Origin of the sequence: Streptomyces aurantiacus JA 4570 (assembly GCF_000414115.1) — a bacterium.
Lineage (GTDB): Bacteria > Actinomycetota > Actinomycetes > Streptomycetales > Streptomycetaceae > Streptomyces > Streptomyces aurantiacus_A.
The window spans coordinates 115,343-172,236 of sequence record NZ_AOPZ01000109.1 but is presented as its reverse complement, the minus strand read 5'-3'; the positions used below and the strand labels follow the sequence as shown (position 1 = coordinate 172,236).

Here is a 56,894-nt window from a genome sequence, read left to right as displayed (position 1 = left end):
TCCGCCCCCAGGGCGAGCCGCTCGCGCAGCTCGTCCACCGCGATCATGACGGCCCACGACCACGAACGCGTGCCCATGGAGCCGCCGGACAGCCATGCCTGGCCCAGGTCGCTGTCGCCGATCCGGATGCGGACCCGCTCCAGCGGCACGTCGAGCGCGTCGGCGGCCACCTGGGCGAGGGCGGTGCGCGCCCCGGTGCCGACGTCGGCCGCGTTGACCCGCACGGTGAAGGTGCCGTCCGCCTCCGCCGTGACCGCGGCCGTCGACGGGGCGGCCCCCGCCGGGAAGGTGGCCGCGGCCGTGCCCGTGCCGAGCAGCCACCGGCCTTCGCGGCGCACGCCCGGGCGCGGGTCGCGGGCGTCCCAGCCGAAGCGGCGGGCACCCTCGCGGAAGCAGGTGAGCAGTTCGTTGCTCGCGAACGGCAGCCCGGTGACGGGCCCCACGGACGGTTCGTTGCGGGCCCGCAGTTCGATCGGGTCCAGGCCGCACTTCTCGGCGAGCTCGTCGAACGCGGACTCCAGCGCGAACGATCCGGGGGCCTCCCCCGGCGCGCGCATGAAGGTCGGCGTGGGCACGTCGAGCGGTACCACGTGGTTGGCGGTGCGGTGCGCCTCGGCGTCGTACAGCGACCGGCCGAACGCGCCGGTCGACTCCACGAATTCGGTCAGGGTCGAGGTGAGCGACACCCCGTCGTGGTCGAACGCGCGCAGCCGTCCGTCGGCGCCCGCGCCGAGCCTGACCCGCTGGTCCGTGGGGCTGCGGTAGCCGATGAGCGAGAACATCTGGCGTCGGGTCAGGACCACCCGGACGGGGCGGTCGATGACGGTGGTGGCCATGACGGCGAGCACGTTGTGCGCGCGGGCCAGGGCCTTGGAGCCGAAGCCGCCGCCGATGTGCTCGGAGCGCACGCGCACCGAGTCCGGGTCGAGCTGGAAGAGCGCGGCGAGGTCCGTCGCCGTCGCCTTGGTGCCCTGGCTGGTGTCGACGACTTCGAGCCGTCCGTTGTCCCAGCGGGCCATGGCCGCGTGCGGCTCCATGGTGTTGTGGTGCTGCTCGGGGGTGGTGTACCGCTCGTCGACGACCACGTCGGAGGCGGCGAGTTCGGCCTCCAGGTCCCCCTTCTCCGTGACGGCGGGGCCCAGGGGGCTCGCTTCCGGCGTGTAGCGCGCGGGGTGCTCGGTGGAGAAGGCGACGTCGTGCGGCTCGGTGTCGTACCGGACGACCAGCGCCTCGGCGGCCTCCCTGGCCTGTTCGGAGGTCTCGGCGACGACCAGCGCCACCGGCCAGCCGATGTGCGGCACCCGGTCCCGCTGGAGGATCTCCGCGACCGGGTCGGGCCCAAAGGAGCCGACGAAGCCCTCCTGGAGGCGCGGGGCGTTGCCGTGGTGGAGGACGGCGAGGACGCCGGGCATCTTCAGGACGGGTCCGTCGTCGACGTGGCGGACGCGTCCGCGCGCGATGGTGGACACGACGATCCAGCCGTGGGCGAGCTCGGCGAACGGGACTTCGCCCGCGTACCGCGCCTCGCCGGTGACCTTGGCCAGGCCCTCCAGGCGCGAGCGCGCGGTGCCGACGGCCCCCGCGGCCCTGGTCGTTCCGGTCGCGGTGGTCATCGGGCGGCCTCCTCGGTCGGCTCCGTCAGCTCGGACAGCACAGCCACGGTCAGATTGCGCACGAGCGGCACCTTGTAGCCGTTGTCGGACAGCGGCTCGGCGGCCGCGAGTTCGGCGTCCGCGGCGGCGGCGAATGCGGCGGCCGTGGCGGGCCCGCCGGTCAGCGCCTGTTCGGCCGCGTGCGCGCGCCACGGCCGCGACGCCACCGCGCCGAAGGCCAGGCGCACTTCGCGTACGACGCCGTCCCGCACGTCGAGCGCGGCGGCCACCGAGCCGATGGCGAAAGCGTACGAGGCCCGCTCGCGGACCTTGCGGTAGCGCGAGTGCGCCGCGACCGGGGCGGGCGGCAGGGTGACGTGGGTGATCAGCGCGCCGGGCGGCAGCGCGGTCTCGCGGTGCGGGGTGTCGCCGACGGGCAGATAGAAGTCGGCCAGCGCCAACTCGCCGGGGCCGTCGCCGGTTTCGTACGAGATGACGGCGTCGAAGGCCGCGAGGGCCACCGCCATGTCGGAGGGGTGGGTGGCCACGCAGTGGTCGGAGGCGCCGAGGATCGCGTGGTTGTGGTGCTCGCCCTCGCGGGCGGCGCAACCGCTGCCCGGTGTCCGCTTGTTGCAGGGCCTGGCGGTGTCGGTGAAGTAGCCGCAGCGGGTGCGCTGGAGCAGGTTGCCGCCGACGGTGGCCATGTTGCGCAGCTGCCCGGAGGCGCCGGCGAGGACGGCCTGGGCGAGGGCGGGGTAGCGGCGCCGGACTTCGGGGTGGGCGGCGAGGTCGCTGTTCGTGACGGTCGCGCCCACGCGCAGTCCGCCGTCCGCCGTCACCTCGATGCCGTCGAGGGGCAGTTGGGTGACGTCGACGAGCAGCGCGGGCCGTTCGACGCCGGTCTTCATCAGGTCGACGAGGTTGGTGCCGCCGCCCAGGTAGCGCGCGTCGGGGTCGGCGCCGAGCAGGGCGACGGCGCCGGAGACGTCGTGCGCCCGTTGGTATCCGAACTCCCTCATGCCGCCGCCTCCTTGGCTGCCACGCCCTCGGTCGTCCCGTCCGCCGCGCGCACCTCGTCGGCGGCGCGGGCGACCGCGTCGACGATGGCGACGTACGCGCCGCAGCGGCACAGGTTGCCGCTCATCCGCTCACGGATCTCGTCCGCGTCGAGCGGCGGCGGGCCCGCCTCGGGCCGTACGTCGGCGGTCGCGGCGCTCGGCCAGCCCGCCGCGTGCTCCTCGATGACCGCGATCGCCGAACAGATCTGGCCAGGTGTGCAGTAGCCGCACTGGTAGCCGTCGAGGTCGAGGAACGCCTGCTGCACCGGGTGCAGCCGGTCGCCCTCGGCGACGCCTTCGATGGTGGTGATCTCACGGCCGTCGGCGGCGACCGCGAGCTGCAGGCAGGACAGGGTGCGGCGGCCGTCGACCAGGACCGTGCAGGCGCCGCACTGGCCCTGGTCGCAGCCCTTCTTGGTGCCGGTCAGGTCGAGGCGCTCGCGCAGGGCGTCGAGCAGGGTGGTGCGGTGGTCGACGGGCAGCGTGCGCTTCTCGCCGTTGACGTTCAGGGTGATGCCGCTGGACGTCGCGGTGGCGCTGGACGTCGGTGGAGCCATGGTCAGCCTTCTTTCGCGGTTGCGGTGCGCGACGGGCGCCGGGGCGAGGAACACGGGTGGCGCGGGTGGCACGGGAAGGTCGAGCTGAGGGGCGAGAACACTGTGCGGCCGACGCGCGGTCGGGGGCGGGCGCCCTCGACCGAATGCATTCGGCCACGTCTGCCGCTATGGTGGAGTGAACTCAAACGGACAGCTGTCCGTTAATCCTTGAACCTAGTGGACAGTTGTCCGCTTAGCAAGGCCCGATGCGTGCGGCCCGAACCCGTCTCCGGCGGTGCCGGTCCCATCCGTGATTCCCAGGAGGACGACGAGTGCGGGAGAAGCGAGAGACCCCCCTGCGCTCGGACGCGCAGCGCAACCGCGAGCGCATCCTCGCCGTGGCGCTGGAGGAGTTGACGCGCTGCGGCGACGCACCGCTGAGCGCCATCGCGAAGAAGGCATGTGTCGGCCAGGGGACGTTCTACCGCCACTTCCCGAGCCGTGAGGCCCTGGTCATGGAGGTCTACCGCCACGAGGTGCGGCAGGTCGCCGACGCCGCCCCCCGACTCCTGGAGACCCTCCCGCCCGAGCGGGCTTTGCGGGAGTGGATGGACCACCTCGCCCGGTACGCGATGACGAAGGTCGGCCTGGCCGACGCGATGCGGGTGGCGACGACCAGCCACGGCACGCTGAAGAGCGTGGCGCACGGCCCCCTCACGTCCGCCATCACGCTCCTCCTTGAGGCCAACGAGCGGGCGGGCACCATCCGGCCGGGCCTCTCCTCCGACGACTTCATGCTGGCGATCGCCGGACTGTGGCTGATCGACCCGCAGGAGGAGTGGCAGCCGCGCGCCGCGCGGCTGCTCGACTTCGTCATGGACGGCCTGCGGGCCGGAGCGCCGCGGAAGCCTGCCTGAGCCGGCCGGCGGCTCTCCTTTGCAGTTCCGCTCGGCGAACATGGCCGGACACGGTGCGCCCAAACCACCTCTGCCCCATGCGTGTTGAAGCGAGAATCGGCATGTCCGCACTCGTGTACGCACCATGGACGTGGAGGATGGATGACGGACCAGTCGGTGCCCCGACCCGGCGACCAGCGGGCGGCGACGCGCCGCGGCGTGGCCGTGGTGGCCGCTCTCATGCTGGGCGCGTTCGCCTTCAACACGACCGAGAACCTGCCGATCGGCATCCTGAAGCTGATGTCGGACGACATGGACGTGTCCCTGTCGGCCGTCGGGCTCCTCGTGTCCGGCTACGGCCTGACCGTGGCCGTCGTGTCGGTGCCGATCGCCCGGATGACCCGCTCCGTCCCGCGCCGCCTCGTGCTGTGCGTGCTGCTGTCCGCGCTGTTCCTGGCCAGCGTCGTGGCGGCGCTGGTGTCCTCGTACTGGGTCCTGATGGTCTGCCGGTTGGTGACGGCGGTGGCGCAGGCGCTGTTCTGGGCGGTGATGGGGCCGGTCGCGGTCGGCCTGTTCCCGCCGCACGTCCGCGGCCGCGTCATCGGCGCGCTGTCCGTGGGCGGTTCGGCGGCCCTGGTCCTGGGCGTGCCCGGCGGCACCTGGCTCGGCCAGCACAGCAGTTGGCAGGTGCCGTTCCTGGTGGTCGGCGCGCTCACCGTCCCCCCGCTCGTCCTCATCGCCACCGCCCTGCCCGCCTCACGTCCGGAAGAGAGCCACGCGGCGCGCGGCGTCGCCCCGGACACCCGGCGCTTCGCCGTCGTCCTCGCGGTCACCGGACTGACGGTCACCGGCGTCTTCGCGGGCTACACATACATCTCCAAGTTCCTGGAGGACGAGAGCGGGTTCACCGAGTCCACGGTCGGCACGCTGCTGCTCGTCCTCGGTGTCACCGGCATCGTGGGCGTCGCGGTCTACGGCCGACTCCTGGACCGCTTTCCCCGCGCCACGCTCACCCTGCCGGTGGCCACCCAGGCCGTCGCGCTGCTCGGGCTGTTCGCGGCGGGCCAGTCGAAGACCGTCGCCGTGATCATGATGGTGCTCCTCGGGGCCTCCCTCGGGCCGGTGTTCATGGCCACGCAGAGCCAGGTCATGTACGTCGCGCCCGGACGCACGGAGACCGCCGTCGCGGCCAACAGCGCCGCGTACAACGCCGGTGTGGCCCTGGGCGCCCTCGCGGGCGGCCTGCTCCTGCCGGTGACGGGCGTACGCGGCACGTTCCTCGTGGGCGGGCTGATGACCGTGGCGGCCCTCGCGCTGCTCCTGGAGGAGCAACTCCTCTCGCTGGGGCGCGAGAAGCGGTGGCCCCCGGTGCCGGAGCGGGCTCCGGCGGACGAGGCCGTCCACTCGGAGCCCTGAGGCCGTGGCCGCCGGGCCGCTACGGGTTGGCCCCGCGCTCCGGGGGCACCGGCTCCGGCTGGTCGAAGTCTCCGCGCGCCGGCTCCCCGTGGTCGAAGTCTCCGCCCACCGGCCCCCGTTGGTCGAAGGCGATCAGCGGATCCCCCGTCAGCGGGTGCTCGACCACGGCCGCCCGCACCCCGAACACGTCCGCGAGCAGCTCGGGCGTGAGCACCTCGCGGGGCGGTCCGGAGGCGACGACGGAGCCGGCGTGCAGCACGTGCAGCCGGTCGCAGACCGACGCGGCGGCGTTGAGGTCGTGCAGCGAGACCAGGGTCGTGCGGCGGGCGGCGCGCAGCAGGGCGAGCAGGTCCACCTGGTGGCGTACGTCGAGGTGGTTGGTGGGCTCGTCCAGGACCAGTACGTCGGGGTCCTGCGCGAACGCGCGGGCCAGCAGGACGCGTTGGCGCTCGCCGCCCGACAGCGCGGAGAACCGCCGACCCGACTGTTCCGCCATGCCGACCTCGGCCAGGGCTCGCGCGACCGTGTCCCGGTCGGCCGCGTCGTCCCCGGCGAACGCCCGCTTGTAGGGGGTGCGGCCCATGGCGACGACCTCCCGTACGGTCAGCTCGAAGTCGCCGCCCCGCTCCTGGGGCAGCGCGGCCACATGCCGGGCGGTCCGTGCGGGGCTCAGCTCGCGCAGATCGGTGCCGTCGAGCAGCACCCGCCCCGCGACGGGCCGCAGATGCCGGTAGACGGTGCGCAGGACGGTGGACTTGCCGCTGCCGTTCGGGCCGACCAGACCGGCGATCTCCCCGTCCGCCGCGAGCAGCCCGACGCCCGACACGACCGCGCGGCCCGCGTAGGCGACGCCCAGATCCTCGATGTCGACTCTCAACTGCCGCTCCCCAGGCGCCGGTCGAGCAGGAACAGCAGGGCCGGAGCCCCGATCAGGGAGGTGACGACGCCGACCGGAAGCTCCTGCGTGTCCATGGCGGTGCGGCACACGATGTCCACGACGACCAGCAGCACCGCCCCGAACAGCGCGGACACCGGAAGCAGCCGCCGGTGGTCGCCGCCGACGACGAGCCGGCAGGCGTGCGGCACCATCAGGCCGACGAAGCCGATGGCTCCCGACACCGCGACCAGGACACCGGTGAGAACGCTCGTCACGACGAACAGTTCACGGCGCAGCGCCACGACGTCGACGCCGAGCCCGGCCGCCGTCTCGTCGCCCATCAGCAGGGCGTTGAGGGCGCGGGCCCGCGCCTGGAGCAGCAGCAGCGCGGCCGGGACCACCGCCGCGGGCACGGCGAGCAGCGGCCAGGTCGCCCCGCTCAGGCTGCCCATGAGCCAGAACAGGACGCTGTGCGTCTGCTGTTCGTCGCCGGCCTGGAGCACCAGATAGCTGGTGAAGCCGGACAGGAACTGGCCGACGGCCACCCCGGCGAGGACGAGGCGCAGCGGCGCGAATCCCCCGCCGCGCCGGGCCACCGCCCACACCAGGGCGAACGTCACCAGGGCGCCCGCGAAGGCCGCCCCCGACAGGCCGAGTCCGAGCACGCCGCCCGCTCCGGCGCCGAGCACGATCGCGCCGACCGCGCCGAGCGAGGCGCCGCTGGAGATGCCGAGCAGATAGGGGTCGGCCAGCGGGTTGCGGACGAGGGCCTGGACGGCCGTGCCCACGAGGCCGAGCCCGGCGCCGACGAGCGCGGCGAGCAGCGCCCTGGGCACCCGCAGCTGCCACACGATCAGGTCGTCCGTACCGGGCCTCGCCGCCTCGCCGGACAGTCTCCGCCCGACCACCGCCCACACCTCGGCGGGCGGGATGGAGGTCGAGCCCCAGGACACCGCGGCGGTGAGGGCGACGAGCAGGGCGACGGCCAGGGCGGCCGCGAGGGGCCAGGCTTTCGGGGTGTCCCGGTCGGGACGCGGAGCCCCGGTCTGCGCGCGGCGCGCGGTGAGCAATGAGGGCACGGCTAGCCGACCTTGCCGGGCTGGGCTTCCCCGGCGACCTTGCCGGGGTACAGGGTCCGGGCGATCCGCTGGACCGTGTCGGCGTTCGCCACACCGGCGATGGTGGTGGGCTCGGAGCCGATGCGCAGGAAGCGTCCCTCCTTGACGGCCTTCAGGCCCTTGGTGGCCGGGTTGGTCTCCAGCCACCGCTGCGCCTCGTCGAACGCCTCGCGGTTGGCGGCCGCGCTGCCGCGGTTGCGGACGCCGAGCTGGATCCAGTCCGGGTTCTTGGAGATCACGTCCTCCCACCCGGTCTGCTTGCGGTCGCCGTCGCAGTCCGCGAAGACGTTCCGGGCGCCCGCAAGGCCGATGACCGCGTGCGCGATCTGCCGGTTGCAGACGACCGTCGGCTGCTTGGTGCCGGCGTCGTAGTCGAAGAAGAAGTACGTGGGCCGCTCGCCCGCGGGGGTGTCGCCGACGGCCTTCCGTACGGCGGCGACCTTCGCGCGCATGCCGGTGACGAGCCGCTTCGCCGTGGCGTCGGTGCCGGTGACCGCCCCGAGCCCGGTGATGTCGCGCTCGACGGCGGACAGGTCGGTCATCGGGCCCTCGCGTTCGGCGGCGCAGGCGGTGGACTTCAGGTAGATGTGCTTGATCCCGGCCGCGGCGAACTCGGCCTCGGTCGGCGCGTCCCCCATGCCGCCGCCGCTCATGCCGCCCATCGACGCGAAGGTGTCGATGTAGAGGTCGGCGCCGGAGCCGAGCAGCTTCTCCTTGGGGATGACCGTCCGGCCGAGGACCTCGACGTCCTGCGCGCGTGCGTCCAGCTTCCCGGGCAGGGTGCCCTTGGCGGGCGGGAAGCCGGTGCCTGCCACCTTGTCCCCGGCGCCGAGGCGCAGCAGCAGTTCCAGGCTGGAGGCGTTGCTCGTGACGATGCGCTTCGGCGGCGCGGAGAACGTGGTCTTCTTCCCCGCGCAGTCGGTGACGGTCACGGGAAAGCCCCGCGCGCCAGGCTGCCCGCCACCGGCCGGCTCCCCCGCCCCGCCGCCGCATCCGGCCGCCAGCAGGCCGAGCACCGCGGTCGTCACACCGCACTTCACACGCGCACGCATCGCATTCGCTCCAGGATCCACTCACGTACCCGGGTGGACCGCTGCCCACCCGGTCACGTAGTCGCGGCGGACCCGGGGCGAGTTCCGGCTACGCCTCGCGGGTCGGCAGCACGGAGATGTGCGACAGGTTGACGTGGCGGGGCCTGCCGACGGTGAACGCGATGAGTTCGGCGACATCGGTCCCGGAGGGGATGCCGTCGATGGAGCCGACGGCCTCCTGGACGGCGGCGCTGATGGCGGGGTCCTCGATGTGGTCGCGCAGTTCGGTGTCGATGGTGCCCGGCTCGATGTTCGTGACGCGTACGTCGGCGGGGCTGAGCCGGGCGCGCAGGTTGCGCGAGAGGTGGCTGAAGGCGGCCTTGGTGGCGGCGTATCCGGCGAAGCCGGGCAGCACGCTCTGGGCGGCGGCCGAGGAGATGTTGACCAGGTCCGCGTGGCCCCGTTCGGCGGCGGCCGCGAGCAGGTCCGGCACGAACGCCTCGACGACGGCGAACGCGCCGGTGACGTTCACGTCGATCATGCGCTGCCAGTTGGGGCCCGTGGACCCGTCGAGGAGGTCGGGCAGGGCCAGGCCCGCGTTGTTGACGACGAGGTCGACGCGGCCGAGCCGGGAGCGGACCTCGGCGGCGGCCGACGCGAGCGACGCCGGATCGGTCACGTCGGTCGGCAGGGCGAGGGCGGTGCCGCCCGCCTCCTCGATCCGTGCGGCGTGACCGGCCAGGCGCTCGCCGCGCCGGGCGAGGAGGGCGACCCGCGCGCCCTGTGCGGCGAGGACCTGCGCGGTGGCCTCGCCGATGCCGCTGGAGGCGCCGGTCACGACGGCCACGCGTCCGGTGAGGGGGCGGGCGAGGGACGCGGCCTGCGGGGTGGTGAGGGTCATGGTGGTCTCCCGGATGTGCGGGCGCGGTGGCCTGCTCCCCGGTGTGCGGGTGCGGGCCGCGCGGGCGCGGTGGCTTGCGTTGGACGAGTACGGGCCGCGTCGGTGCGGTGTGTCCCGTGGTCCCGACTCTGCTGGAGATCCACGACGGCACCCAGGGCTCCGTCCGACCCTGGGTCTGGCAGAACCACCCTGCGCGGGGGTCCGCGATCCGGGTACCGGAAACTTGATCCATGGACTTCCGCACCGAACTCGCCGCGTTCCTCCGCTCCCGCCGCGCCCGGCTGCGCCCGGAAGAGGCCGGCGTCCGTCCGTTCGGCGGGCGCCGTCGCGTGCCCGGGCTGCGCCGCGAGGAGCTGGCGGAGCTGGCCGGGGTCAGCGTCGACTACTACGTACGACTCGAACAGGGCCGCACCCACAACGTGTCCGACAGCGTCCTGGACGCCGTCGCCCGGGTGCTGCGGCTCGACGACGCCGAGCGCGCGCACCTGGGCCATCTGACCCGCGCCCTGCGCCACCCGGCCTCGACGCCACCCGCCCCGCAGCCGGTCAGGGCGGGCGTCGAGGTCCTCCTGGCGGCGCTGGACGAGGTGCCCGCGTACGTCGTCGGGCGACGGCTCGACATCCTCGCCTCCAACCGCCCGGCCCGGGCGCTGTTCACCGACTTCGACGCGCTGCCCGCCGAGCGCCGCAACGTGGCGTGGCTGCACTTCCTCGACCCGGGCGTGCGGGGTCTCTACCCGGACCGGGAGGCGTGGGAGGAGACCGCCCGCGACACCGTCGCGGCGCTGCGCATGGACCTCGGCCGTCACCCCTGCGACGACCGCCTGTGCGACCTGCTCGGCGAACTCTCCGTCCGCAGCGAGGAGTTCAGCCTGCTGTGGGCCGAGCAGCTGGTGCGCGAGCACTCCCACGGCGTCGAGCGGCTTCGCCACCCGGTGGCCGGTGAGCTCACCCTGCGCCGCGAGACGCTGCGCCTGCCCGACACCCCCGAGCAGGCGCTGGTGACGTACGCGGCCGAGCAGGGCAGCCCGTCCCGCGCGGCCCTCGCCGCACTCGCCGGGGGCGCCGCGCCTCAGCTCTGGGGCGCGGGGAACGCCACGGGGCCGCGCAGGCCGGAGCGGCCGACCGCGCGCACGCCGAAGAAGACGTTGTCCTTGGACAGGTCGACCGTGTGACGTGTGACGTCGCCGACGTCGATCACGTGCGTCCAGTCGGGCTCGGTGGTCTCGCGCCACACGACTTCGTACCCCGCGAGGTCCTTCTCGGTGCCGCGCTCCCACACGAGTTCGGTCTCGTTGGTCAGCGCTGCGGTGCGGATCTTCGCGCCGCGCGGGGTGCCGGGCGCCTGCGCGAGGCTCCACACGGCGGCGGCGTTGACGCGGGCCACACGCGCGACGTACGGGAAGTCGCAGAACTCCGGCAGGTCCCCGTACTGCTTGCCGTCGACCACGCGGACGTCCTGGTGCTGGTGGGCGTAGTCCTCGGCGGGCTCGGTGAACCGGGCCGCCGGAAAGGCGCGTTCGAGGAAGGGGATGTGGTCGCCGCCGCGCAGGTAGCGGTCGCGGCGGTAGATGACGCGGACCCGCATGCCGGTCGCGTCGTTGTCGGCGACGTCCCGTACGAAACGGGCGAGCTGGCGCGACGGCGAGTCGTTCTCACCGCCCACGGAGCGCCGGACGGCGGCCTCTGCGGGGGTCTCGGACGAGGGCACGCCCTCGGCGAAGAGCCGGATGGTGCGCGGGTCGCGGCTGCCGTCGTCGGCGGTGGCGCTGCCGACGATGTCGTTGGTGAACATCCCCTGGACGTCGGCCTTCTGACGCTTGTACAGCTCCGCCATGTGGGCCGCGCCGTACAGCCCCTGCTCCTCGCCCGCGACCGCCGCGAACACGACCGTGGCGGCTAGGTGCCGTCTCGCCATGACCCGGGCGAGTTCCATGACGACGGCGACTCCCGAGGCGTCGTCGTCCGCTCCGGGCGCGTCGCTGGTGAAGTCCATGGGGTCGCTCGCCCGCGAGTCGTAGTGCCCCGACACGACGTACAGCCGGTCCGGGGACGCCGAGCCGCGCAGCGTGGCGACGACGTTGGTGATCCGCGTCGGCTCCGGGATGCGCGGGCCCGGCTCCTGTACGTACGACTGGAGCTCCACGCTCATCCGGCCGCCGGACGCCTTCGCGGAGCGCCGCATCTCGGCGAGGATCCAGTCCCGTGCCGCCCCGATGCCGCGTACGGGGTCGTCCTGCGCGGACAGCGTGTGCCGGGTCCCGAACGCGGCGAGACGCCGCACGGTCGCCTCGATGCGCCGGTGGTCGATCTCCCGCAGGAGCGCGCGCAGTTCGCGCGGCGGGTCCTGTGCGGTGGGGCCGAGGCCGTTTCGTACGGCGGCGGGGCCGCGGCCGTCGCGTGCCGCGGCGGGATCCGCCTGGACGCCGACGGCTCCGGCCGTGGTGGCGGCCGCGGCCGCCGCGAGGACGGTACGCCGGGAAGTGCCCGTCTGCTCCGTCTGCTCCGACATGCGGCCATAGTCATGGACACCACAAGCTGCCGCAAGGGGGCGTGGGGGCCCCGGTGTCGGGTGGGCCGGGCCCCGTGGCCGCTACGAGCGGCGGCGGGGCTTGCCGCGCTTGCCGCCCTGGGCTCCGCCGGTGCCGCGCCGCGCGTTCTTGCCCGCGGACGCCTTCCCGGCCGCGGCCTTACCGGAGGAGGGCTTCCCCGAGGACGTCTTGCGGGTCGTGGCCTTGCCCGACGCCCGCTTCGACTTCGCAGGCTGCGGGGCCTGCGCGGCCTGCGCGGTCTGGGCACGGCGGCCGCGCGTGCTGTTGACGGTCCGGCCGCGGATGATGCCGATGAACTCCTCCACCAGGTCGGTGGTGGCGTCCTCCGGCCACGAAAGCACGACGCTCGACTGGGGGGCGTCGGTCAGCGGCCGGTACGTGAGGTCCCTGCGGTGGTGCAGGCGGGCGAGCGACTGCGGCACGACGAGCACACCGATGCCCGCGGCCACCAGCTCGATCGCGTCGGCCGTGGTGGCGGGGCGCTCGAGCGCGGGCCGGCCGGGCAGGGCCTCCCAGGCGAGAGTGTCGTCGAGGGGGTGGAGCACGATCTCGTCGGCCAGGTCCGCGAGGCCGACCTCGTCGGCCGCCGTCACAAGGTGGTCCTTGGGGACGACGACCACGGTCGTCTCCGTGTACAGGGGGATGGCGCTCAGGACCGTCCGGTCGACCGGAAGCCGGACCAGGCCGGCGTCGGCGGAGCCGTCCCGCAGCGCGCCGTCCGCGTCGGCCGGGGCCACGGGGACGAGGGTCAGGGGGACGTCGGGCAGCCGCTCGTTCCAGACACGCACCCACTTCGCGGGTGTCACCCCCGGGACATAGGCGAGCCGGAACGAAGAGGAAACTTCCGAGCCTGTCACCCCGCCAGGCTACCCGGCGTGGTCGGAGGTCGCTCAGGCGCTCGATACCCTGGTCACATGACGTCGCACCAGAGCACCCAGACCATGAAGCCCGCGACCGCGGCGAAGAAGCTGGGTGTGTACCTCGAGGCCACCCCCGCCGAGTTCCAGGAGGGCGTGGTCTCCCGGGCCGAGTTCAACGCGCTGCAGGCCGACCCGCCCCAGTGGCTGCGGGACCTGCGCCGCGACGGCCCGCACCCGCGCCCGGTGGTCGCCGCGAAGCTCGGCGTGTCCATCTCGGGACTCGCGCGCGGCGGCATCACGGACCCGCTCACCACCGAGCAGATCGAGGCCCTCAAGTCGGAGGACCCGGGATGGCTGCGCCGGGAGCGCGCCACGCAGGCCGAGGTCCGCAAGGAGTCGGCGCGCCTGAAGGAGAAGCAGCGCGAGAGCGAGCAGGGCTGACGCGCGACGAGGGGCTGACGCGGTGAGGCGCTGACGCGCGGTGAAGGGCTGACGCGCCATGAACGGGAGCCGGGGCGGCCGGGCCGTCGGCCCCGCCGCCGCACACAAGCGCCTCACACGGGCGCCTCACACAGGCGACCCCTTCGCCCCCGTCATGAGCGCCGTCTCCAGATCCCCGGCGATGTCGAACGCGTCCCTCAGTCCGGCAAGACCAAGGATCTTGCGGAAGAACGGGTTGTCGACAACGAGGGCCACGCCCGCCTGACGCCGCCGCGCCTCGTCGCGGGCGCGGCACAGCAGGGTCAGGCCGCCGCAGTCGAGGAACGTCACCGCCCGCAGGTCGAGGACGAGGTCACGGCGGCTCTCCCGGGTGAGCCGGGCGAGCGGGGCGGCGAGCACCTCGTCCGCGAGGATGTCCAGCTCACCCCAGAAGACGACCACCAGCCGCTCCTGCCGTACGTGGGCGCGGAGGCCGAACTCGGCATGGTCCTCGAGCATCGTTCCCCCTCATGGCACCGTGAGTGCGGCTCCGGGGTGAGCCTGTGCGATCACCGGCGGGGTCTGTGCGTTGAACTGTCGCCACCGGGGACAGGGGTGGCAAGTTCTTGCCCTTGGCATACCCGTCGCGCGGAGAATAATGCAACTGCCCTGCATTAAACAAGAGTTGACCGATAACCGCTGACACGTGCAGGAGCACGGCTCACACCGGCATCAGCGCGGGGAGTGGGCTCTGTGGGGCCCGGCCCTGGGCCCCACAGCCACCGCAGCACGCGAGCCGCCCCGTGACGGATCCCTCCAGGAGGGGGCGGCGGGCTACGCGCCGCTCGCGTCCAGCATGTCCTCCCGCTCGACGATCTTCACGCGCTCCCGGCCCTGGGGCTCGCCCAGCGCCTTCTCCGCGGCGTCCAGGCGGTACCAGCCCTCCCACGTGGTGAAGCGGACGTTCCGCTCGCCGAGGAACGCGTCCACGGCCTCCGGGTCGGGCGCGGCAGGCGTGTGCAGCCGGCCGTTCGCGTGGTCGTCGAGGAGGCTGGCGACCGTTTCGTTGGCGTCGCCCTTGGTGTGGCCGATCAGCCCCACGGGGCCGCGCCGGATCCAGCCCGTGACGTACGTCGACTGCAGGTGCTCGCCGGTCTCCTCGATCACCCGGCCGGCCCGGTCCGGCACCGTGCCCGACTCGACGTCCCAGGGCAGCTTGGGCAGTTCGTCGGAGAGGTAGCCCACGGCGCGGTAGACCGCGGTGACGTCCCAGTCCTTGAAGGTGCCGGTGCCCTTGACGTTGCCGGTGCCGTCGAGGGCGGTGCGCTCGGTGCGCAGGCCGGTGACCTTGCCGTCCTCGCCGAGGATCTCGGCGGGCGACTCGAAGAAGTGCAGGAACAGCTTGTGCGGGCGGTCACCGATGTCGCGGATCGCCCAGTTCTCCAGGGTCTTGGCGACCATGTCGGCCTGCTTGTTGCCGCGCCGGGTCGCGATCGAGCCGTCGTCGTAGTCGATGTCCTCCGGGTCGACGATGACCTCGATGTTCGGGGAGTGGTCGAGCTCCCGCAGCTCCATCGGGGAGAACTTCGCCTGCGCGGGGCCACGGCGGCCGAAGACGTGCACTTCCAGCGCCTTGTTGGCCTTCAGGCCCTCGTGGACGTTGGCGGGGATCTCCGTCGGCAGCAGCTCGTCCGCCGTCTTGGCGAGGATGCGGGCCACGTCGAGGGCGACGTTGCCGACGCCGAGGACCGCGACCTTCTCCGCCTCCAGCGGCCAGGTGCGCGGCACGTCCGGGTGTCCGTCGTACCAGGAGACGAAGTCCGCCGCGCCGTACGAGCCGTCGAGGTCGATGCCGGGTATGTCCAGCGCCCGGTCGGCCGTCGCCCCGGTGGAGAAGATCACCGCGTCGTAGAAGGTGCGCAGGTCGTCCAGGCTGATGTCCCGCGGGTAGTCGACGTTGCCGAAGAGGCGGATCTGGGGCTTGTCGAGCACCTGGTGCAGGGCCGTGATGATGCCCTTGATCCGCGGGTGGTCGGGGGCGACGCCGTAGCGGATCAGGCCGAACGGCGCCGGCATCCGCTCGAAGAGGTCGATGGAGACGCCGGGGTCGACGGCCACCTCGGATTTCAGCAGCGCGTCGGCGGCGTAGATGCCGGCGGGGCCGGCTCCGACGATGGCTACCCGCACAGGGCGAGACACGATCAGATTCCCTTCGAGCGGTGGCGACTGACTCGACGGGAAGCCTAAACTAAGGCAAGCCTAAGTCATTGATCGGGTCGGCTCTACGCCCTCGGGCCCGTCGCTCTACGCCCTCGGGCCCCGTCGCTCTACGCCCTCGGGCCCGTCGCTCTACGCCCTCAGGCCCGCCGGGGTCCGGCCCCGGGGCCCGGAGAGCCGGGGCGGCCGCGGTCCGTCGTCAAGTGCCTGGTGAACCACTCCCGGGCGAGTTCGGCGACCCGGTCGAGAGCTCCGGGTTCCTCGAAGAGGTGTGTGGCTCCCGGAACGATCTCCAGCCGGTTCTCGCAGCGCAGCTCCGCCTGGGCGGCCCGGTTGAGGTCGAGCACCGTCGTGTCCTGCCCGCCGACGATCAGCAGGGTCGGCGCGCGTACGTCGCCGAGACGGGGCGCGGCGAGATCGGGCCGTCCGCCGCGGGACACCACGGCACCCACGGACCCATCGGCCCCGTCCTCTGCGGCCGCCCGCAGCGCCGCCGCGGCCCCGGTGCTGGCTCCGAAGTAGCCGATCGGTACGGACACGCGCTCCCGCACCCAGCGGGTGGCCCCCAGCAGCCTCGCGGCCAGGGTGTCGACGTCGAAGACGTTCGCGCGGTCGGCCTCCTCGGCCGGCGTGAGCAGGTCGAAGAGGAGGGTCCCGAGGCCCGCCTCGCGCAGCGCCGACGCCACCGACCGGTTGCGCGGGCTGTGCCGGCTGCTGCCGGAGCCGTGGGCGAACATCACCACCGCGGGGGCGCCCTCCGGCACGGTGAGGTCCCCGGCCAGCCGGACCCCGGCCCCGGCCGCGTCCACCTCGACCTCGATGTCCACCTCGGCCGCGACCGGGGCCGGATGCCCGGGCGGCCGGGCAGTCGTCGCCGACGCCAGGCGCGCGCTGACTTCGTCGTCGGTGGTCTGCGTGAAGTCCCGGTACCACTGGCCCACGGAGCCGAACTGCTCCGGCGTGGACAGGCACACCACCTCGTCCGCCACCTCCCGCAACCGGGCCACCGTGTCCGCCGGTGCCGTCGGCACGGCGAGCACCACGCGGGCCGCGCCCTGCGCCCGTGCGACCCGGCAGGCTGCCGCGGCCGTGGCTCCGGTCGCGATGCCGTCGTCCACGACGAGCACCGCCCGCCCTTCGACCGCCACCCGCGACCGGCCGTCGCGATACCGGCGCGCCCGCCGCAGCAGCTCCCGTTCCTCCGCGTGCTCGACCGCCTCGATCTCCGCCGGCCGGATGCCGCAGTGGCGCACGATCTCGTCGCTGATGACCCGCACGCCGCCCTCGCCGATCGCGCCGAACCCCAGTTCCGGCTGGTGGGGGACGCCGAGCTTGCGGACCACGATCACATCGAGCGGGGCGCCGAGCGCCCGCGCCACCTCGAAGGCCACCGGCACGCCGCCCCTGGGCAGGCCCAGGACGACCGGGCTGTCCTCCCGCAGGTGCCGCACCGCTTCGGCGAGGCGGCGCCCGGCGTCCACACGGTCGGCGAAGATCACAGCGTTCGCTCTCAGCAGGGGAAGGGGAAGACACATCCGTATCTCTGGCCTAACGCTGCTCGCGGCGTTTCGCAACCGGGGGCCGGTGTACAGCGGATTCCGTACCCGCTGCGAGGCCGCGCCCGGGTGGATACCGTCGGTCGCATGGAACGAGTCGGCGCGGTCGGCGCAGTCCTGATCGACATCGACGGCGTGCTCACCGTCTCCTGGGAGCCGCTGCCCGGGGCCGTGGCGGCCCTGGAGCGGCTGCGCGCCGCCGGACTTCCCTTCGCGCTGGTCACCAACACGACCTCGCGGACCCGCGCCTCGATCGCCGCGCGCCTCGCCGGGGCGGGGTTCCCCGTCACCGTGGACGACATCCTCACGGCACCCGCCGTCACCGCCGCGCATCTGCGCGAGCACTACCCGGGCGCCCGGTGTCTGCTGCTCAACGCCGGTGACATCCGGGACGACCTGACGGGCGTGACGCTCGTCGACGACGCGCAGACGGATCCGGACGTGGGCCTGGGCCCGGACGCGGGGCCGGACTCGGGCACGAGGCCGGACCCGGGCGGAGACGTGGACGTGGATGTGGTCGTCATCGGCGGTGCCGGCAGCGAGTTCCACTACGCGGCCCTCAACCGCGTCTTCCGGCACCTGCGGCGCGGAGCCCGCCTCGTGGCGATGCACCGGAACCTCTACTGGCGTACCGCCGACGGCCTCGACCTCGACACGGGCGCCTACCTGCTGGGCCTGGAGCGGGCAGCCGGGGTGGAGGCGGAGGTGACCGGCAAGCCGGCGGAGGCGTTCTTCGCCGCCGCGCTCGCCCATCTCGGCGCCGATCCGTCCGCGACGCTCATGGTCGGCGACGACGTCGAGTCCGACGTCCTCGCCGCCCAGCGCGCCGGAATCACCGGCGTCCTCGTCAGGACCGGCAAGTTCCTGCCCGAGACCCTCCGGACGGCGACCGGCACGCCGGACCACGTGCTCGACTCCTTCGCCGACCTGCCCGGCCTCCTGGACCGCCCGGCCACGACCTCCGACTGAGCCCGCGGCGGCTCGCGGCGCGACAATGGAGGTGCGGAACAGCCCCGCCATGTCTGTCGGAAGGGCGGGATGGCGATGCCGTACGTGACGGTCACTGCCGTGAGCCACCCGGGGCTCGTGCGCGATCACAACGAGGACAGCCTGGTCATCGGGCCGTGGACGCTGTGCGGAACCATGACCGAGAACCCGCAGACGCTGGGGTTTCCGCTCGGTTCCCCGCTCGTCGTCGCGGTCGCCGACGGCATCGGCGGCCAGCCGGCCGGGGAGGTGGCCAGCGGCCTCGTCGTGCGACACCTGGCGTCGCTCGGGCCCACGCTGGACAGCGAGCGCGCCGTGAGCGAAGCCCTCGACGTCATCAACCGCTCCGTGTACGCGGCCGCCGACCGTGATCCGGAGCTGGCCACCATGGGGACGACGGTCGCGGGTGTCGTGGTCCTCGCGGAGGAACTGCTGGTGTTCAACGTCGGCGACAGCAGAGTGCTCGATGTGAGTGCCGACCGCTCGACGCTCCACCGGCTGAGCGTCGACGACAGTCCGCCGCTCGCGCCCGGCCGGCGCACCACGTCGATCGTCACGCAGGCACTCGGCGGCGCTCCGCGGTTCACAGCGATCACACCCCACGTCAGCACGGCCCCTCTCGGCACGGGGGACCGCTTCCTGGTGTGTACCGACGGCCTGACCGACCCCGTGCCCGACGACACGCTCGACGAGGTGCTGCGGGCCCACGACGGCGGCCGGGCGGCGTTCGAACTGTGGAAGTCCGCGATCGAGGCCGGCGGGCCGGACAACATCACCCTCGCGTTGATCGACGTCAACGACTAGCGGATCGGCGACACCGGTGGTTGAACGGCAGCACCGACCATCGGCACCACCGGCCACCGGCCACCGGCCACCGGCCACCGGGCCACCGGCCACCGGCCACCGGCCACCGGCCCGACCGGCCAGTCGTCAGCACAGGCCAGTCGTCAGCCCAAGAAGCTCAACCGCACCTGCCGGTCCGGGTTGTCCTTGTTCGTGTCGACCAGGCAGACCGACTGCCACGTGCCGAGTTCCAGGCTGCCGCCGACCACCGGCAGCGTGGCGTGCGGGGCGATGAAGGCCGGCAGGACGTGGTCGCGGCCGTGGCCGGGGCTGCCGTGGCGGTGCTGCCAGCGGTCGTCGGCCGGGAGCAGCGTGTGCAGGGCGGCGAGCAGATCGCTGTCGCTGCCCGCGCCGGTCTCCAGGACGGCTACGCCCGCCGTGGCGTGCGGGACGAAGATGTTCAGGAGGCCGTCGCGACCGCGGGCCGCCTCGCGCAGGAAGCTCTCGCACTCGTGCGTGAGGTCGACGACCGTCTCCGCCGAGCCGGTCGTGACGTTGAGGATGCGGGTGGTGAAGGCGTCGGACATGTCTCCCATCCTGCCCCAGTCCGGCCGCGCCGGGGCGGCGCCCGCAGCGCGCCCGATGCGAGGGCTCACCCAAGGAGTGATACGAAGCGTCCATTCCGCGAGACGCCATTGACCGTGCGCCGATGTGATCGCTACGTTCTGCCGCATGTTGCGTTCAGCCCTGCTCACTTCGCGCGGTCACATCGACCTGCTGCGGGTGGCCTCTTCCGCGTGTCGTCGCGGCTGCTGACGCCCTCTCTCCTTCTCGCTCTCCGGTTTTCGCCGTAACGCCTGCGGCCTTCGCCGCGCCGCCCCGGCTCTCCTCGCCTTCGGCCGCCGCTCGTGAGCCCGTCCCGCCCTGGTGGACGCGCGGTGCTCTCGCGGCCGTGAGGCGCCCCCTCCCCTGCGCCCAACTCCGCCCGCCCTGGAGCGCCATGAGCATCAGTCATGCCCCGCCGCAACCGGCATCCGACATATCAGGAAAAGAGCGGCCCTCCGCGCCCGGCCCCGCGCCGGGCGAACAGCCCGAACTCGTCGCCCTCGTCCCCTCTTCCTCCCGCCGCGCCCGCGTCCCCCGCTGGCTGCGCCGCACCACCGGCCCGCTGCTGCTGCTCGGGCTCTGGCAACTCCTCAGCGCCACCGGGGTGTTGACCAGCGACGTGCTCGCCTCCCCGGAAACCATCGCCCGCGTCGCGGGGGATCTCGTCGAGGACGGTTCGCTGACCTCGGCCATGGGCGTGTCCCTGCAGCGCGTCGCGATCGGGCTGCTGCTCGGCACGCTCGTGGGCACGGGGCTCGCGCTCGTCTCCGGTCTCTTCCGGATCGGCGAGGACCTCGTCGACGCCAGCGTGCAGATGCTGCGGACGGTGCCGTTCGTGGGGCTGATCCCGCTGTTCATCATCTGGTTCGGCATCGGCGAGGCACCCAAGGTCGCCATCATCACGCTCGGCGTCTCGTTTCCGCTCTATCTGAACGTGTATGCCGGCATCCGCGGCGTCGACTCCCAGCTCATCGAGGCCGGGGAGTCCCTGGGGCTCTCACGGTGGGGACTCGTGCGGCATGTGATCCTGCCGGGCGCGCTGCCCGGCGCGATGACCGGCCTTCGCTACTCCCTCGGCATCGCCTGGCTCGCCCTCGTCTTCGCCGAACAGATCAACGCCGACGCCGGCATCGGCTTCCTGATGGTGCAGGCGCGCGACTTCCTGCGGACCGACGTGATCGTCGTCTGCCTGATCGTCTACGCCTTCCTCGGCCTGCTCGCCGACTTCGTGGTACGCACTCTCGAAAGGCTGTTGCTGCAATGGCGACCGACGTTCACCGGCCGGTGACCGGCACACCCCACCGGGCCGACACAGCTTCCCAGGACACCGCGGGCACGACGGACACCGCGGGTTCCACGCCCACCGCCTCGGCCCCCACCGTCGTACGCGTCGACGGCCTCACCCGTGCCTTCGACGGCCGTCCCGTCATCGACCGGCTCCAACTCGACATACGCGCCGGGGAGTTCGTGGCCCTGCTGGGGCGCAGTGGTTGCGGGAAGTCCACGCTCCTGCGGATCCTGGCCGGCCTCGACCGCGACATCGAGGGCACCGCGCTGGTGCCGCGCCGCAAGGCCGTCGCGTTCCAGGCGCCGCGCCTCATGCCCTGGAAACGGGTGTGGCGCAACGTCCTCCTCGGCCTGCCCGGCAAGCCCGAACGGGCCGTCGCCGAGCGCGCGTTGGAGGAGGTGGGCCTCAGCCACCGGTCCCACGCCTGGCCCAAGACGCTGTCCGGCGGCGAGGCGCAGCGCGCCTCGCTGGCCCGCGCGCTGGTGCGCGAGCCGGATCTGCTGCTCCTGGACGAGCCGTTCGGCGCCCTGGACGCGCTGACCCGCGTCAAGGCGCAGCGTCTGGTGGACGAGTTGTGGCAGCGCCGCGGCTGCGCCGTCCTGCTCGTCACCCATGACGTGGAGGAGGCGGTGCTGCTCGCGGACCGTGTCCTCGTCATGGACGACGGGGTCATCGCCCACGAGCAGCGCGTCGATCTGCCGCGGCCGCGCGACATCGCCGACCCCCGCTTCGCCGCGCTGCGCACCGGCCTCCTCGAACGCCTGGGCGTCGAGGCCCCGTCCGCCGCGCCCGCCGCGCCCTCCAAGGCCGCCTGAGCGCCCTCCCCCACCTCGCCCCACTCGCCTCTCCCCCGAAGAACGGACCTCCGCCCATGCCACGCCCGCCCCACCGCCGCCGACGCCCACACCTCGTCCCGCTCCTGCTCCTCCCCCTCTCCCTCACGCTCGCCGCCTGCGCCGGGTCCTCCTCCGCCGGCACCTCCAGCGGCGGCCTCGGCGGCGGCAACACCGACGGCAAGGGGTCGCTGACCCTCAACGTCGGTGACCAGAAGGGCGGTTCGGAGGCGGTGCTGCGCGCCGCGGGAGAGCTCGACGACCTGACGTACAAGATCAAGTGGTCGACCTTCACGTCCGGGCCGCCGCTGCTCGAGGCCGTGAACGCCAAGGCCGTCGACATCGGCGCGGTCGGCAACACGCCGCCGGTGTTCGCCGCGGGCGCGGGCTCGAAGATCTCCGTGGTGGCGGCGACACACGGCACCGCGCACGGGGAGGCGATCGTCGTACCGAAGGACTCGGACTTCCGCCGGACGGCCGACCTGAAGGGCAAGTCCGTGGCCGTGGCGCAGGGCTCGTCCGCGCACTACCAACTGATCGCCTCCCTCAAGAAGGCGGGACTCACCCTCAAGGACGTCGACGTGAAATACCTCCAACCCGCCGACGCGCTCGCGGCGTTCACCGGCGGCAAGGTGGACGCGTGGGCGGTGTGGGACCCGTACACCTCACAGGTGTTGCGCGGCGGCAAGGGCCGGGTCCTCACCGACGGCGAGGGCGTCGTCAACGGGCTCAGCTTCCAGGTCGCCTCGCCCGGCGCGCTCAAGGACAAGAAGAAGGCCGCGGCGATCGACGACTATCTGCGGCGCCTGCGCAAGGCCCAGGACTGGGTTTTCAAGCACCCCGAGGCGTGGGCGAAGGTCTGGGCGAAGGACACCGGCCTGCCGTACGAGGTGGCGCTCGACGCCGTCAAGCGCACCAACGGCACCCGCGTCCCGGTCGCCGTCGACCGGAACGCCGTCGACTCCGAGCAGAGAATCGTCGACACCTTCGCCCGCCTGAAGCTCATCCCGCGCCGCGTCGACTTCGGCGAGTTCACCGACACCCGGTTCAACGGCTCGCTGCCGCCCTCCACCACCCCGCCCCGCACCTACAAGGAGTCCTGAGCATGACCGTGCACCTCCACTGGTTCCTGCCGACGGGCGGCGACGGCCGCACCCTCGTGGACCGGCACGCCTACACCGACGGCGGCGTCAAGCGCTCCCGCGTCACGCCGGTGAGCGGCGTGCGTGCCCCCGACATCGAGTATCTGGCGCAGATCGCCAAGGCCGCCGAGCAGGTGGGCTTCGAGGCCGTGCTGACCCCGACCGGCACGTGGTGCGAGGACGCGTGGCTCACCACCGTCGCGCTCGCCCAGCACACGCAACGCCTGAAGTTCCTGGTGGCGTTCCGGCCCGGGGTCATATCGCCGGTGCTGGCCGCGCAGATGGCGGCGACGTACCAGCGCATCACCCGCGGGCGGCTGCTGCTCAACGTCGTGACGGGCGGCGACTCCACCGAACAGCGGCGGTTCGGCGACCACTTGGACCACGACCGGCGCTACGCCCGGACCGACGAGTTCCTCTCCGTGGTACGAGGCGTGTGGCGCGGCGAGCCGTACGACTTCGACGGCGCGCACTACCAGGTCGAGGGCGGTCTCACCGCGCTGCCTCCGGACCCGCTGCCGGAGATCTTCTTCGGTGGGTCGTCGGCGGCCGCGGGCCCGGTGGCGGCCCGGCACACGGATGTGTATCTGACCTGGGGCGAGCCGCCCGAGCAGGTGAAGCAGAAGATCGACTGGATCCGCGGGCTCGCCGAGGCGGAGGGCCGCACGGTGCGCTTCGGCATCCGGCTGCACACCATCTCCCGCGACTCCTCCGCCGAAGCCTGGGCGACGGCGGCCCGGCTGCTCGACGACCTCGACGCGGACACCGTCGCCGCCGCGCAGGAGGCGCTCGGCCGCAGCGAGTCGGTGGGCCAGCAGCGGATGCTCGCGCTGCACGGCGGCTCCCGCGACGACCTGGTGATCTCGCCGAACCTGTGGGCGGGCGTCGGCCTGGTCCGGGGCGGTGCGGGCACGGCCCTGGTGGGCAGCCACGCGGAGGTGGCCGACCGGATCGAGGAGTACCACGCGCTCGGCGTCGAGCACTTCGTCCTGTCCGGCTATCCGCACCTGGAGGAGGCGTACTGGTTCGGCGAGGGCGTGATCCCCGACCTCGCGGCGCGCGGGCTCCTGCCGCGCATCCCGGCCTCGCCGCTGTCCGGGGTCCCGGCGGCGAACGGGCGGCCCGCGTCGGCTCCGGGCGGCGCGCCGCTGCTGGTGGGCGGGGGGCGCTGAGCGCGGCCGCCGAACACAGCGCGCTGGGCGCGGGACCTGCGGTCCGGGGTCCGGGGAAGATCTCGGCCCCTGTCGTAGTTAGTAGAAGCGTGAACGACATCGGGGTACGAGACGCGGGCGTCACCGACGTGGACGTGGTGGTGATCGGCGCTGGTCAGGCGGGCCTGTCCAGCGCCTACCACCTGCGGCGCAGGGGCTTCGAGCCGGAGCGGGACTTCGTCGTCCTGGACCACGCGCCGCGGCCGGGCGGCGCGTGGCAGTTCCGGTGGCCCTCCCTGACGTACGGCAAGGTGCACGGCATGCACGCCCTGCCGGGCATGGAGCTGACGGGCGCGGACCCGGAGCGGCCGTCGTCGGAGGTCATCGGCGCGTATTTCGACGCGTACGAGCGACGGTTCGATCTGCGCGTACGACGCCCCGTCGACGTACACCGCGTCAGCGAGGGCGAGGACGGGCGGCTGCTCGTCGAGACCTCCGCGGGGAACTGGTCGACGCGGGCGCTGATCAACGCCACCGGCACCTGGGACCGGCCCTTCTGGCCGCGCTACCCCGGGCAGGACACCTTCCGCGGCCGGCAGCTGCACACCGCGATCTACCCCGGTCCCGAGGCGTTCCGCGGGCAGCGCGTGATCGTCGTGGGCGGTGGCGCCTCCGGTACCCAGCACCTGATGGAGATCGCGCCGTACGCCGCCGAGACCTGGTGGGTGACGCGGCGCCCGCCCGTCTTCGCCGAAGGCCCCTTCGACGAGGACCGCGGCCGGGCCGCCGTCGCGATGGTCGAGGAGCACGTGCGGCAGGGGCTGCCGCCGCTGAGCGTGGTGTCGGTCACCGGCCTTCCGGTCAACGACGCGGTGCGTGAGGCACGCGCGAGCGGCGTCCTGGACCGCCTCCCGATGTTCGACCGGATCACCCCGAGCGGCGTGGAGTGGGACGACGGGCGGCACGTCGAGGCCGACGTCATCCTCTGGGCGACCGGGTTCCGCGCGGCGATCGAGCATCTGGCCCCGCTGCGGCTGCGGGAGCCCGGCGGCGGGATCCGCATGGACGGTACGCGGGCGGCCGCCGATCGCCGGGTCCACCTGGTCGGGTACGGGCCGTCGGCCAGCACCATCGGCGCCAACCGGGCGGGGCGGGCGGCCGTGCGGGACATCGTGCGGCTCCTGGAGGGGGTGCCGGTCGCGGCCGGGTGAGGCGCGGTCAACTCCCTCGCAGGCACGGCGTACGAGGTGTGCGGCGGCGACATCGGCGGCCGAACGTCCGTCCGGCGCGGGGACATTGCGGCTCCCCTCCGCAAGTGTCCCCGCGCCGGTGTGTCCTCCCTGCTGGGGCACGCGGGAGTCGCCCCAGGAACGGCTGGGAGGACGGGAAGCCGGGCCCCTGTATCCGCTGCAAGGATTCGAGGGCTCCGGCCGTCTGCGGCCGTCCTGTCCTGATCAGCGGCCCGAGGTCTGGGAGCCAAGAGGCACAGCCACCATGCGGGGTCTCAGCACGGGCACTGCCTCTGCCTCAGACGGTAACCAGTCCGAGCGAGCACCGCTACAGCGCACGCACGTACGACCGCAGCAGGGTCAGCGCATTGAGGCACGCGCAAGCACGGAACGCAGTCCCTTTCCCGCCACCCGGGCCTCGCCGTCCGGCGCGCACCACAGATGGCCGCCTATCCGCGTCCCCCCTGTAGCGGCGAGTCAGCTTCCCTTGGTGGCCGGGGACTTGACCGGCGGAACCGCGAGCAGCGTGCGGTAGTGCCCCGCCGGATGCGGCTCCCCCACCGGCCCGCCCTCGGCCTCGACCCACGCGTGGGCCTGGAACGGGCTGGTCCGCACCCCCGTGCACCACGTCGGCCACACCCCGCGGCCGCGGCACAGCAGGGCCGTCGCGATGGACCGTTGCAGGCATGCCTGGCCGGCGCAGCGCAGGCTGACGGACACGATGTCACGCCGCGCCGCGGCAGTCTGTTCGGCCGTGGCGGGCCCGGCCCCGCGGCGCAGGAACTCAAGCACCGCCCGCACCCGTGCCGGGCGGCGGCCCGCCAGCAGCCGGGCCACCCACACCGCGAGCAGGGGCAGCGCCCGGCGGTGCAAGGGCAGCCGGTCCCGGGCGGACAGGGCGACGGGGGCGCTCACCGCGACTCCACCACGATGCGGGCCGCGCGCAACTCGTCCACGAGGCGGGACACGTCGCGGTGTGCGGCATCGGGGGCGGCGCGGTGGCGCGCGGTCAGCTCCTGGGCGGCCCGGTCGTGGGTGTGGCCGTCGAGGAGCTGCTTGAGGACCAGGACTCCGGTGGGGTTGAGCTGCCAGTAGCGGCCGGTGCGCTGGTGGAGCAGGACGGCGCCGTCGTCGGTCTCGGCGAGGGAGACGTCGGGGTGCAGGGTCAGGGTCATCAGGACCTCGCAAGAGGTAGTGGTCGGCGTGCGGCGCGGGCCCAGGACTCACAGCCCAGAAGCTGTTCGACGGCGATGTCACGGGAGGAGTCGGCCTGCGGGGCGAGGAGGTAGGCGCGGACCGCCGCGGGATCGATGATTCCCAGGGCGGCGAGGGCGGATCCGGAGTCTGCGGACGCGGATGCGTCTCCGGCTCCGGCTCCGGCTCCGGCTCCGATGGCAGACGCCCCCGCGAACACGTCCAGGATCGCCTCGAGGTTCCGTTTCCGGCCGACCCGCAGGTCCTCGCTGAAGTCGCCCTTGGTGGTGCGGTCCAGGATCACGTCCGGGACGATGCCGCGCAGGGAGCGGGCGAGCAGTGGCTTGTACTGCCACGGCGAGATGCGTTCGTGCGGACGCACGGCCAGGACCGCCTCGACGACCCGGTCGTCCAGGAAGGGCTGGTGCAGCCGGACGCCTTCGGCGGCGAACAGGCGGGCCACCTGGCGGTACGCGGGCGAGGTGATCCGCAGCGCCGCGAGGCACTGGTGCCGGCCCCGGTCCTCGGCGAAGGGGCGGGCGTCCTCGGCGGCGGCGCGCAGGGCGGTGCGGGCCACGTCGACGGCGGCGTCGGTGGCCCAGGCGGGCGCGCGCAGCGGGGCGAGTCCCCAGCTCAGCGAAGGGAGTCGGGCGGGCGGCGGCGGGCTCGTGAGGCTGTCGGCCTGGGCGCGCCACCACTGGGCGATGCTCTCGTCGCGGGCGAGCTGGGCGAGGCAGCCCGCCAGCGGCCAGCGGGCGAGCGCCCGGCTGCCGCGCAGGTGCCGGAGCATGGTGAGGGGGTGGCGCCGGGCGAGGCGGTGCAGATAGCCGGGCATGCGGCCGAAGAGTTCGTCGGCGCCGTGGCCCGCCAGATGGTGCCGCGATCCGTGATCGGCCAGGACGCGCGCGGTGTGCCGCATCCGGGCCTGGGTGCGGGTGTAGAGGTAGGGCCGTTCGGTGTCGGCGAGGGCGGCCGGGTCGGTGAAGACCGGGGGGAGTTCGCCCTGGGCCACCACCAGGTGGCGCGCGCCGGGCAGTTCGCGCGCCGCGTGCGCGGCGAAGCGGGCGTCGTCGTTGCCCGCCTCGGCCTCGGCCCAGCGGAACGTGAGCAGGCCGGGGGTGTGCCGTGCGGCGAGGAAAGCCAAGGAGGTCGAATCCATGCCGCCCGACATGTCGGCACTGAGCCCGCCGCCCGCGAAGGGCACTGCACCCGCACCGGCGCCCCCGGCCGCGTACGCCGTACCGCCCTCCCCCCGTACTCCGTCCACGGCGCCGAGCAGTGCCTCCCGTACCGCCGACGCGCCCTCCTCCAGGCCGAGTTCAGGGCTGGGCGGCTGCCACCAGCGCCGTTCGCGGGCACCGTCCGGTTCCAGGGTCAGGCAGTGGTCGTGCGGCACCGTGGACACGCCCGACCAGGTGCTGCGGTCGGCGAGCGGGGGCGGCAGCATGCCGCCGCACACGACGCGTACGGCCAGCGTGGTCTCGTCGACACCTGCGCCGGTGAGCGTCGCGAGCACGTCGGGCCGGTCCGCGGCGACCGGGATCCCGCCGTCGACGCGGGTGTGGAACACCTGCCGCAGCCCGGTCACGCTGCCCTGCACACGGGTGGCGTGCCCCACGGCGGCCACCAGGTGGAAGCTGCCCGGCAACTGCCGTGCCAGAGCGTCCACATCGGCCAGGGTGCGCAGCCGTCGGCACAGTCGCTCCAGGTGGTCGGTGGTGACCGGGCAGCGCCCGATCACCACCACCCGCACCGGCCCCACCGTCACCTGACGGATCTCGTCCGGCTCCCAGCTCCCCACCAGCCACAGATGGCCTGACGGGTGAGGTATCAGCCGGGGCGCCGCGAAGGGGTACGCGTCGGCGAGCGACGACGTACCCGGCGTATCCGGAAGGACGACGAAACCGGCGCTCATCTCACACAGCCTCAGTTCTCATCGATCTCATGAGTCTCATCAGCAACCGACTGCCAGGCGGACTGGGGGATCGTTACCAGCCCTGCTCGCCGAGAACGTCGTTGTACCGGTTGCCGAAGCCCAGCGTGTCCTCGGAGAACTCACCGACGGCGATGAGGGCCGGCGGCTCGTAGCTCGCGGCCGTGTCGCGCTCGTCGATCCCCGTCTGCTCTTCCATGGATTCCTCCTGGTAGGTGCCCTGACAGATGAATGAGCCCTCGGCACGAGGGCTCATGTGGCGCGCGGCAAGAATTCGAACTGCTTGCCGGAAAGCGGACTACCCTTCAACTCACCCGCCTACACCGCCACTTGCACCACAACTGTGAACAGCTCCCCCGGCCGACCTCACCCACGGTCGGAGCGCGCCCGCCGGCGCACGGCGAGGGGACGGCGGTACGACGGCGATCGGGCGGCCCCGGCGGCCCGCTTCGTCAGGACGCGGATGTGGTCGGTGAAGTCGGCGTGCGGCAGCGGCAGTTCGAGGTCGGGGTCCACGTAGCTGACGGCGGACGCGACGTAGTCCATGACGGCGCCCACGACAGCGGGCCTGGCGCGCAGTTCCGCCGGCCGTTCGGAGACCTTGAGCCGGCTGAGCACGCGCAGCGTCGTCGGCACGCTGCGGTCCGTCCGCACGGGCGGGTGGTCGAGCGGGAACCCGGGTTCGGGGCCGCCGCCCGGGTCGTCGCAGGCGCGGGCCGGCCGGGCGGCGCAGGGTGCCTGCTGCTGCCACCAGGTCGCCTCGCCCTGCTCCCCCAGGGAGAGGTGGTGCAGGTAGAGGCAGTAGGTGGCGGGCGTGTCACCGGCGCCCGCGGCGTACTGCCACCAGAAGCGGGCCGAGTCCTCCGCGCCGCTCAACTGCAGGATGCAGCCGAGCACGCGGGCCCCGGGCGGCTTGGGCAGCGCCTGGGTGAGGAAGTCGCTCAGCGACGTGACCGCCGCGGTCGTCACCACCGCCTCGCACAGGCTCCGCAGATCGCGCGCCGCCGCCCGGGCCACGCCGTCCTTCCAGGCGCGGCCCGCCGGCGAGACGGTGGCGTGCACGACACCGGGGGCGAAGCCGGTACCGGCGGACAGCGCGGCGCCGGTGGCCGCGAGGCGTCCCACGGCCGGGCCCGTGCCGGCGCGGGGCACGCGCACGTGGTCGTAGGGGGTGTCGGCCTCGTCGAGGAGCCGGGCGCGGGCCAGCAGTGCGTCAATCGCTGCGGTCACCGGAGTGTCCCTCCTGGGTGGCGGTGCGGAGGCGTCCTTCGAGGTGGCGCCGGGCGTGCCGGGCCGTGGAGCGCACAGCCGCGAGCGGGACGCCGAGGACGGCGGCGACGGCTGCCTCCTCCATGCCGCGCAGATGCAGCAGCACCATGACGTCGAGCTGGCCCGGGGGCAGCCTGCGCAACGCGTCGAAGAGGAACATGGACTCCTCGATCTGCGCGACGGGGTCGGCGGCCGTGCGCAGGACGACGGTGTCGAAGGCGGCTTCGACCAGGGCGGGGCTGCCGTCGGGGTGCGGTGTGTGTTCCAGCACGGTCTGGCGCAGGATCTGCCAGGCGAACCGTTCGGGGTTGTCGCTGGCCAGCGCCTCGTCCCAGAGGAAGAGCAGCAGGATGAACACGTCGTTCACGGCGCGGCGGGCCTCGGGGCGGCGGCGCAGGAAGGTGAGCGCGTAGCCGGTGTAGGCGTCGCGGTACAGGTCCTGGAACGCGGCGAAGTGCAGCGGAAGGCGGTCGTCGGCGGACAGGCCGTCCCCCTGCAGGCAGTTGTTGATCCAGATGGTTCGCTTGTTGGCCTCGCGGGCGGCGAGCGCCCACAGCGCGCGCATGTCGGCCATCGACGGGGCGGGCCAGCGCAGCGCGGTGAGCAGGCTGCGCGTGAACTCCCAGCGCGGATAGCGGCCCGCGGCGCGAAGGAGCTCGGATATCTTCGACCGGGACCAGCCCGTCTCGCGTTCGAGTTGACCGATGGTCAGGCCGCTGGCCTGGTAGGACCCGCGCAGCGGCTCCAGCCAGGCGCGGTGGGCGCGGCCGGTGCCGGCGGTGATCGGCCCGAGTTTGCGGCCCCGCTTGCTGCGTGGGGGGCCTCCGGGCGACATGGGCTGGGCGTTCACCCGGTGGCCTCCTCACCCCGGGCGGTCGCCAAGGGGCCCTGCTCGTCCGACTGGTCCGACTCGTCTAACTTGCCTAGCCCGTCTCGCCTGTCTCGCGTTTCTTGCCTGTCTCGCCTGTTCATCAGGCTCCTCATGTGCGTCCGTAATGTGCTGTGGAGAGGTACTTCAGAGCTCTGTGTTCGCGCTCGGAGCCGGTTCCGCCGACGCCCGTGGACGCCCTCGTTTCAGGAACCGAGAGCCCAGCATGGGACCTTCGGGCGGCCTCGGCGACTGAAACTGGCGATCGGGGAACAATCAGTGACTCAAGCTGACCCAAATCGAGGCGGGGCAGGATCAGTTACTGAACGGATGTCAATAGGAGAGCCGCTGGAACGCAGGTCAGGGGCCGTGTGTCGGCAGGGCCGGACGCAGGTCAGGGGTACCTGTGTCCGTGGGGCCGGACGCAGGCCCGGGGCTCGCCGGGCATCCGCCCGACGAGCCCCGGCCCGCACCACCTCACCTCAGGTTCGCATCAGCCGCATCGCCCCGTGGGCCGCGCGCGTGTCACCACGTCGCTGACGCCCGTGGTCGCGTCCAGCCACACCACCTGGCTGCCCTCCACCGCTGCGGCCGACAACTGCTCGCCCCGGTTGCAGGACACCCGTCCCCTGCGCGTGCCGTCGTCCGCCGGTGAGCCGTCCGCCGCGAACTGCCAGAGCTTGGCCAGCGTCTCGTTGCGGTACTCGGTGTCCGGGAGCCGGGCGCCGACGGTGACCGCGTCGTCCGAGACCGTCAGGTCGTACGCGTTCAGCGCCTTCGGACCCGCCTCCGGGCTGAGGTCGACCACCCCGGAGCCGTCCAGGCCGGCCCGGCGCAGAGCCGTCGCGCCGCCCCCGTCGCCCTCGTCGTTCTCGTCGTTCTCGTCGACCAGCCAGAACACGTGCTTGCCGTTGATGCCGGTCGGGCCGAGGCCGGCGCCCGCCGCGGCCTGCTGGATCCGCTTGCGCTCCCCGGTGGCGACGTCGACGAGCACGGTGCTCCACTCGTAGACGGCGCGCACCCGCTTCATCTCCTGATAGACGACCTTGCCGTCGCTCGCCGACGGGAAGTACGCCCGGTGGTAGGTGCCGCCGCCGATGCTCGTCCTGTTCGCCGGGTCCTTCAGGCTCAGATAGACGACACCGCGCCGCCCGCCGTGGTTGTAGAACTGGTACGTCACGACGTCGCCGTCGACGGACACCGCGTCGCCGACGCCGCGCGCGTGCTGCGCGAGCTTCTTGACGGGTCCGCCGGCCAGCGGCCGGGCGAGGATCTCCGCGCCCGTGGGCCCGACCGCCTGCCACACCACGGTCTTGCCGTCGGTGGCCGGATTGACGTGGTAGCGGCCGTCGTTGGGGCTCATCAGCTTCGGCGAGCCGGTGCCGTCCGCGCGGCCGGCCCACACCGAGTACGGCTCGGAGCCCTCCTCGTTGGACTTGGACGCGGCCCACCAGCCGCCGCCCGCGCCGAGGCGCGTGTCCGAGGTGTTGACCCGCTCGAGCAGCGTGTCGGAGTCCACCCCGAGGGCCAGCTCCCAGCCGGGCACGATGCCGTGGGCGTTGAAGGCGCGCTGCAGGACCCTCTGGTCCGCGGCCGGCACGCCGAGGTCCTTGGCGGCGGCCAGCACGGCGGCCCGGCCCTCGGTGAAGCCGTCGAGCGGGGTCAGGTACTGGGTGAGCGCCCGGTACACGAGCTTGTCGGTGAGCGTGGCGCCCAGGTCCGCGCGAGCGTCCCACAGCGCGCCGCCGAAGATGGTGGAGTTGAGGTGCACGCCGCCGTTGTCGGTGCCGAAGCCGACGCCGAGGAAGTGCTTCGCGGTGTTCCGGGCGTCGTTGAGGTCGCGGAACGCGCACTCGCGCGGGGACTTGGTGCGGCAGAGCCGGTCACCGACCAGGCCCGCGTCCGGGTGGTTGGCCGGGATTCCGTACGCCTCGGTCTCGATGGCGTTGCCGAAGTAGTCGGCGATCGCCTCGTTCAGGGCGCCGGACTGGCCCGCGTAGACGAGGGCCGCGCTGTGCTCCACGACGCCGTGGGTCATCTCGTGGCCGACGACGTCCAGGCCGGCGGACAGCGGCCGGTACTCGGCGTCGCCGTTTCCGTACACCATCTTGGTGCCGTCCCAGAAGGCGTTGACGTACGGGCCGCCGCCGTTCGTCACGCCCACCAGGGAGTTGACGGCCATGCCGTGCCCGTCGAGGCTCGTGCGGCCGTGCTTGTTCTTGAAGTAGTCGAAGACCTGCGCGCCGCCCCAGTGCGCGTCCACCGCGCCCGCGTCGGTGGCGTCGCCGCCGAAGGCCGGGGCGGGCGATCCGAACTCCTGGATGCCCGGCGGCCATTGGCCGAGCACCTCGCCGACCGACTTGTCCCGGGCGTCCCACGTGGAAAGGGTGCGGCCGGAGCCCTCCGCGTCCGGTATGCGGGTGGTGTCGCGCATGACGTACAGCTCGCGCGAGGTGTCGCGCTCCACGTCGAGCCCAACGCCCTTGCCGTCCAGCTTGACGCCGGACCCCTTCTCGCGGGGCTCGGCCTCCGCCGCGGACCGTGCGGCGGCCGCCTTGCCCGCCGTGCTCGGCGCGGCGCGGCCGAACGTCTTGATCCCGCTGTACTGGAGGACCGGATACCCGGCGCGCGCGTCGATGTAGACCTCGCGCAGCACGGGCTCGCCGCTCGCCGGGTCGGTGCCGCGTACGGTGACGTGCCGGGTGAGCACGCCGGGACCGGTGGGCAGCACGACAAGGCCGCGGACGGTGCCCTTCAGCTCCGGCGCCGCCTCGCCCCCGTCGCGCTCCTCGGCGGCCCGCCGCGGGAACTGCCGCGCGTTCAGGTCGTCGCGCACGGCGTCGACGGCCCGCTCGACCGCGAGGTCCTCGCCGATCCCCGGTTCCGTGGCCGTCCGCAGCTCGGTGAAGTACTTGCCGGAGGTGCCGGTGACGATCCGCTCGCCGTTCTTCTTCTCCATGCGGACGACGTACTGGCCGCCGAGCACCGGCACGCCCCGGTGCTTCTGCTGGAGCCGCACGGTCTCCTGTCCGCCCGGGGCCGTGGCGGTCGGCAGCGGCGTCAGATCACGCTCCGGCTCCTTGATGCGGTAGCGGCTCTCCTTCGCCTCCAGATGGCCGCGGGCGGCCGTCGCCGCGCTGCCGCCCGCCGGCGCCTGCTCCCGGATGCCCCGCACCAGCGCGGGAGTCGCCGTCTCCTGCCCCGGGATCACCTCCCCCGGGCTCGGCGGCGGCGCCTTGGCCGCGGTGTCCACCGCGTCGGCGGGCGCCACCGACACGACGAGTGCGGCGACGCTGATCAGCGCCGCCGCACCGATTGATCCGTTCCGCCGTGCTCTGCCTGCTCTCGGTCTCGCCGAGCGCGATCCGGACTGACGCACTGTCTCCCCATCCCCCTCATGACCGGTCCGGCGGCACGGCGCCGCCGGACAGGGCAGCCATGGAAGCGACGATGCGCCGACGCATCAATGGGGCAGAGGGGCACCAAGACGACTTCCGGCCCTGTGAAGATCCTTTGTGGAAAGGGGGGTTGTCCGGGGCACGTGCGGGATGGACCGAGGCACGTGCGCGATCGTCCGGGGCGCGCGAGGCGGCCGGTCAGGGCAGGTAGAGGGTGTAGAGCAGCTTGTCCGGCACGGCCGGTGGGGGGTTGCCCTGGAGCACGCCCGTGGTGGCGTTGTCGACCAGGCCCTTCTTCACCAGCGCCGGAGTGTCCGCGGGCCGGAGGCCGAGGTGGAGCGCGGCCGCGCCGGCGGCGTGCGCGGTCGCCATCGACGTGCCGCTGAGCGTGGCCGTGGCGGTGTCGCTGTCCTTCCAGGCCGAGGGGATCTGAGCACCGGGCGCGAACAGCGAGACGCACTTTCCGTGGTTCGAGGAGGACATGACCCGGTCGGAGCGGTCGCTTCCGCCGACGCTGATCGTCTCGGGCACCCGGGAGGGCGAGGTGGCGCAGGCGCCGCCGGACTGGCCGGAGCTGCCCGCCGAGACGGTGTAGGTGACGCCCGAGGCGATGGAGTTGCGCACGGCCCGGTCCAGCACGTCGCTGGCCGCGCCGCCCAGGCTCATGTTCGCGACGGCGGGCCCGGCGGCCTTGGCCGTCACCCAGTCGACGCCCGCGACGACGCCCGAAGTCGTCCCCGATCCCTGGCAGTCGAGGACGCGCACCGCGATCAGCTTGGCCTGTTTGGCCACCCCGTACGTCGCGCCCGCGGCGACGCCGCCGACGTGGGTGCCGTGTCCGTGGCAGTCGTTGCCGTTCTGCCCGTCGCCCACGGTGTCGGTCCCGACCGAGGCCCGGCCGCCGAACTCCCGGTGCGTGGTGCGCAGTCCGGTGTCGATGACGTACACGCTGACGTCCGGTGCGGTGGTCCGGTACGTGTACGTCGTGGACAGCGGCAGCCGCCGCTGGTCGACGCGGTCGAGGCCCCAGGGCGCGTCGGGCTGCGTCTGGTCGGCCGTCGTGAGTCGCCCCTGTGTCGCGCCGACGCGTACGCGGGTGTCCTGGCGTACGTACGCGACGCGGGGGTCGGCGGCCGTGCGGGCGGCCTCGGCCCGGCTCATCCGCGCGGAGAAGCCGTGCAGCGCCGCCCGGTACACATGGCCGAGCCGCGCCCCTTCGGCCCGCCCGAGGAGGTCGCGCGCCACGGCGGACACGTCGGCCGTGGCGGCGCGAGCGGGCTCCTTGAGGACGACGATCCAGCCGTCCGGCACCGCGGCCTCACCAGGACCGGCGGACCGTAACTCCCCCTCCGGAGCGGGCTGGGCGGATGCGGGAGCGGTGCCGAGCTGGAGACCCGCGGCGAGCAGCGTGGCGGACAGCGCCACCGCTGCCGGCCGACGGCGTATGGACTCTCTCATCTGTCTCATCTGCGGTGCACCTGAACCTTTCGCTGGTCCGGTGGAGAACTGGCCTGGCGGAAAAACGCACGCCAGCGTCTCGCGCGGGTCAGGGCGGCACAAGGCCCACCGCTCATCGGGCGGCGGCCTGCTGCGCGTTGCGGTTGAACTCCGCCACGTTGCGCTGCTGCTCCTCGTAGTTCGCGGTGAACCGGGTGTCCCCCCGCTTCACGGTCACGAAGTACAGCCAGTCGCCGGGGGTCGGGCTGGTCGCGGCGCGCATGGCGGCCTCGCCGGGGTTGCCGATCGGGGTCGGCGGCAGGCCCATCCGGGCGTAGGTGTTGTACGGGCTGCTGATCTTCGTGTCGCGGCTGGTGGTCTTCAGCGTGGAGCGGTTCAGGGCGTAGTTGATGGTGGAGTCCATCTGCAGCGGCATGCCCCGGTCCAGGCGGTTGTAGATGACGCGGGCGACCTTGCCCATGTCCTCCTCGGTGTCCGCCTCGGCCTCGACCATGCTCGCGATGGTGATGGTCTGGTAGATGTTCACGGCGTTGCGGTCGGCCCCCGCGGTGACGTGGCCGCCGCTGAACTTCTTGTTCGCGGTGTTGACCATGTACGACAGGACGGAGGCGGGCGTCGACTGGGAGCCGATGGGGTACGTCGCGGGGAAGAGATAACCCTCGGGGTTGCCGCCCGCGTCGCCCGGGAGCTTGAGGTCGGTCTTGGAGACGGCCTTCTTCGTCGTCCCGGCCGGCACGTCCAGCGCCTTGTCGACCGCCTGGTACACCTGGCCGGAGCGCCAGCCCTCGGGGACGGTCAGCGTCTTGGGCCGGGCTTCGTCGGAGTCGGTGAGGGGCAGCAGCGTCGGCACCGCCACGGCGGTGCCCGCCGAGACGGCGCCGATGGCGGTCAAGGCGATCCAGCCCCGGCGCGTCAGCCGGATCGTGCCCCGTTTCGTGCCCCGTGGCGGGGTCGTGTTGTACATGCGGGCACGCTAACCCGACATTCGTCATATTTGCTGCATAACACTGCGCCGCTCGCCCCACTGCCTCATGTCACCGGCTCCAGTCGGGCGTCCCGGCGCACCAGCGCGGCGTAGCGGCCGCCCCGGTCGAGGAGTTCGGCGTGGGTGCCGCGCTCGGCCGCCCGGCCGGAGTCGAGGACCACGATCTGGTCGGCGTCGCGGACCGTCGACAGGCGGTGGGCGATGGTGAGCGTCGTCCGGTTGGCCGACAGGGCGTCGATGGCCTGCTGGACGGCGTGCTCCGTGCGGGTGTCGAGCGCGCTGGTGGCCTCGTCGAGGATGAGGACGGGCGGGTCGCGCAGGATCGTGCGGGCGATGGCCAGGCGCTGCTTCTCGCCGCCGGAGAAGCGGTGGCCGCGCTCGCCGACCACGGTGTCGTACCCGTCGGGCAGGGACGCGATGTGGTCGTGGATCTGGGCGGCGCGCGCCGCCGCGTGCAGCTCTTCGTCCGTCGCGTCCGGCTTGGCGAAGCGCAGGTTCTCCGCGACCGAGGCGTGGAAGAGATACGTCTCCTGGGAGACGACGCCGACCCCGCGCGCGAGGGTGTCGAAGTCCAGGTCGCGCACGTCCACGCCGTCGAGCGTGACGCGGCCGCCCGTCACGTCGTACAGGCGCGGCACCAGGTAGCTCAGCGTCGACTTGCCCGAGCCCGTCGGCCCGACGACCGCGAGGCTGCCGCCGGCGGGCACCGTGAGGTCGATGCCGTCGAGGACGGGGGCGCCCTGCTCGTCGTAACGGAACGAGACGTTCTCGAACCGGACTTCGCCCTTGACGGTCTCCAGGCGGACCGGGTCCCGGCGCTCGGTGATGTCGATGGGCAGGTCCAGATACTCGAAGATGCGCTGGAACAGCGCCAGGGAGGTCTGGATCTGCACGCCGGTCGAGAGCAGGCTCACCGTCGGCCGGAACAGCCCCTGCTGGAGCGAGACGAAGGCGACGAGCGTGCCGATCGAGACGGTGGGGCCGCCCATCCGGAAGGCGAGGCCGGCGCTCCAGTAGATGACCGCGGGCATCGCGGCCATCACGATCGTGATGACGGCCATGCGCCAGCGTCCGGCCATGTTGGAGCGGACTTCGAGGTCGACGAGTTGCCTGGACTCCTCTTCGAAGGAACGCGTCAGCGAGTCGGCACGGCCCATCGTGCGGCCGAGGAGGATGCCGCTGACGGACAGCGACTCGGTGACCGTCGCGGCCATCGCGGCCATCTGCTTCTGCCGTTCGGTGGCGATCTTCTTGCGCTCGCGGCCGACCCGGCGGCTGATCCAGGCGAAGACGGGGAGCAGCAGGAGCGAGACGGCGGTCAGGCGCCAGTCGAGGGCGAGCATCGCGACGACCGTCGCGATGACGCTCGTCAGGTTCGACACCAGGGAGGTGGCCGTGGACGTGACCGTGGCCTGCATGCCGCCGATGTCGTTGGCGATCCGCGACTGGACCTCGCCGGTGCGGGTGCGCGTGAAGAAGGCGAGCGACATGCGCTGGAGGCGGCCGTACACCGCGGTGCGCAGGTCGTGCATGACCTGCTGGCCGACGGTCGTGGAGATCAGGGTCTGCAACACGCCGAAGACGCTGGTGACGACGGCGCTGAGGATCATGCCGAGCGCGAGCAGGCTCAGCAGGCCCGTGCGGCCCTCGGGGATCGCGGTGTCGAGGATCTCCTTCAGGAGGAAGGGGGTGGCCACCGAGACCAGGGACGCGGCGCAGACCAGCAGGCCCACGACCGCGAGACGGGCGCGGTAGGGACGGAAGAGGCGGAGAATCCTGCGCAGTTCGCGGGGTTGCTCCGGGGCATCGGACCCGTCCGGCCGATCGGACTCGCCGGACGCGCGATCGGACTCACCGGACGCGGGGGTCCGGTCGGCCTGGGGGTTCCACGTGGGTTCGTCGTGTCGCAATGGGCTCCTACGGAAGTGCGCGGGGGAGCCGGATGCGGGCAGGCGGCCGCACGGCCGCGCCCACGTCGGCCCGCGCCGCCGACGCACCGGCGATGACTATGAGAGCGTAGCTCATTGTTACCTATGCTCACAATGCACCTGGTCCTGATAACGTTCGACTATGAGCAACCCGGACACCGACGGACTCCTGGCCGAGCAGCTGCTCCGGCTGACCCGTCGGCTGCACCGCATCCAGAAGCGCCATCTGGAGCCCATCGGCATCACACCGGCGCAGTCCCGCCTGCTGCGCACCCTCGCGCACTACGAGACGCCGCCCCGGATGGCCGACCTCGCCGAGCGCCTCGAGGTCGTGCCGCGCGCCGTCACCAGCGTGGTCGACGGCCTGGAGGCGGCCGCCCTGGTGCGCCGCGTCCCCGACCCCAGCAACCGCCGGGTCATCCGCATAGAGCTCACGGACAGCGGGCTCAAGGCGCTCGGGCGGCTGCGCGGCGCGCGCCGGGCCGCCGCGGAGGACATCCTGGCTCCGTTGGACGCCGCGCAGCGCGAGCAGCTCGGCGGCCTGCTCGACGCCCTGTTCGACGTGCCGGAGCGCCACCGCTGCTGACCCCGCCCGCCGCCGGCGCGCGAGGAACCGCAGCCGATCTGCCGAGGAGAGGCCATGCCCCTGCTGGAGCCCGACCCCGACGCACTGCGCCCCGCCCCCGACGGCCGCGCGCCGTCCACCGACCGGGTCCCCGACCGGCAGGCCGGCGGCACCCCCGAGCCGCTGCGCGGTGAGCTCACCGCGATCCTCGGCCCCGAGAAGGTCCTCACTAAGGTGTCCGACCTGGTGCGGTACGCCTCGGACGCGAGCCCGTACCGCTTCGTGCCGCAGGTCGTGGTCGTCGCCGAGGACATCGACGACATCTCGGCCGTCCTGTCGTACGCGCACGGCCGGGGCCGCGAAGTGGTCTTCCGCGCGGCCGGCACCTCCCTCAACGGCCAGGCGCAGGGCGAGGACATCCTCGTCGACGTACGCAAGCACTGGGCGGGCATCGAGGTCGTCGACGGCCCTGAGGGCGCGGTGCGGGCGCGGATCGGGCCGGGGACGACGGTCGTGCGCGCCAACGCCACGCTGGCCCGCCACGGGCGGGTGCTGGGCCCGGACCCGGCGAGCGCGATCGCCTGCACCATCGGCGGGGTCGTGGCGAACAACGCCTCCGGGATGACGGCGGGCACCACCCGCAACTCGTACCGCACGGTGGCGTCCCTGACGTGCGTGCTGCCGTCCGGCACGGTCGTCGACACGGCACACCCGGACGCGGACGACGAGCTCGCGGGCGCCGAACCCGCTCTGTGCGCGGGCCTGTTGGAGATCAAGCGGGAGATCGAGGCGGACCCGGGGCTGACGGCCCGGATCCGCGCGAAGTACGAGATCAAGAACACCAACGGCTATCGCCTGGACGCGTTCCTGGACGGCGCGACGCCCGTGGAGATCCTGCGCGGCCTGATGGTCGGCTCCGAGGGCACCTTCGGCTTCATCTCCGAGGTCGTCTTCGACACGCTGCCGCTCGACCGGTGCGTGTCGACCGCGCTGCTGTTCTTCCCGTCGCTGCCCGCCGCCGCTGCCGCGGTGGCGCGGTTCAACGAGGCGGGCGCCCTCGCGGTGGAGCTCATGGACGGCAACACGCTGCGCGCGTCGGTGAGCGTGCAGGGGGTACCGGCCGACTGGGCGCGGCTGCCCAAGGACACGGCCGCGCTCCTGGTGGAGTTCCGCGCGCCGGACGAGACACAGCAGGCGGCGTACGAGGCGGCCGCCGCGCGGGTGCTCGGCGAGCTCTCCCTCGTGGCGCCCGTGGCCTCCGTGACCAACGAGTTCACCCGTGACCAGAAGGCGATCGCGGGCTACTGGAAGGCGCGCAAGGCGTTCGTGACGGCCGTCGGCGGTTCGCGCCCGGCGGGCACGACGCTCATCACCGAGGACTTCGCCGTGCCCCCGTCGCGCCTCGCGGACGCCTGCGAGGCCCTGTTGGAACTCCAGACGCGGCACGGCTTCGACGCGGCCGTCGCCGGGCACGCGGCGCACGGCAATCTGCACTTCCTGCTCGCCTTCGACGCGGGCAGGCCCGCCGACGTGGACCGGTACGCCGCGTTCATGGACGAGTTCTGCCGCCTGACCGTCGAGCGGTTCGACGGCTCGCTGAAGGCCGAGCACGCCACGGGCCGCAACATCGCGCCGTTCCTGGAGCTCGAATGGGGCCCGAAGGCGACGGAGTTGATGTGGCGCACGAAGCGCGTCATCGACCCGGACGGCGTGCTCGCGCCCCGCGTCGTCCTCGACCGCGACCCCGGGGCCCATCTGCGGGGCCTGAAGACCATCCCCAAGGTCGAGCTGATCGCCGACCCGTGCATCGAGTGCGGCTTCTGCGAACCGACGTGCCCCAGCGAGGACTTGACGACCACACCGCGCCAGCGCATCGTGCTGCGCCGCGAGATGATGCGGCAGCGGCCGGGCTCCCCGGTCGAGGACGGCCTCGTCGAGGCGTACGGATACGACGCCGTGGACACCTGCGCCGGGGACTCCACGTGCAAGCTGGCGTGCCCGGTCGGCATCGACACGGGCGCCCTCATGAAGGACTTCCGGCACGCCCGGCACTCCCCGCGCGAGGAGAAGGCGGCCGCCCTCGCCGCCCGGAACTTCAAGGCGGTCGAGGCGTCCGCGCGCCTCGCGGTGGCCGCGGCCGACAAGCTCGGCGCCCGCCTGGGCGGCGGCCGGGGCGATCGCCTCCTGACCGCCGTCACCCGGGCCGCCCGCAAGGCCGTCCGCCCCGACCTGGTGCCCGAGTGGCTGCCGGAGATTCCCGGTGCCGCCCCCGCCCGGCTCCCGCACACCGCGCGCGTGGGCGCGTCCGCCGTCTACTACCCGGCGTGCGTGAACCGCATCTTCGCCAGCCCCGGCGAGATCCCTCTCGCGCAGGCCGTCGTCGCGGTCTCGGCCCGCGCGGGCAAGCCGGTGTGGATCCCCGACGACGTCGCCGGTACGTGCTGCGCGACGATCTGGCACTCCAAGGGGTACGAGGCGGGCAACCGCGTGATGGCCAACCGCATCGTGGAGGCCGCCTGGGGCTGGACGGCGGGCGGGGCGCTGCCGCTCGTCGTGGACGCCTCGTCCTGCACGCTCGGCATCGCCCACGAGGTCGTGCCCCACCTCACGGCCGACAACCGCCGGCTGCACCAGGAACTGACCGTCGTCGACTCCCTCGTCTGGGCCGCCGAAGACCTCCTCCCCCACCTCACCGTCCACCGCACCATCGGCACCGCGGTCCTCCACCCCACCTGCTCCATGCGGCACTTGGGCGACGAGCCGCAGCTGCGCGCCGTCGCCGAGGCGTGCGCGGACGAGGTCGTGGTCCCGGCCGACGCGGGCTGCTGCGCGTTCGCGGGCGACCGGGGCATGCTCCACAAGGAACTCACCGAGTCGGCCACGCACAGGGAAGCCACCGAGGTGACGTCCCGTCACTTCGACGCCCACCTCTCGGCGAACCGCCTGTGCGAGGTCGGCATGCAGCACGCGACGGGACGGGAGTACGGCTCGGTGCTGCAGGAGCTGGAGCGGGCGACGCGGCCCACGGGCCCTGAGTGACGCACCTCGTGTCCCGAGCCCTCCCAACGGCCGCCGTGCGGGCGCACGCCGGGTGGCAGTCGGCTCACCCAGGGCGCGGAACCCCCTGGCGCGCCTCAGCTCCCTCCACCTGGCCCCCGCAACGCGTCGACGCGCTGACAGCGCTCGGGTAGGCATGAGGGGGTCGCGCCGACCGGGGCGATCGCCGCACGCAGCGAACGAGCAGTAGGGGGACGACATGGCCATCATCGTCACATTCGACACTCCGGGCGTCGGGCAGGAGCTCTACGATGCCTGCATCAACCGCCTCACCGACGGCGGCGAGTTCACCTCGCTCGCCGACATTCCCGCGCCCGGACTGATCTCCCACGCGGCCGGGCCGATCGACGGCGGGTGGCGGGTCGTCGACGTGTGGGAGTCAGAGGAGGCGTTCGAGAACTTCGCGAAGATCCTCCAGCCGATCCTGGCCGATCTGGGCCACGCCGACGGCGAGCCGCAGATCGTCCCGGCGCACAACATCGTCACCCGCTGACCGACACGCTCGGTCACGGCTCGGCCGGGCCCCGGTGCCCGTCGCGGTCCCGGGCACGGCGTGCTCGGGAGCCGCGAAAAGTCCAACCCCTTGGCCACTTCGGTCTCTTGCGCCCCGCCCGACCCGCCATCAGGGTGTCTTCCGCCCATAGGTAGGCACCGCGATGACGGAGGTCCGATGCACGACGAGAACGCGACACCGGCACCCGAAGAGTCCACCGACGAATCCACCGGCGGTCACTCCCGGCGCACGGTCCTCCGCACGGCGGGCATAGCCGGGGCGGGCTTGGGCCTTGGCGCCTTCGCCACCGGCACGGCGCACGCGGACACCCCCGCCGGAGCCCCCGCGGCCTCCGCGGGCACCGCGGGCACCGCGGAGGCCCCGGCCCGCAAGGGCAAGACGATGATCGGCGTGCCGTTCGAGGCCCGTTCCACGGTCCGCGTCGGCATCATCGGCCTCGGCAACCGCGGCGGCAGCATGATCGACCTGTTCCTCGCCCTGCCCGGCGTACGCGTCGTCGCGCTGTGCGACCCGGTCAAGGACAAGACGGCCGCGGCCGCGAAGAAGGTGGTGGCCGCGGGCCAGCCCGCCCCGGCGACGTACACCAACGGCGATCATGACTACGAGAAGCTCTGCGAGCGCGGCGACGTCGACTTCGTGTACGTGGCGACGCCCTGGGACCTGCACTTCGACATGGCCAAGTCGGCGATGCTCAACGGCAAGCACGTCGGCGTGGAGTGTCCGATCGCGATGCGTCTCGACGAGCTGTGGGCGCTGGTCGACCTGTCCGAGCGCACCCGCAGACACTGCCTGCAGCTGGAGAACTGCTGTTACGGCAAGAACGAGATGCGGGTCCTGCGGATGGCGCACGCGGGCAAGTTCGGCGATCTGCTGCACGCGGCGGGCGCGTACAACCACGACCTGCGCGGCCTGATGTTCGACCCGAAGTACTACGAGGGCCCGTGGCGGCGCCTGTGGCACACCCGGCTGCGCGGCGACCTGTACCCCAACCACGGCTTCGGCCCGACCGCCAACTACATGGACGTCAACCGCGGCGACCGCGTCACGCACATCTCCAGCTTCGGCACGCCCGCGCTCGGCCTCGCCGAGTACCGCAAGGCGCACATGCCGCCCGGCGACCCGAGCTGGAAGGAGACGTACATCGAGAGCGACCGCACCATCAGCCTCGTCCAGACCGCCAAGGGCCGCGTGATCCGCCTGGAGCACGACGTCTCCACGCCCCACCCCTACAGCCGCATCAACAGCCTGGGCGGCACGAAGGGCGTGTTCGAGGACTACCCGGAGCGCATCTACATCGAGCCGGACCACACGGACGACCGCTGGGGCGACTTCGGCAAGTACGCCGCCGAGTTCGACCACTGGCTGTGGAAGGAACACGCCAATCCGCCCGGCGGGCACGGCGGCATGGACTACATCATGGTGTTCCGCCTGATGCAGTGCATGCGGCTCGGGCTCGTGCCGGACTTCGACGTGTACGACGCGGCGACGTGGACGGCACCGGTGCCGCTGAGCCACGCCTCGATCAAGGCGCAGGGCGCGCCGCAGGCGATCCCGGACTTCACCCGGGGCCTGTGGAAGAAGGCGCGTCCGGGGATGGACTCGGAGAAGCCGAAGCAGTCCTGAGCGCACAGGGGTTGCCCCCGGCCGCAGCCGCCTGCGGCCGGGGGCAACCCTCGCTCAACGGTCTTGTCCGAGGGACGCCTTGTCCCCCATGACGACGACGGGGTGCCGCTTCGGATCGAGCGTGCGCAGCAGGTGGCGCATGCCGGACTTCGACAGGCTCACGCAGCCGGACGTGCCGCTGCCGTGGTCCATGTGCAGCCAGATGCTGCCGCCCTTGGTCTGCCCCTGCGGGCGTGTCGGGTCGTTGGGCGGGGTCCCCTTGACGCGGTTGTAGTCGATGGCGATGACGTGGTCGAAGTCGTGCCAGTGCGTCTTGGGCCAGTAGTGCGGGGCCTGGAAGGCGACGGACTTCGTGTACGGGAGTCCGGTGCCGGGCGCGGGGTCCGGGTCGGCGAGGACACCGCCCGCGTCGCTGAGCGTGAACACGCCGACCGGGCTGCGCTTGTCGTTCTCGCGGTGGTCGGGCGTCCAGCCCTTCTTGCCGTTGTGGGCGGGCCAGCTGCGGGTCTTCTTCCAGGTGGCGGCGGACTTCGTATAGAGGACCACCGTCGCGTCCGCCGAGTCCTTGCCCTCGCCGTAGACCGCCACGACCTGGCGGGAGTTCTTCGGGATCCGTGACTGGAGGCGGTCGCCCACGTCCGGAACGCGCCGGAGGTCGTCGGCGGAACGGGCGTCCGTACGGTCCGCCTTCCCCGCGCCGTCCTTGTCGGCCGCGCCCTCGTCGTCGCCCGATCCGCCGCAGGACGTCAGGAGGACGGAGCAGGCCGCTGCCGCGGCCGCGGTTCGCACCACACCGGCTATTCGCATGCGCCCCATCGTCGCACCGGGAACTTCCGCACCCCGACGAGGGCCGCGCGCCGCCCCGGGGAATGGCCGACTCTTTGCCCGGCCGCGGAAAACCGTTTGCTTCGGGCCACGGAACGAGGCGAACCTTTCACGGTTTGTTACCTCCGCTTCTTCGCCTCCGCGCGCTGGGACACCATGCACATTCGCGATCTTCCGTACGCCGACCCGGGTCTGCCCGACACCCGCTCGGGTCCCCGCTTCCTGCTCTGGCTCGGCCGGAACCAGCTCGGCGGCCAGCTCAAATCGCTCTGCTGGGGGCTGCTGCACTTCCTCGGCATCGCGGCCCTGCCCTACACGGTGGGGCTCGCCGTGCAGGCCGTCGTCGACCGCTCGGGCACGCGTCTCGCGGTCGCGGGCGGTGTGATCCTGCTGGCCGGGGTCGCCGTCGCGGTCGGCGACACCATGCTGCACCGCACCGCGGTCACCAACTGGATCACTGCGTCCGCCCGCACCCAGCAGCTGCTCGCCCGCAAGACCGCGGTGCTCGGCGCGGCGCTCACCCGGCGGGTCGCGGCCGGCGAGGTCGTGGCCGTGTCCACGGGGGACGTCGAGAAGATCGGCTGGTTCGTGGAGGCGCTGTCGCGGTTCGCGGCGGCCGCGCTCACCGTGGTCGCGGTCTGCGTCGGCCTGCTCGTGTACCAGCCCTCGCTCGGCGTCGTCGTCGCGATCGGCATTCCGCTCCTCGCGGTCGCCGTCCTGCCGCTGCTGCCACGTGCCACCCGGCGGGCCGACGTCCAGCGGGAGAAGGCCGGGCGCGCCACCGAGCTGGCCTCGGACACCGTCGCGGGGCTGCGCGTGCTGCGCGGCATCGGGGGCGAGGAGCTGTTCCTGGAACGCTACCGGCGTGCCTCGCAGGAGGTGCGGGCGGCGGCGGTGCGCAGCGCGCGCATGTGGGCGGTGATCTCGGCCATCCAAGTCCTGCTGCCGGGACTGCTCCTGGTGGTGCTCGTCTGGCACGGCGTGCATCTCGCCCGCGACGGCCGCATCACGGTGGGCGAACTGGTCACCGTGTACAGCGCGGTGATGCTGCTCAACTACCCGCTGCGGCACTTCGAGGAGATCGCCATGGCGTACTCCTTCTCGCGTCCTTCGGCGAAGCGGGCGGCGCGGGTGCTGGCGCTGGAGCGGACGGAGAGTGCTGTGGGCACCCAGGGGGCGCGGGGAGCGGTCGGCGCCCAGGGTGCGCGGGAGATGGAGGTACGGGGTGCGCAAGGGGTGCCCTCGGGCGACCTCCTCGACCCGGAAACCGGACTGCTCGCCCCGGCCGGACGCCTCACCGCCGTCGTGTGCGGCGACCCGGACGCGGCCGGCCGGCTCGCCGAACGGCTCGGCGGGCACCCGGCCTTCGAGGAGGCGGCGGGGCTGTTGTCGGTGCGGCTCGGCGGCGTACCGCTGGACGAGCTTCCCCTGGACACCGCCCGCACCGCCGTCCTCGTCCAGGACAAGGACCCGGTCCTGCTGTCCGGAACGCTGCGCGCGCTCCTCGACGTACCGTCGTCCGGAGCCGTGAGCGCGCAGCGGGCCCTGGCCGCGGCGCAGTGCGCCGACGTGCTCGACGCCCTGCTGCAGGGCTCGGTCGCGGACGATCCGATGGACGCGCGCCTCACCGAGCGCGGCCGTTCCCTGTCCGGCGGCCAGCGCCAGCGCCTGGCGCTGGCCCGGTCGCTGGTCACCGACCCGGAGGCCCTGGTGCTCGACGAGCCGACGTCCGCCGTCGACTCGCACACCGAGGCCCGCATCGCGGACGGCCTGCGCGAGCTGCGCGCCGGCCGCACGACCGTCGTCCTCACCTCGTCGCCGCTGCTCCTGGACCGCGCCGACCGCGTCGTGTTCCTGCACGAGGGCCAGGTCGCCGCGGTCGGCGAACACCGCGAGCTGATCGTCAGCGAGCCGCGCTACCGGGCCGTGGTGACGCGGGAGACCGACGAGGAGAGCGCCGGGAACGCAGCGCGTGAACCCCACGGCGGCTCGCGCAAAGTGAACGTACCGGACATCGACAACGCCATCCGCATAGACATCGACATCGAGGAGTCCGCATGATCGGCCTGGCGCCACCGGAGTACGATCCGGCCGCCCCGACCACCGCGGAGACGCTGCCCGTCGGGGCGTCCGCCACCGTGCGGGCCTACGTACGCGAGCTGTTCCAGCGCCACCGGCGCGCCTTTCTGCTGCTCATCGGCGTGAACACGCTCGCCGTGACCGCCTCCATGGTGGGTCCGTACCTCCTCGGTGACCTCGTGGAGAGCGTCTCCGAGGAGTCCCGTGAGCTCCATCTGGAGCGCACCATCGGCCTATTCGCGGTCGCGCTGCTTGTGCAGGCGTTCTTCGTGCGCCAGGTGCGGCTGCGCGGGGCGATCCTCGGCGAGCGCATGCTGGCGGACCTGCGCGAGGACTTCCTGGTGCGCTCGGTCGGCCTGCCACCGGGCGTCCTGGAGCGCGCGGGCACCGGTGACCTGCTGTCCCGTATCACCACGGACGTCGACCGGCTCGCCAACGCGATGCGGGAGGCCGTGCCGCAACTCGCCATCGGCGTGGTGTGGGCGGGCCTGCTGGTGGGCGGGCTCGCCGTGACCGCGCCGCCGCTCGCCCCGGCGCTCCTGCTCGCCGTGCCCGTGCTCGTCATCGGCTGCCGCTGGTACTTCAAGCGGGCGCCGTCCGCGTACCGCTCGGAGGCCGCCGGGTACGCGGCCGTCGCGGCCGCCCTCGCCGAGACCGTCGACGCGGGGCGCACCGTGGAGGCGCACCGGCTCGGCGCGCGCCGCGTCGAGCAGTCCGAGCGGCGCATCAAGGAGTGGACCGCCTGGGAGCGCTACACGCTCTACCTGCGCTCCCTCCTCTTCCCCGTCATCAACGCCACCCACATCATCGTGCTCTGCTCGGTCCTCATGATCGGCGGCGTGTTCGCGCTGCAGGGGTGGATCGGGGTGGGCCAGCTCACCACCGGGGCGCTCATCGCGCAGATGCTCGTCGACCCGCTGAACATCATTCTGCGCTGGTACGACGAGATGCAGGTCGCGCACGTGTCGCTGGCCCGGCTCGTCGGCGTACGCGACATCGAGCCGGACGCGGGCGACGACTCCGTACGCCCGGACGGGCGCGCCGTCCTCGCGGACGACGTGCACTTCGGCTACCGCGCGGGGGTCGACGTGCTGCGCGAGGTGTCCCTCGCCGTCGAGCCCGGCTCGCGGGTCGCGCTCGTCGGTCCTTCCGGCGCGGGCAAGTCCACGCTGGGCAGGCTGCTCGCCGGGATCTACGGGCCGCGCACCGGCCGGGTGACGCTGGGCGGCGCCGAGCTGGCGCGGATGCCCGCGGAAGACGTCCGCGCACATGTGGCGCTCGTCAACCAGGAGCACCACGTCTTCGTGGGCTCGCTGCGGGACAATCTGCTGCTCGCGCGGACCGGGGCGAGCGACGCCGAGCTGTGGGCGGCGCTGGGCGCGGTCGACGCGGGCGACTGGGCGCGGGTCCTCGACGACGAACTCGACACGGAGGTCGGCTCGGGCGGCTTCGCCCTCACCCCCGCGCAGGCGCAGCAGATCGCGCTTGCCCGGCTCGTCCTGGCCGACCCGCACACCCTGGTCCTGGACGAGGCGACCTCGCTCCTGGACCCGCGCGCGGCCCGCCACCTGGAGCGCTCCCTGGCCCGCGTCCTCGACGGCCGCACGGTCGTGGCCATCGCCCACCGCCTGCACACCGCCCACGACGCGGACGTCATCGCCGTGGTCGAGAACGGCCGCATCAGCGAACTCGGCAGCCATGACGAGCTGGTGGGGGCGGACGGGGCGTATGCGGCGCTTTGGAGGTCTTGGCACGGGTGAGGCGGCCCGCGGGGCGGCGGGGCGCGGGGTGGTGCGGCGGGGCGCCGCAGGCAGGATGGCGGTCATGGACATCCGGCAGCTGGAGTACTTCCTCGCGATCGTCGATCACGGTGGGTTCAACCGGGCGGCAACGGCCCTGTACGTCTCGCAGCCCGCGCTGTCCCAGGCCGTGCAGGCGCTCGAACGGGACTTGGGCGGCAGCCTGTTCCACCGGATCGGCCGCCGGGCGGTGCTCACCGAAGCCGGGACGGCGTTGATCGAACCGGCCCGGGCCGCCGTGCGGGGCCTGGAGAACGCCCGGTCCTGCGTCGCGGCCGTGCACGAGCTGCGTACGGGCCGCCTCGACATCGCCGCCATGCCCTCCCAGGCGGTCGAGCCGCTGACCACGATGGTCCGTGCGTTCAGCGGCCCGTACCCCGGCGTGTCGGTGAGTGTCCGGGCCGCCTTCACCTCCCGCGACGTCGTAGACATGGTGCGCACCGGTGCCGCCGAGCTGGGTCTGCTCGCCACATCGGGACCGCTTCCCGACAAGGAAGTGGTGTCCCATGCCGCCGGGGAGCAGCGCTTCGTCCTGGTCACCCCGCCCGACGGACCGTTTCCGGCCGGCCGGTCGATCGGCTGTGAGGAGCTGGCGGGGCAGCGGCTGATCGTCGGGCAGCGGGGCACGGGAATGCGCGCGTACGTCGACGGCCTGCGCGAGCGCGGCATCGACATCACCGTCGCGGCGGAGACCGAGCACCGGGTGGCGATCCTTCCCCTGGTGCTCGCCGGCGTCGGGCTCGCCGTGGTCACCGAGTCCTGGCGCACCATGGCCGAGCGGGCCGGGGCCCTGGTGGTGGACATCGAGCCGAAGACCACCCTGCGGATCGCGCTGGTGAGCCGCCGCACGGGCCTGTCCCCTGCCGCCCGGGCCTTCGTTACCTGTGCGCTGGAAGCCGTCGGAGACTGAGCGAATCGGCTGGTGGGCCGCTGATAAGCCCGCCCTATATGGCAGATCGGCAGAGCGACTTGGACGGCTCGGCCGCCTCATTGCTCCAATCGGCGCATGACCCGCCACGACCGCACGACCCGCCATCACATCGCGCTCATCCCCGGCGACGGCATCGGCGCCGAAGTCCTGCCGCCCGCCCGGCAAGTGCTGGACGCCGTCGGCGCCCGCCACGGCATCGGCTTCTCGTACGCCTCCTACGACTGGTCCTGTGAGCGGTACCTCCGTGAGGGCGCGATGATGCCCGACGACGGCCTCGATCAGCTCCGCGACAAGGACGCGATCCTGCTCGGCGCCGTGGGCTACCCGGGCGTGCCCGACCATGTCTCCCTGTGGGGGCTGCTGATCCCGATCCGTCGCGGCTTCCGCCAGTACGTCAATCTGCGGCCGATCCGCGTCTTCGAGGGAGTCGAGAGCCCGCTGCGCGCTGCCGCCGCCGGTGATGTGGATTTCGTCGTCGTACGCGAGAACGTGGAAGGCGAGTACAGCGAGATCGGCGGCCGTCTGAACCGCGGGAACCCCGAGGAGATGGCCGTGCAGGAAGCGGTCTTCACCCGTGCCGGGGTGACCCGGGTCCTCGACTTCGCCTTCGAACTGGCCGCGCGGCGCGGCGGGACGCTCACCTCGGCCACCAAGTCCAACGGCATCGTGCACACCATGCCGTTCTGGGACGAACTCGTCGCCGAGCGGGCTGCCGCCCACCCCCGGGTCTCGTGGGACCAGGAGCACATCGACGCGCTGGCGGCGAAGTTCGTCCTCGACCCGGCCCGCTTCGACGTGGTCGTCGCCTCGAACCTGTTCGGTGACATCCTCAGCGACCTCGCCGCCGCCGTCGCCGGGTCCATCGGCATCGCCCCGGCCGCCAACCTCAACCCCGAGCGCGCCTTCCCCTCGATGTTCGAGCCGGTGCACGGCTCCGCACCCGACATCGCGGGCCGGGGCATCGCCAACCCGCTCGGCGCGATCTGGTCGGCCGCCATGATGCTCGACCACCTCGGTCACCCCGAGGCGGCCAAGGACGTCACCGACGCGATCGCCGCGCTGCTGGCCAAGACCGACGTCCGCACGGCCGACCTCGGTGGCGGCGCGACGACCGCCGAGTTCACCGGCACGCTCCTCGAACTGCTCTGACCGCTCCGAGTCCCGGCCGCGTCCACGTTCCCCGACGAGGAGAGACGAGGAGACCGCCATGGCAGCACCCGCGTCCCCCACTTCCGGCGCCACCCCCGACCCTTCCCCCAGCCCCTCCCTCAGCTCCTCCTCCCCCCCTCTCCCCGTCCCTGGCCCCCCGCCGTCCAAACCCTGGTACAAGCAGCTCTACTTCTGGGTCCTGACCGCGATCGTCTGCGGCATCCTGACCGGCTGGCTCTGGCCGGACGTCGGCGTCGGCCTTGAGCCGGTGGGCACGACGTTCGTGTCCGCCATCAAGATGCTCATCGCGCCGATCGTCTTCCTGACCATCGTGGGCGGGATCGGCGGCGTCGACAGCCTGCGCCGCGTCGGCAGGGTCGGCCTCAAGTCCCTCGTCTGCTTCCAGGCGGGCACGTTGGTGGCCCTGGCTCTCGGCCTGCTCGCCGTGAACGTGTTCCGGCCCGGAGCCGGAGTCCACGCCGACCCCGGCGAACTGCGCCTCGCCGGAGACGCCGCCCAGTACGTCAAGGACGGTGAGGGCCAGAGCTGGTGGCACTTCCTGACCGACGTGGTGCCGTCCAGCGCGGTGGGCGCCTTCGCGGAGGGCAACATCCTCCAGGTGATCTTCTTCGCGGTGCTGTTCGGCATCGCGCTCAAGGCCGTGGGACCGACCGGGGTCCCGATCGTCGAAGGGATCAACCGGCTGAGCACCGTAGTGTTCAAGATCCTGCACTACATCATGCTGGCCGCGCCCGTCGGCGCCTTCGGGGCGATGGCCTTCACCATCGGCAAGTACGGCATCTCCACCCTGACCAGCCTCGGCCGGCTCATCGGCCTGTTCTACGGCACCTCGCTCTTCTTCGTCGTCGTGGTGCTCGGCGGTGCCCTGGCCCTCCTGCGGATCAGCGTCTTCCGGCTGCTGCACTACCTGCGCGAGGAGTTCCTCATCGTCCTCGGCACGTCCTCCTCCGAGAGCGTGCTGCCCCGCCTGATGACCAAACTCACGGGCCTCGGCGTACGCCGCGACATCGTCGGCCTGACGGTGCCGACCGGCTACTCCTTCAACCTCGACGGCAGCTCCATCTACCTGTCCCTGGCGACCGTCTACATCGCCCAGGCCACGGACACCCCGCTGTCCCTCCCACAGCAGCTCGGCCTGCTCGCCGTCATGATCCTCACGTCCAAGGGCTCGGGCGGCGTCACCGGCGCCGGATTCATCGCCCTGGCCGCCACGCTCTCCAGCGTCGGCACCGTGCCCGCGGCCGGCATCATGCTGATCTTCGGCATCGACAAGTTCATGTCCGAGTGCCGCGCCCTGACCAACCTCGCCGGCAACAGCGTCGCCACCCTCCTCGTGGCCCGCTGGGAAGGCGCCCTCGACATCGCCCGCGTCAACCGGGTCCTGCGCACCGGGACACCGCAGGACCGACCCGCCGACCTCAACTGAAGTTGAGCGTGACGACTCCGCATGGGGTGCGGTGTGCACGACAGAAGGGCCCTCCATGGAAGGCCGGGGGCGGGGCACCACCCCCGGCGTCCGGTCAGCGGGTGGCGAGGTACTCGAGCGTGTCGATCACGCGGTTCGAGAAGCCCCACTCGTTGTCGTACCAGGCGACCACCTTGACGTGGCGGCCGTCGACGCGGGTGAGGGCCGAGTCGAAGATCGACGAGGCGGGATTGCCCGTGATGTCGGACGACACGAGCGGGTCGTCCGAGTACTCGAGGATGCCGGCGAGCGGCCCCTCCGCCGCGGCGCGGTACGCCGCGAGCACGTCGTCGCGCGTCACGTCGCGGGTGACGGTCGTGTTGAGTTCGACGATCGAGCCCACCGGCACCGGTACGCGGATCGAGTCGCCCGACAGCTTGCCGTCGAGGTTCGGAAGCACCAGGCCGATCGCCTTGGCGGCGCCGGTCGTGGTCGGCACGATGTTGATGCCGGCGGCCCGGGCGCGGCGGGCGTCGCGGTGCGGACCGTCCTGCAGGTTCTGCTCCTGCGTGTAGGCGTGCACCGTCGTCATGAACCCGTGCTCGATACCGGCGAGTTCGTCGAGGACCGCGGCCAGCGGCGCGAGCGCGTTGGTGGTGCAGGAGGCGCTCGAGACGATCGTGTGCGCGGCCGGGTCGTAGGCGTCGGTGTTGACCCCGAACGCGAGCGTGACGTCCGCGCCGTCCGACGGCGCGCTGACGAGTACCTTCCTCGCGCCCGCGTCGAGATGGGCCCGCGCGGCCTTGGCCGAGGTGAAGCGGCCGGTGGCTTCCAGGACGATGTCGACGCCGAGTTCCGCCCACGGCAGCTGCGCCGGTTCGCGCTCGGCCAGCACCGTGATCCGGCGGCCGTCGACGACGAGGGCGTCCCCGTCGACGGTCACCGGGCGCCCGAGCCGGCCGGCCGTGCTGTCGTAGGCGAGCAGCCGGGCGAGAGTGGCGGGCTCCGTCAGGTCGTTGACGGCGACGATCTCGAGGTCGCTGTCGCTCTCCAGCAGTGCGCGCAGCACATTGCGTCCGATGCGGCCGAATCCGTTGATGGCGATGCGAGTCATGAGTGATGTCCCTTCCCTTCCGCACCAGACTCGCCCGCCGCCGGCGCCGCTGACAGTGGCGGGATCGCCACGGTTCAAAAGGATCCCGCCACGTCCGCCAAGTCCGCCACGTCCCACCACGCGGTGCCGGGCGGGCTACTCGCCCCGGGTGAAGGTGCGCCGGTACTCGCTCGGTGTGGTGCCGAGGATGCGCTGGAAGTGCAGGCGCAGGTTCGCGCCGGTGCCGAGCCCGACATCGGCGGCGATCTGCTCGACGCTGCGCTGCGAGCGCTCGAGCAGTTCGCGGGCCAGGTCGACGCGGGCGCGCATCACCCACTGCATCGGCGTGTAGCCGGTCTCCTCGACGAAGCGCCGGGAGAACGTGCGCGGCGAGACCTCGGCCTGCCGCGCCAGTATGTCGAGGGTGAGGGGCTCGCCGAGCCGGTGCAGCGCCCACTCCCGGGTGGCGGCGAACCGCTCGCCGAGTGGCTCGGGAACGCCGCGCGGCACGTACTGGGCCTGGCCGCCGCTGCGGTAGGGGGCCGCGACCAGACGCCGGGCCGCGTGGTTGGACGCGGCCACGCCGAGGTCGCCGCGCAGGATGTGCAGGCACAGATCGATGCCGGAGGCGGCGCCGGCCGAGGTGAGCACGCTGCCCTCGTCGACGAACAGCACGTTCTCGTCGATCCGGACGAGCGGATGCCTGGCCGCGAGTGCCCGCGTGTAGTGCCAGTGCGTCGTGGCGCGCCTGCCGTCGAGCAGGCCCGTGGCGGCGAGCGCGAAGGCGCCCGTCGAGATGGCGGCGAGCCGCGCGCCCCGGTCGTGGGCGGCGATCAGCGCGTCGACGACGGTCCCCGGCGGGTCGTCGCGGTCCGGGAACCGGTAGCCGGGGACGAAGACGATGTCGGCCCACGCGAGCGCGTCGAGGCCGTGGGCGACGTAGTACGCGAGACCGTCGCCGCCGGTCACGAGACCGGGTGCCGCCCCGCACACCCGCACCTCGTACGGCATGCTCGCGCGGGTCGTGAAGACCTGCGCGGGAATTCCGACATCGAGCGGCTTCGCACCCTCGAGCACAAGGACGGCGACGCGATGCGGGCGGGAGGCTGGCACAGGGAGAGGTTACGTGGGCCTGACATCAGATGAAGTTGAGCGCGGCCGCGCCCCCCACTCCCCCGAGCAGCATGAACACCGGCATCAGCACCTTCAGCTCGATCCAGCTCCCGGCCCGGAACCGCATCATCCGCGGCGGCCCGATCGGGTACCAGCGCTTGCGTCCGATCGGGATGGGCCACAGGATCGGGCAGCCGGAGACGGTCAGGGCGTCCCCGATGTCGTGCACCAGCGCACCCAGCACCACCGGCAGACCCAGCCACAGGTACTCCTGCCCCGGCGCCGTGAACAGCCAGTCCGACCCATTGCCCGGTTTGTCCAGTACACCCGCCATGATCCACGCGCTGGTCGCCGCGAGCAGCCACACCAGCACATCGCTGCTCGACCCGCGCGCGGCCCGCCACAGCAGACCCTCGATGGCGAGCACCATGTGCACGAACAGGAGCGCGAGCACCGCCCAGCGCCCGCCGGCCACCGCGAGCACCGAGGAGCCCGCGCCGATCATGACCGCCCAGACCCAGGTGTGCGTCAGCGTACGGTGACCGCCGGAGCGGCGCGGGTCGCCCGGCTTGCGGGTCGACCGGTAGACGGCGTACGAGAGCTTGTCGACGATCTCGCACAGGCCGCGCGAGACCGGCCCGAAGGCGCGCGAGATCGTCGCCGACCGGTGGTCGAGGTCCGGCGCGAGCGCGGCCCCGGCGCAGATCAGAGCCCCGACCAGGAGGACCGGCCAGGGCATCGAATGCCCCGCCGCCGTCGCGGCGGCGCCGACGCCCAGCCAGGCCGCCGCCCCCGACAGTGAGTGTGCCGGTCCCATCATCGCTGTTGCCCGCCCCATTTCCGTTGACCTGACGCCCCGTTGGCGGAACAGCGTAACGTTCGTGATCTTCGTGCGGTCGTCCGGTTCCCTGATCCGGTGGGAAGGGAGGCAAGATGGGGGTGTGACCCTTATCGATCAGCTGCCGCCGGATGCCGACCCCGATGCCCTCTTCGAAGCCTTCTCGTCGTGGGCCGAGGACCAGGGGATCACTCTCTATCCGGCCCAGGAGGAGGCGCTGATCGAGGTGGTCTCCGGGGCAAATGTGATCTTGTCGACACCCACCGGCTCCGGCAAGAGCCTGGTCGCGGCGGGTGCGCACTTCACCGCCCTCGCCCAGGACAAGGTCACCTTCTACACCGCTCCGATCAAGGCGCTGGTGTCGGAGAAGTTCTTCGACCTGTGCAAGCTCTTCGGCACCGAGAACGTCGGCATGCTGACCGGCGACGCCTCCGTGAACGCCGACGCCCCCGTGATCTGCTGCACCGCCGAGGTCCTCGCCTCCATCGCGCTGCGCGACGGCAAGGACGCCGACATCGGCCAGGTCGTGATGGACGAGTTCCACTTCTACGCGGAGCCGGACCGCGGCTGGGCCTGGCAGATCCCGCTGCTCGAACTGCCACAGGCGCAGTTCGTCCTCATGTCCGCGACGCTCGGCGACGTCTCGATGTTCGAGAAGGACCTCACCCGTCGCACCGGCCGCCCCACCTCGGTGGTCCGCTCCGCGACCCGTCCGGTCCCGCTCTCGTACGAGTACCGCCTCACCCCGATCACCGAGACGCTGACCGAGCTCCTGGAGACCAAGCAGGCGCCGGTCTACATCGTGCACTTCACGCAGGCGCAGGCCGTGGAGCGGGCACAGTCGCTGATGAGCATCAACATGTGCACGCGCGCCGAGAAGGACCAGATCGCCGAGCTCATCGGCAACTTCCGCTTCACCACCAAGTTCGGCCGCAACCTCTCGCGCTACGTCCGGCACGGCATCGGCGTGCACCACGCCGGCATGCTGCCCAAGTACCGCCGCCTCGTGGAGAAGCTCGCCCAGGCCGGCCTCCTGAAGGTCATCTGCGGTACGGACACTCTCGGTGTCGGCGTGAACGTACCCATCCGCACGGTGCTCTTCACGGCACTCACCAAGTACGACGGCAATCGCGTGCGCACGCTGCGCGCGCGGGAGTTCCACCAGATCGCCGGCCGCGCCGGGCGCGCGGGCTTCGACACCGCGGGCTTCGTCGTCGCGCAGGCACCCGAGCACGTCATCGAGAACGAGAAGGCGCTCGCCAAGGCGGGCGACGACGCGAAGAAGCGCCGCAAGGTGGTGCGCAAGAAGGCACCCGAGGGCTTCGTGGGCTGGACCGAGAGCACCTTCGACAAGCTCATCACCTCCGAGCCCGAGCCGCTCACGTCGCGGTTCCGCGTCACGCACACCATGCTGCTCTCGGTGATCGCGCGGCCGGGCAACGCCTTCGAGGCGATGCGCCGCCTCCTGGAGGACAACCACGAGCCCCGCAAGCAGCAGCTCCGCCACATCCGCCGCGCCATCGCCATCTACCGCTCGCTGCTCGCCGGGGGCGTCGTCGAGAAGCTGGACGAGCCGGACGCCACCGGCCGCGTCGTGCGTCTGACGGTCGACCTCCAGCAGGACTTCGCGCTCAACCAGCCGTTGTCGACCTTCGCCCTCGCCGCGTTCGAACTCCTCGACCCCGAGTCGCCCTCGTACGCCCTCGACATGGTCTCCGTCGTGGAGTCCACCCTCGACGACCCGCGCCAGATCCTCGCCGCCCAGCAGAACAAGGCGCGCGGCGAGGCGGTGGCGCTGAT

Annotated in this window: 49 protein-coding genes (2 of these 49 running past the window's edge); 22 read left to right on the top strand and 27 right to left on the bottom strand. The window is 72.7% G+C overall.

Annotation, left to right across the window (positions count from 1 at the left end; translation table 11 throughout):
* The 3 genes in view from STRAU_RS13615 to STRAU_RS13605 are tightly spaced (each overlapping or abutting the next) and all read right to left on the bottom strand, a layout consistent with a single transcriptional unit that may run on beyond the window.
* Positions 1–1,613 carry the 5' portion of a xanthine dehydrogenase family protein molybdopterin-binding subunit gene (locus STRAU_RS13615; protein ID WP_016640891.1) on the bottom strand. Its footprint begins 529 nt before the window's first position, so the window shows 1,613 of its 2,142 coding nt (coding positions 1–1,613); its start codon is at positions 1,611–1,613; the stop codon falls past the left edge of the window.
* On the bottom strand, positions 1,610–2,611 hold the full coding sequence (locus STRAU_RS13610) for an FAD binding domain-containing protein (RefSeq protein WP_016640890.1): 1,002 nt from the start codon (positions 2,609–2,611) through the stop codon (positions 1,610–1,612). The genes STRAU_RS13615 and STRAU_RS13610 overlap by 4 nt, the downstream gene beginning before the upstream one ends.
* Entirely contained in the window at positions 2,608–3,207 is a 600-nt protein-coding gene (locus tag STRAU_RS13605) for a (2Fe-2S)-binding protein (protein WP_037659095.1), read from the bottom strand. Before STRAU_RS13605 ends, STRAU_RS13610 begins: the two co-directional genes overlap by 4 nt.
* A 311-nt stretch (positions 3,208–3,518) precedes the next feature.
* On the opposite strand from STRAU_RS13605, the gene STRAU_RS13600 reads away from it, so the two are divergent.
* The gene (locus STRAU_RS13600; protein ID WP_016640888.1) at positions 3,519–4,103 is read left to right on the top strand and encodes a TetR/AcrR family transcriptional regulator; all 585 of its coding nucleotides are present in this window, start codon (positions 3,519–3,521) and stop codon (positions 4,101–4,103) included.
* A 141-nt stretch (positions 4,104–4,244) separates the two neighbouring features.
* Positions 4,245–5,498 (top strand): MFS transporter, encoded by a 1,254-nt coding sequence (locus tag STRAU_RS13595; protein ID WP_259299900.1) that lies wholly within the window; start codon positions 4,245–4,247, stop codon positions 5,496–5,498.
* 19 nt (positions 5,499–5,517) lie between these two features.
* Here STRAU_RS13595 and STRAU_RS13590 read toward each other — a convergent pair whose 3' ends face one another.
* From STRAU_RS13590 to STRAU_RS13575, 4 genes are all read right to left on the bottom strand, one after another.
* The gene (locus STRAU_RS13590) at positions 5,518–6,375 is read right to left on the bottom strand and encodes an ABC transporter ATP-binding protein (RefSeq protein WP_016640886.1); all 858 of its coding nucleotides are present in this window, start codon (positions 6,373–6,375) and stop codon (positions 5,518–5,520) included.
* Complete coding sequence (locus tag STRAU_RS13585) at positions 6,372–7,445, bottom strand: FecCD family ABC transporter permease (protein ID WP_016640885.1); 1,074 nt, start codon at positions 7,443–7,445, stop codon at positions 6,372–6,374. Before STRAU_RS13585 ends, STRAU_RS13590 begins: the two co-directional genes overlap by 4 nt.
* An 11-nt stretch (positions 7,446–7,456) precedes the next feature.
* Positions 7,457–8,545: an ABC transporter substrate-binding protein gene (locus tag STRAU_RS13580; protein ID WP_203227397.1), complete on the bottom strand. Its 1,089-nt coding sequence runs from the start codon at positions 8,543–8,545 to the stop codon at positions 7,457–7,459.
* Between the two features lie 88 nt (positions 8,546–8,633).
* Entirely contained in the window at positions 8,634–9,425 is a 792-nt protein-coding gene (locus tag STRAU_RS13575) for an SDR family oxidoreductase (RefSeq protein WP_016640883.1), read from the bottom strand.
* Between the two features lie 230 nt (positions 9,426–9,655).
* Between STRAU_RS13575 and STRAU_RS13570 the strand changes: the two genes are divergently transcribed.
* A complete protein-coding gene (locus STRAU_RS13570) occupies positions 9,656–10,600 on the top strand; it encodes a helix-turn-helix transcriptional regulator (protein ID WP_063890350.1) in 945 nt (314 codons plus the stop codon).
* On the opposite strand, the gene STRAU_RS13565 is transcribed toward STRAU_RS13570, so the two are convergent.
* On the bottom strand, positions 10,498–11,937 hold the full coding sequence (locus STRAU_RS13565; RefSeq protein WP_016640881.1) for a M20/M25/M40 family metallo-hydrolase: 1,440 nt from the start codon (positions 11,935–11,937) through the stop codon (positions 10,498–10,500). The genes STRAU_RS13570 and STRAU_RS13565 overlap by 103 nt on opposite strands.
* A gap of 81 nt (positions 11,938–12,018) precedes the next feature.
* On the bottom strand, positions 12,019–12,834 hold the full coding sequence (locus tag STRAU_RS13560) for a LysR family substrate-binding domain-containing protein (RefSeq protein WP_037659093.1): 816 nt from the start codon (positions 12,832–12,834) through the stop codon (positions 12,019–12,021).
* A gap of 57 nt (positions 12,835–12,891) precedes the next feature.
* Here STRAU_RS13560 and STRAU_RS13555 point away from each other — a divergent pair, with 57 nt between their 5' ends.
* Positions 12,892–13,278 (top strand): DUF5997 family protein, encoded by a 387-nt coding sequence (locus STRAU_RS13555; protein ID WP_016640880.1) that lies wholly within the window; start codon positions 12,892–12,894, stop codon positions 13,276–13,278.
* 126 nt (positions 13,279–13,404) lie between these two features.
* Here STRAU_RS13555 and STRAU_RS13550 read toward each other — a convergent pair whose 3' ends face one another.
* The 3 genes from STRAU_RS13550 to STRAU_RS13540 all read right to left on the bottom strand — a co-directional run bounded on the left by STRAU_RS13550 (position 13,405) and on the right by STRAU_RS13540 (position 16,973).
* On the bottom strand, positions 13,405–13,776 hold the full coding sequence (locus tag STRAU_RS13550) for an STAS domain-containing protein (RefSeq protein WP_016640878.1): 372 nt from the start codon (positions 13,774–13,776) through the stop codon (positions 13,405–13,407).
* Between the two features lie 315 nt (positions 13,777–14,091).
* Positions 14,092–15,456, bottom strand: coding sequence for an FAD-dependent oxidoreductase (locus tag STRAU_RS13545; protein ID WP_037659091.1), 1,365 nt, complete (start codon positions 15,454–15,456; stop codon positions 14,092–14,094).
* Between the two features lie 158 nt (positions 15,457–15,614).
* A complete protein-coding gene (locus tag STRAU_RS13540; protein WP_016640875.1) occupies positions 15,615–16,973 on the bottom strand; it encodes a phosphoribosyltransferase family protein in 1,359 nt (452 codons plus the stop codon).
* 144 nt (positions 16,974–17,117) lie between these two features.
* Here STRAU_RS13540 and STRAU_RS13535 point away from each other — a divergent pair, with 144 nt between their 5' ends.
* Positions 17,118–17,999: an HAD-IIA family hydrolase gene (locus STRAU_RS13535; protein ID WP_016640876.1), complete on the top strand. Its 882-nt coding sequence runs from the start codon at positions 17,118–17,120 to the stop codon at positions 17,997–17,999.
* Positions 18,000–18,074: 75 nt separating this feature from the next.
* Entirely contained in the window at positions 18,075–18,821 is a 747-nt protein-coding gene (locus tag STRAU_RS13530; protein WP_037659169.1) for a PP2C family protein-serine/threonine phosphatase, read from the top strand.
* Between the two features lie 143 nt (positions 18,822–18,964).
* Here the strand turns inward: STRAU_RS13530 and STRAU_RS13525 are convergent, their stop codons facing one another.
* Positions 18,965–19,387, bottom strand: coding sequence for a YjbQ family protein (locus STRAU_RS13525; protein ID WP_037659089.1), 423 nt, complete (start codon positions 19,385–19,387; stop codon positions 18,965–18,967).
* Between the two features lie 145 nt (positions 19,388–19,532).
* Here STRAU_RS13525 and STRAU_RS44660 point away from each other — a divergent pair, with 145 nt between their 5' ends.
* The 6 genes from STRAU_RS44660 (at position 19,533) to STRAU_RS13500 (ending at position 25,031) form a co-directional block, all read left to right on the top strand.
* Positions 19,533–19,616, top strand: coding sequence for a putative leader peptide (locus STRAU_RS44660; RefSeq protein ID WP_350892797.1), 84 nt, complete (start codon positions 19,533–19,535; stop codon positions 19,614–19,616).
* Between the two features lie 184 nt (positions 19,617–19,800).
* Positions 19,801–20,694 carry an ABC transporter permease gene (locus tag STRAU_RS13520; protein WP_016640872.1) on the top strand — a complete coding sequence of 298 codons (894 nt, stop codon included), beginning with the start codon at positions 19,801–19,803 and terminating at the stop codon, positions 20,692–20,694.
* Positions 20,667–21,509, top strand: a complete 843-nt coding sequence (locus tag STRAU_RS13515) for an ABC transporter ATP-binding protein (RefSeq protein WP_016640871.1) — start codon at positions 20,667–20,669, stop codon at positions 21,507–21,509. Before STRAU_RS13520 ends, STRAU_RS13515 begins: the two co-directional genes overlap by 28 nt.
* Positions 21,510–21,565: 56 nt before the next feature.
* Positions 21,566–22,630 (top strand): ABC transporter substrate-binding protein, encoded by a 1,065-nt coding sequence (locus STRAU_RS13510; protein WP_016640870.1) that lies wholly within the window; start codon positions 21,566–21,568, stop codon positions 22,628–22,630.
* A gap of 2 nt (positions 22,631–22,632) precedes the next feature.
* Positions 22,633–23,841: an LLM class flavin-dependent oxidoreductase gene (locus STRAU_RS13505; RefSeq protein ID WP_016640869.1), complete on the top strand. Its 1,209-nt coding sequence runs from the start codon at positions 22,633–22,635 to the stop codon at positions 23,839–23,841.
* A gap of 89 nt (positions 23,842–23,930) precedes the next feature.
* Positions 23,931–25,031 (top strand): FAD-dependent oxidoreductase, encoded by a 1,101-nt coding sequence (locus STRAU_RS13500; protein WP_016640868.1) that lies wholly within the window; start codon positions 23,931–23,933, stop codon positions 25,029–25,031.
* A gap of 495 nt (positions 25,032–25,526) precedes the next feature.
* On the opposite strand, the gene STRAU_RS13495 is transcribed toward STRAU_RS13500, so the two are convergent.
* The 10 genes from STRAU_RS13495 to STRAU_RS13455 all read right to left on the bottom strand — a co-directional run bounded on the left by STRAU_RS13495 (position 25,527) and on the right by STRAU_RS13455 (position 38,064).
* Positions 25,527–25,964: a lasso peptide biosynthesis B2 protein gene (locus STRAU_RS13495; RefSeq protein WP_016640867.1), complete on the bottom strand. Its 438-nt coding sequence runs from the start codon at positions 25,962–25,964 to the stop codon at positions 25,527–25,529.
* Positions 25,961–26,224, bottom strand: a complete 264-nt coding sequence (locus STRAU_RS13490; RefSeq protein ID WP_016640866.1) for a lasso peptide biosynthesis PqqD family chaperone — start codon at positions 26,222–26,224, stop codon at positions 25,961–25,963. Before STRAU_RS13490 ends, STRAU_RS13495 begins: the two co-directional genes overlap by 4 nt.
* Positions 26,224–28,158, bottom strand: a complete 1,935-nt coding sequence (locus tag STRAU_RS13485; protein WP_016640865.1) for an asparagine synthase-related protein — start codon at positions 28,156–28,158, stop codon at positions 26,224–26,226. The genes STRAU_RS13490 and STRAU_RS13485 overlap by 1 nt, the downstream gene beginning before the upstream one ends.
* Before the next feature lie 73 nt (positions 28,159–28,231).
* On the bottom strand, positions 28,232–28,375 hold the full coding sequence (locus tag STRAU_RS41475; RefSeq protein WP_106967908.1) for a lasso RiPP family leader peptide-containing protein: 144 nt from the start codon (positions 28,373–28,375) through the stop codon (positions 28,232–28,234).
* Between the two features lie 167 nt (positions 28,376–28,542).
* The gene (locus tag STRAU_RS39015) at positions 28,543–29,406 is read right to left on the bottom strand and encodes a hypothetical protein (protein ID WP_016640863.1); all 864 of its coding nucleotides are present in this window, start codon (positions 29,404–29,406) and stop codon (positions 28,543–28,545) included.
* Entirely contained in the window at positions 29,390–30,295 is a 906-nt protein-coding gene (locus STRAU_RS13475) for a sigma factor-like helix-turn-helix DNA-binding protein (RefSeq protein WP_016640862.1), read from the bottom strand. Before STRAU_RS13475 ends, STRAU_RS39015 begins: the two co-directional genes overlap by 17 nt.
* Positions 30,296–30,806: 511 nt before the next feature.
* Positions 30,807–33,590, bottom strand: coding sequence for a M4 family metallopeptidase (locus tag STRAU_RS13470; RefSeq protein ID WP_259299899.1), 2,784 nt, complete (start codon positions 33,588–33,590; stop codon positions 30,807–30,809).
* 319 nt (positions 33,591–33,909) lie between these two features.
* On the bottom strand, positions 33,910–35,178 hold the full coding sequence (locus tag STRAU_RS13465) for a S8 family peptidase (protein ID WP_037659087.1): 1,269 nt from the start codon (positions 35,176–35,178) through the stop codon (positions 33,910–33,912).
* A 103-nt stretch (positions 35,179–35,281) separates the two neighbouring features.
* Positions 35,282–36,133: an endolytic transglycosylase MltG gene (gene mltG, locus STRAU_RS13460; protein WP_016640858.1), complete on the bottom strand. Its 852-nt coding sequence runs from the start codon at positions 36,131–36,133 to the stop codon at positions 35,282–35,284.
* A gap of 65 nt (positions 36,134–36,198) precedes the next feature.
* Positions 36,199–38,064: an ABC transporter ATP-binding protein gene (locus STRAU_RS13455; protein ID WP_016640856.1), complete on the bottom strand. Its 1,866-nt coding sequence runs from the start codon at positions 38,062–38,064 to the stop codon at positions 36,199–36,201.
* A 160-nt stretch (positions 38,065–38,224) separates the two neighbouring features.
* On the opposite strand from STRAU_RS13455, the gene STRAU_RS13450 reads away from it, so the two are divergent.
* The 4 genes from STRAU_RS13450 to STRAU_RS13435 all read left to right on the top strand — a co-directional run bounded on the left by STRAU_RS13450 (position 38,225) and on the right by STRAU_RS13435 (position 43,841).
* The gene (locus STRAU_RS13450) at positions 38,225–38,668 is read left to right on the top strand and encodes a MarR family winged helix-turn-helix transcriptional regulator (protein ID WP_016640855.1); all 444 of its coding nucleotides are present in this window, start codon (positions 38,225–38,227) and stop codon (positions 38,666–38,668) included.
* Between the two features lie 54 nt (positions 38,669–38,722).
* Positions 38,723–41,686, top strand: coding sequence for an FAD-binding and (Fe-S)-binding domain-containing protein (locus tag STRAU_RS13445; protein WP_016640854.1), 2,964 nt, complete (start codon positions 38,723–38,725; stop codon positions 41,684–41,686).
* A gap of 217 nt (positions 41,687–41,903) precedes the next feature.
* On the top strand, positions 41,904–42,197 hold the full coding sequence (locus STRAU_RS13440; protein WP_016640853.1) for a hypothetical protein: 294 nt from the start codon (positions 41,904–41,906) through the stop codon (positions 42,195–42,197).
* Between the two features lie 177 nt (positions 42,198–42,374).
* Positions 42,375–43,841, top strand: coding sequence for a Gfo/Idh/MocA family protein (locus STRAU_RS13435; RefSeq protein ID WP_016640852.1), 1,467 nt, complete (start codon positions 42,375–42,377; stop codon positions 43,839–43,841).
* Positions 43,842–43,895: 54 nt separating this feature from the next.
* Here STRAU_RS13435 and STRAU_RS13430 read toward each other — a convergent pair whose 3' ends face one another.
* Complete coding sequence (locus STRAU_RS13430; protein WP_016640851.1) at positions 43,896–44,648, bottom strand: L,D-transpeptidase family protein; 753 nt, start codon at positions 44,646–44,648, stop codon at positions 43,896–43,898.
* Positions 44,649–44,822: 174 nt separating this feature from the next.
* Between STRAU_RS13430 and STRAU_RS13425 the strand changes: the two genes are divergently transcribed.
* The 5 genes from STRAU_RS13425 (at position 44,823) to dctA (ending at position 52,071) form a co-directional block, all read left to right on the top strand.
* A complete protein-coding gene (locus tag STRAU_RS13425) occupies positions 44,823–46,727 on the top strand; it encodes an ABC transporter transmembrane domain-containing protein (RefSeq protein WP_037659153.1) in 1,905 nt (634 codons plus the stop codon).
* Positions 46,724–48,505, top strand: a complete 1,782-nt coding sequence (locus STRAU_RS13420; protein ID WP_016640849.1) for an ABC transporter ATP-binding protein — start codon at positions 46,724–46,726, stop codon at positions 48,503–48,505. Before STRAU_RS13425 ends, STRAU_RS13420 begins: the two co-directional genes overlap by 4 nt.
* A 64-nt stretch (positions 48,506–48,569) precedes the next feature.
* Entirely contained in the window at positions 48,570–49,454 is an 885-nt protein-coding gene (locus tag STRAU_RS13415; RefSeq protein ID WP_037659084.1) for a LysR family transcriptional regulator, read from the top strand.
* Between the two features lie 96 nt (positions 49,455–49,550).
* Positions 49,551–50,624 (top strand): tartrate dehydrogenase, encoded by a 1,074-nt coding sequence (locus tag STRAU_RS13410; RefSeq protein WP_016640847.1) that lies wholly within the window; start codon positions 49,551–49,553, stop codon positions 50,622–50,624.
* Between the two features lie 58 nt (positions 50,625–50,682).
* The gene (gene dctA / locus STRAU_RS13405) at positions 50,683–52,071 is read left to right on the top strand and encodes a C4-dicarboxylate transporter DctA (RefSeq protein ID WP_016640846.1); all 1,389 of its coding nucleotides are present in this window, start codon (positions 50,683–50,685) and stop codon (positions 52,069–52,071) included.
* A 94-nt stretch (positions 52,072–52,165) separates the two neighbouring features.
* Here the strand turns inward: dctA and gap are convergent, their stop codons facing one another.
* From gap to STRAU_RS13390, 3 genes are all read right to left on the bottom strand, one after another.
* Positions 52,166–53,164: a type I glyceraldehyde-3-phosphate dehydrogenase gene (gene gap / locus STRAU_RS13400; protein WP_016640845.1), complete on the bottom strand. Its 999-nt coding sequence runs from the start codon at positions 53,162–53,164 to the stop codon at positions 52,166–52,168.
* A 135-nt stretch (positions 53,165–53,299) separates the two neighbouring features.
* Entirely contained in the window at positions 53,300–54,256 is a 957-nt protein-coding gene (locus tag STRAU_RS13395) for a GlxA family transcriptional regulator (protein ID WP_037659081.1), read from the bottom strand.
* A 25-nt stretch (positions 54,257–54,281) separates the two neighbouring features.
* Complete coding sequence (locus STRAU_RS13390) at positions 54,282–55,076, bottom strand: metal-dependent hydrolase (protein WP_016640843.1); 795 nt, start codon at positions 55,074–55,076, stop codon at positions 54,282–54,284.
* A gap of 61 nt (positions 55,077–55,137) precedes the next feature.
* Here STRAU_RS13390 and STRAU_RS13385 point away from each other — a divergent pair, with 61 nt between their 5' ends.
* Positions 55,138–56,894, top strand: the 5' portion of a protein-coding gene (locus STRAU_RS13385) for a DEAD/DEAH box helicase (protein WP_203227396.1). The gene runs 817 nt beyond the window's last position; only the first 1,757 of its 2,574 coding nucleotides appear in the window; its start codon is at positions 55,138–55,140; the stop codon falls past the right edge of the window.

Coding starts and splice junctions, on each gene's coding strand:
- STRAU_RS44660 (WP_350892797.1), top strand. CDS start 19,533: ATGTTGCGTTCAGCCCTGCTCACTTCGCGCGGTCACATCGACCTGCTG.
- STRAU_RS13390 (WP_016640843.1), bottom strand. CDS start 55,076: ATGATGGGACCGGCACACTCACTGTCGGGGGCGGCGGCCTGGCTGGGC.
- STRAU_RS13445 (WP_016640854.1), top strand. CDS start 38,723: ATGCCCCTGCTGGAGCCCGACCCCGACGCACTGCGCCCCGCCCCCGAC.
- STRAU_RS13595 (WP_259299900.1), top strand. CDS start 4,245: ATGACGGACCAGTCGGTGCCCCGACCCGGCGACCAGCGGGCGGCGACG.
- STRAU_RS13420 (WP_016640849.1), top strand. CDS start 46,724: ATGATCGGCCTGGCGCCACCGGAGTACGATCCGGCCGCCCCGACCACC.
- STRAU_RS13610 (WP_016640890.1), bottom strand. CDS start 2,611: ATGAGGGAGTTCGGATACCAACGGGCGCACGACGTCTCCGGCGCCGTC.
- STRAU_RS13605 (WP_037659095.1), bottom strand. CDS start 3,207: ATGGCTCCACCGACGTCCAGCGCCACCGCGACGTCCAGCGGCATCACC.
- STRAU_RS13565 (WP_016640881.1), bottom strand. CDS start 11,937: ATGTCGGAGCAGACGGAGCAGACGGGCACTTCCCGGCGTACCGTCCTC.
- STRAU_RS13550 (WP_016640878.1), bottom strand. CDS start 13,776: ATGCTCGAGGACCATGCCGAGTTCGGCCTCCGCGCCCACGTACGGCAG.
- STRAU_RS13580 (WP_203227397.1), bottom strand. CDS start 8,545: ATGCGTGCGCGTGTGAAGTGCGGTGTGACGACCGCGGTGCTCGGCCTG.
- STRAU_RS41475 (WP_106967908.1), bottom strand. CDS start 28,375: ATGGAAGAGCAGACGGGGATCGACGAGCGCGACACGGCCGCGAGCTAC.
- STRAU_RS13450 (WP_016640855.1), top strand. CDS start 38,225: ATGAGCAACCCGGACACCGACGGACTCCTGGCCGAGCAGCTGCTCCGG.
- STRAU_RS13435 (WP_016640852.1), top strand. CDS start 42,375: ATGCACGACGAGAACGCGACACCGGCACCCGAAGAGTCCACCGACGAA.
- mltG (WP_016640858.1), bottom strand. CDS start 36,133: ATGTACAACACGACCCCGCCACGGGGCACGAAACGGGGCACGATCCGG.
- STRAU_RS13510 (WP_016640870.1), top strand. CDS start 21,566: ATGCCACGCCCGCCCCACCGCCGCCGACGCCCACACCTCGTCCCGCTC.
- STRAU_RS13465 (WP_037659087.1), bottom strand. CDS start 35,178: ATGAGACAGATGAGAGAGTCCATACGCCGTCGGCCGGCAGCGGTGGCG.
- STRAU_RS13490 (WP_016640866.1), bottom strand. CDS start 26,224: ATGACCCTGACCCTGCACCCCGACGTCTCCCTCGCCGAGACCGACGAC.
- STRAU_RS13570 (WP_063890350.1), top strand. CDS start 9,656: ATGGACTTCCGCACCGAACTCGCCGCGTTCCTCCGCTCCCGCCGCGCC.
- STRAU_RS13485 (WP_016640865.1), bottom strand. CDS start 28,158: ATGAGCGCCGGTTTCGTCGTCCTTCCGGATACGCCGGGTACGTCGTCG.
- gap (WP_016640845.1), bottom strand. CDS start 53,164: ATGACTCGCATCGCCATCAACGGATTCGGCCGCATCGGACGCAATGTG.
- STRAU_RS13575 (WP_016640883.1), bottom strand. CDS start 9,425: ATGACCCTCACCACCCCGCAGGCCGCGTCCCTCGCCCGCCCCCTCACC.
- STRAU_RS13505 (WP_016640869.1), top strand. CDS start 22,633: ATGACCGTGCACCTCCACTGGTTCCTGCCGACGGGCGGCGACGGCCGC.
- STRAU_RS13525 (WP_037659089.1), bottom strand. CDS start 19,387: ATGTCCGACGCCTTCACCACCCGCATCCTCAACGTCACGACCGGCTCG.
- STRAU_RS13520 (WP_016640872.1), top strand. CDS start 19,801: ATGAGCATCAGTCATGCCCCGCCGCAACCGGCATCCGACATATCAGGA.
- STRAU_RS13430 (WP_016640851.1), bottom strand. CDS start 44,648: ATGCGAATAGCCGGTGTGGTGCGAACCGCGGCCGCGGCAGCGGCCTGC.
- STRAU_RS13535 (WP_016640876.1), top strand. CDS start 17,118: ATGGAACGAGTCGGCGCGGTCGGCGCAGTCCTGATCGACATCGACGGC.
- STRAU_RS13515 (WP_016640871.1), top strand. CDS start 20,667: ATGGCGACCGACGTTCACCGGCCGGTGACCGGCACACCCCACCGGGCC.
- STRAU_RS13440 (WP_016640853.1), top strand. CDS start 41,904: ATGGCCATCATCGTCACATTCGACACTCCGGGCGTCGGGCAGGAGCTC.
- STRAU_RS13530 (WP_037659169.1), top strand. CDS start 18,075: ATGCCGTACGTGACGGTCACTGCCGTGAGCCACCCGGGGCTCGTGCGC.
- dctA (WP_016640846.1), top strand. CDS start 50,683: ATGGCAGCACCCGCGTCCCCCACTTCCGGCGCCACCCCCGACCCTTCC.
- STRAU_RS13410 (WP_016640847.1), top strand. CDS start 49,551: ATGACCCGCCACGACCGCACGACCCGCCATCACATCGCGCTCATCCCC.
- STRAU_RS13555 (WP_016640880.1), top strand. CDS start 12,892: ATGACGTCGCACCAGAGCACCCAGACCATGAAGCCCGCGACCGCGGCG.
- STRAU_RS13425 (WP_037659153.1), top strand. CDS start 44,823: ATGCACATTCGCGATCTTCCGTACGCCGACCCGGGTCTGCCCGACACC.
- STRAU_RS13415 (WP_037659084.1), top strand. CDS start 48,570: ATGGACATCCGGCAGCTGGAGTACTTCCTCGCGATCGTCGATCACGGT.